Origin of the sequence: Natrialba sp. SSL1 (genome assembly GCF_001861355.1) — an archaeon.
Lineage (GTDB): Archaea > Halobacteriota > Halobacteria > Halobacteriales > Natrialbaceae > Natrialba.
Map to the genome: position 1 here is coordinate 1 of NZ_MASN01000043.1, position 55,577 is coordinate 55,577.

Genomic DNA, 55,577 nt, shown 5'->3' on the forward strand with positions numbered 1-55,577 from the left:
AATACAGAGCCAAACTACTAGGCAACGAAGAAGAGCGTGCAGTATCGCCCGTTATTGGCGTCATCCTAATGGTTGCAATTACAGTCATTCTTGCGGCTGTGATCGCTGCGTTCGTTCTGGACCTTGGTGACAGCGTTGGTCAGGAAGCCCAGGCGGGTGTGACAATTGAAGTAGATGAAGAAAATAACGAAGTGCAAATAGAGGTAATGTCTCTAGGGAATGCAGATCATGTCGACCTCAAATCCAGTGACTTCGGGAGTGACACGTCTGAAGGCGACTCAGACATTAGCGGGATGACTGTTGGAGACACTGTTACCCTATCCGAAAGTAGCCCGGATGACCTGAATTCGGCAGGGACGATCTCCGCCGTTGCTGTGATTGACGCGGATGGTACAGAGACACAGGTTAGCAGCGAGGACTGGGACTTCTAAACAATGGTGTTTACCAAGAAACTAGTCGGCAACAAGGACGAGCGTGCTGTTTCTCCTGTTATAGGAGTTATTCTAATGGTTGCAATTACTGTCATTCTTGCAGCAGTTATTGCAGCATTCGTCTTAGATCTCGGTGGTAGTGTGGGCCAAGAAGCACAAGCAGGCGTAACGATTGATGTTGACGAAAGTGATCAACATATTCAGGTCGAAGTGACATCGCTCGGCAATGCAGATCATGTTGATATCCAGGGTCTGGAATCAGGTGAAATCAATAGTAGTGAAAGTGAATTGACTGGTCTCAGTGTGGGTGATACAGTCCGAATTGGTGATGAGGATGATGGTGCTGATGTTCATCTTGAAGCAGCAGAAACTGACAATGCTATCGATGGAACGGTAACTGCAGTTGCTGAGCTTGAGGAAGACGCTACTCGAACACAAGTTGGCAGCGAAGATTTCGACTTTAACTATTCCTAATTAAGATCGTTGAATCCGCGGTCCTCGCCGACCGCGTTTCGGATGCAAATCGTCGGCGTCCGTCCGCGACCACTCGAGGGCATCCCGCCGACGACTAGCACTTCCACACGTAACATAACTCCAGGACAAGATGGTCCGTTCGTGCGATCTCCCGCTGCTCCGGTGGCACGGTGGTGGCGATTACCGCGGGACCCAGCAGGCGAAAATCGCGATTGACTCTCTTTTCTAACCGGTGCCGTCAACTCTTAGATGAGTTCGTGCGGTTGTTTTGCACCGTGCTCTCGGAGTTCGCCATCGAACTCGTTGAGTGCACGGACGGCAGTATCGGACCGTTCGGTGTCCTTTGTGACAGCTGCCACAATGACGTTTGTATCCAGAAAGAGCTTCATAGCCGCTCACGAACGTCACGGACTTCTTCGACAGCGTCCACTTCGACATCAACGGCCAACTCGTTGAGGGCGTCTCCCAGCGGAACCTCTTCGTTGTCCTCCGGATTACCGGCCATGAACTCGGCGAAGTCGTCAGTAGTGAGGCTCATACCCCCTGATTACACCGCTGGTTGCAAAAGGCTGCTGGTGATCCAAACAAAGCGCGTATTGGCCTTCCAAACACCGGTAACAAACTGCGGCCTATTCAGTGTCAACGACGATCTCGGTGTCAACCTCGAAGCTCACTGCTCTCGTCGATAGCGTCTCGGCGATCTCCCGTCGCTGCTCGAGGAGACCCGAGAGGACCGCCACCGCGTTCCACCACGTCGCGGACCCACAGCGGTGGCAGACGTGCTTGAGCGACGTGAGGTCTTCTGCCTCGAGTTCGGCCGGGACCTTACTCGGATCTTTACTCACTTCAGCGAGCGGGGCGCGCTTGACTCGCGTCCGCCCACACCCACAGCCCACGCAGATCGCGTCGACGGGAATCCCGCGCTGGCAATCACTCCGTTCTGAGGGGTGGTTTGTACGGAGAAGTAGATACTGCATAATTTTGCGCCAGTCACTCTACCGGCGACTATCGGAACAATTCGAGACGTTACAGAATCGCAGTGGACTCGTCGAGATTTGAACCCGAAGGAAGACGGTCGTTCGCTTCGCTCACGCTGCGACTTCCAGGGCTTCACATCCGCCATCGACGACGATTTGCGGCGCTCACGAATTTGTTCGCGCCGCAGAATAGTGGACTCGTCGGGATGGTGAAACCCCGTCGATCATGGTGGTTTTGCAAATCATGGGTTACTCTGGAATGTCCTGACGGCGGACCGCCATCTTCTCGCGTTCAGTTCTCGCGTCGTAGTGTTCGTACAGCACCTCGAGGGAGACGTCCATTCGCTCGCTGACCGTCTCGGGTGCCGTCTCCTCGTTCAGGTGGTTCGTGATCGCGCCGCGTCGGACCGCGTGGGGCGATCGGGCGGACGGGCATTTCGATGGGACCGAGCTACGGCTTCGGGCTTCGCATTCCGCGGGCGTCCGGTCGTGTGGGCACTCCGCGTACGTGCACGGGTGCAGCGCTCGAATGACCCACTTGTAGATCGAATGCCCGCTAGGACGGGTGTCCTGTCGCGTGGTGAACAGCGGCCGGCGACCGTGCTCGTCGACGACGTTGTTTCGGTCGGGGTTGTCGACGTAGTCGGCGAGAATACGGAACCAGCGCGGCCCAAGGTAGACCCAGCGGCTCCCGTCGTCACCGTTCTTCAGCGGCGTTTCTGTCTCGGGCCGATGTTCGACTCGGATCGCCTGGTCATCCTCGTCGAGATCGTCGACATCGAGTGCACGCACCGCACCCCGTCGCATCCCGGTCCGCCAGATCAATGCGATAAGCGCGTGGTCTCGGCTGGCGTAGTGGTGCCGGTCGAAATACCGAAGCGCCTGCTTCGCGCGGTCGGCCTCGAGGAAGACCTCGCGGGACTCGGCTCCGTCCGGCAGTTCGGGTGCGTGCAGTTTCTCTGCCAGTCCCTTCTCGACGGCTTCGATGTCGGCCCACCAACGCAGGGCCATTCGCACGCTGCTCAACTGCTTCTGGAGCGTGATCGCAGCGACATCTCCCTGCCGCCAGGAGACGAACAGCGACAGGTCGCGACCGGAGAGGTCGTTCAGGTTGTCGATCTCTTTCTCCTCGCACCAGTCGAGAAACACAGACAGTCGGTGCCTGGCGTTTTGCATCGACGATTCGCGGATGCTCGGCTCTCGATGCTCGAGAAACATCTCGACGCCCTCGGACGGGGCCAGTGGTTCCAGCCCACCACTCATCGGTTCACCCCGGCCGTGCGGCTGTGCTCAGAAAATGCGATACGCTTACCGTGATTGCGCGTTTGGTTTGTCATGGTCTCATTCTTGTGGGACCGCGGACTCACCGTGCGCGCCGTTAGTTGGTTCCTGGGGGCGCGCACGGTCGCTGTCCGTCGGTAGATCTGATCGAAAGGACCGCTGATACTTAGCCGTTGCAGGGCCGTTTCCGATTCTTCCGATAAATCCGGATCTCGTGAAATTCGGGACTTCTGAAGCCTCCCGCGCGCGTTTATCGATTTCCGATACTTTCCGATTCTGTTTCCGATAGTGGTTCGGACCCGGATTGACCAGACCGTGGACTGTGGGCCGAGATTCAAGTACTGCGGTCGATCGGGGCCTTTTTGCTCCCGCGTGTAGCCAGTAAACATGGTTCTTGTCACCAGAGAACCGCTCAGAACCCGTGCCCCTACACGGGTTTCCTTTCCTACAATCCTCGATGGCTCGAGTTCCGAGTGATCTCTGTCACCGTCAACAAGTAACGACTCTGTATTAAATCTTGATACTGTATAGTATCACTTGTAGTGCCCAAGAGTATTATAACGGGACATGACACGTGTAGTTATGATAAGAAAGCGAGACGGTCGAGTCAATGCGTCCGCTGGTGTCGTGGATGACTAAGTCAGATCCTGCTATCCTCGAATTTTTCGAGGAAACAGGGATAGCAATGCCACCAGCGGTGGTATCATTCAATATCAAAGGAGTCTCACATCCAACGGTCAAACGTCGGCTTCCGATTCTGGTTGATCATGGACTTCTCGAGAAGGTAGATGAAGACCGAGGGTACTACCAGATCACCGACCGCGGGCGCGCGTATCTGAGCGGTGAACTCGAGGCCGACGCCCTCGAAAATCAATGACGGTCAAATTACGGTAGTTTGATATCTCCAACGGGTCTTGCTGTGGCTATGCCAACAAGGAGAAATAGTCTTACTTTGGTAACAACCAGTATTATCTCAATCACTGCAGGATGCGCAGATTTATTAAGTGATGATGCAGAACGCGAGGATATATACGAGGAAACACTTGATACCTACAGAACCGGACAAACTGATTTTGAGAACGCGATGGAGAAATTTGAACGTGGAGAAGACCTGTTCCAAGACGAGGAATACCTCGAATCAGAACGATATTTCCGCGATGCAGAACAGGGATTTGACGCTGCTGCGGATACATTTTCAGAGGTTCGGTCACAGATCAGAGAGTTAGAAGAAATGAATTCCGCTGTCGGTCAATCAGAAGAGCTGATTAATGAGGCGTGGGATACTGCAATATCGTTTTCGACGTACTCAGAGTTTCACAAAGAGGATTCAATTGAGGCACAAGACGATTCGGGAATGGGAGAGGTTCAATTTGAAGCTACTCAACAAACAATGGAAGATGAGGATTATTCACGTAGTGTTCCAGATAACATAGAACTGACGAGCGAATTCGTTGAGTGAATTTTGGATTGGTAAGCTACATATCCAGCAACTTTAGCGTCCATGTTCCCTCACCTTCGTAGCTGACATGGGCGTGATGTTCTCCCGCGAGAGATCCGTCTTCGTCGAGGAGATCCTCGAGTTGAAGATCATCCTTGGGGAGCGTTACACCGGTTGATCCGCCGCCTACTTCCTGCAGTTTTCGAATCGCCATATTCCGCGGGCAACCCATTACCTATTATAGTTAAGGACTATCCAAATAGCTGAGGTATTAGACAGGCCGGATTGACGCTCGATCGTTGCAACAATGGCAACTCAAGACTTTACGTTCGGGAATTTCAACCCCGGCAAAAACGAAGTGGAATTGGTCGACGTGTTCGCTATCGTCCTTGTAGGATACTTCTCGCCGATGATTTTCGGGGTTATGTCGTTCTCCATTGACGTGTTCGGTGGCTACGACATGACGGCCCCAATCTGGACCGTCGGTGGGGCGGACATCTCGGCGGCGCTCATCATCGTGACGTTCAGTTCGTTCTGGATCATCGGGACGAACTTGCTCAACAGTGACACCGATCACTCACAGGAGGAGATGGCGATCTTCGCCACTGCGCTGCTGTCGCCTATCCTGTTCGTGATGATGCCACCGTTCGAGGCGCTGGTGCTCTGGCACGAGCTTGTTCAGGTGATGTTCAGCGTCTACGTGATCGCGGCGACCGTCCTAATCAGCTACCTCGGCTAATCGGGTGAGTTCAATGAGATTCAAATTTTCAGGTGCTAACGGTTCTGAGTCGCACAGATTCGCAACTGACGAGCGGGGCATTCACGGGTTCATGCGCGCGGTGGGTGTCGCCTTCCCGTTCGCTGTGTTGTTCCTGTCGCTGGTGTTCATCGGCCTCGGGGGTGGGTTCTGATGTCGGCCCAAAGCCCACGGCCCACCGACGATGACGACGGATCGACTCGGCGGGAGTTCATGGAGCGCGGCGCCACGACGGCGGGCGGACTGGCGCTGCTCGCTGCGGGCGGGTCGCAGATCGCGCCGCAATACAGCCCGGTCGGTCGGGCCGAGGCGATCCCGCCGGCGGTGGCTGCTGGCGCGGGGATTGCTTACGGTGCAACAGGAGTAGGGTGGGCGCTGCGCGAGTACGAGGTGATCGGCAGCGACGACCCGCCGGAGGGCCTGACGCCTGAGGTGCTCGAAAATCGGGTATACGAGACATCAAGGACGCGGCAGAGTACGAACGGATCGACGTTCGTAGACAACAAAAACATACTTGAAGGGATCGAGCACGCGGCGTATGGTGACGGTAAGATCGAGGCGATAGAGGCGCTCAATGAGCAGGATTCTGAGAGTGACGTTGCGGACGCCGGACTCGAAGGGGTGAACGAGTACGCGGCGACGGTGAAAAAGAACCTACTGAAGGGCTGGAACGAGTCGGCAGAGGAGTTACAGACACTCTACAACGCCGTAGAGGATCACGACGATCTGGACGTGGTCGATATTTTCTCGATGCATCGGTCCGACACTAATGACATAGAGGACGCATACCCCGATGATCCGGATTACAGCCTCGATGCGGAGGAGATGAGGCTATTTGAGGAGGAACACGAGTTGCCGGACGGGTCGACCATCGACCTAAATGGTATCGAGGATGTTAGTGGCGGAAGCAGTGAAATGAACCTGACGCCGATCGAGCAGGGGCTTGATGAGGACGTTGATATGTGGGTTAGCATCAATACCGATGCCGGTGATGTTCACTACTTCCGGTTTTACGACTGGAACGAGATATGGGAGGAGATGGAGGACGTGTTCGACTCGGTTCGGGACGGGATCATCACGTGGGTCGAGGGCGTGTACGGAGACGTTCAGAGCGGCGACCTGGACACCGAGGAGCTGCTGACGCCGCGCGAGCTGTCGGAGATGACTTCTGACGATGAAGATTTTAATCAGGCGGTTGCTGACCTGATGGCTCTAAACGTCGCGGTCGATCTCGAACGCGAGGCAGAGGTGTATTTGCCGGACGTGGGCGCGACGGTATACGGGTCGATTGCCACGACGGAAGACGGGACGCTCGAAACGGGAACGTACGGCCCGGAGGATGAGGACGCGACTTACTACCTGACGTACGATATTTCGCAAGGTGAAGGCGAATGGTCGGCGTACGACGACGGCGTAGACGGCGGGACGGTGACGTTCTCGGAGGAGCCGTTCGAGGAGACGGTGTACTACATCGACACTGTGGCGGGCGAGACGGCAGAGGTGGAGCACGACGACTTCACCGAGGACGAGGACGCAGGAGAGTGGACGGTTGACATCAGCGACCAGCTTGATGACTCGATAACCGAGATTGATAAGGTGGAGTTCTACAGCGAGGTGGAGGGGACGCAGTACGAGACGATCCAGCTCCGGCAGGAGTTCGAGATCGTCACCTTCCGGGACTCCGACGGCGAGGAACACGACGAGGCGAGTTTTACCCGCTCGGAGCCTCACGACGACGAGAACTATATTTCCGAGGACGAGTGGAAGGAGATGCAGGAGCGGCACGAGGAGATGATCGAGGACTACGAGGACGCACAGGATAGCGGCCCGATCCTCGACCCTGGCGACTGGTTCGACGGCGTCGGAAGCAACGGAGCAATCGGAATCGTCGTGGTTGGCCTCACTCTCGGCCTCGGCGCGATCGCGGCACTGAACCCGTTCAACAACTAACCATGAATCGAATTTCTGTATTTTTCGTACTGGTAGTGTTGAGCGTAGGCTGTGGGCTTATGGGCGGCGTAGCCGCTGCCGATGATACGACGAACTCGACAGCAAACGAGACGAGCGACCAGCTGGAGGAGAGCGGCCCGATTGCTCAATTCAGCAGCGGGGCCGTGATTGAAGACTACGAGTTCCGGGATGGGTACGTCTGGATCGACGTCCAGGCCGACCGGCGCACGTCAGTCGAGATCGCCGACTCGCTCGCGGGGATCGACCAGGAGGGAGCCACCGAGATACCCGTCGAGACTGACACCGTGCGGCCCGGCGGTGGGACGGTCAACGCTCCCGTGACAGAGTACAACGGCGGAAACTCGGTCACAGTGACGATAGACGGTCAGTCTGTCAGGCTCTCAACCGAGATGGACGAGCACCAAGGAGAAAACCCGTTCAACTACTTCGGCGGTACGAACGGCCTGTTTAGCGGCATCGGGATTACAGTGAGTCTCGCACTCGGAGCGGCTGGATTCGTTCTGTGGCGCGAAGACAACGGGGTGACGAAAGCATGAGATTCGACAGACTCAGGGACCGACTCACGTACTTGCTGGCAGAGGCACAGATTGTAGTTCTCGGCGTTCTAATGTCGGTAACGCTGATAATCGGGTTTGTGCTGGTTGTGTTCCGTCCGTCTCTGCCGGGAGTGCCACCCGTCGCAATCGGGATTATGGCGTCTCTGCTGCTGTTCGGGCCGGCACTGTTCGGCTTTTTCGTGTGGTTCGTGCGCTGGCTACGACGGCGGTTTAGAGTGCCAGTCCACCACGTAAACGGCTATCTCGATGTGGTCGAGAAGTATTACGTCGACCCCGAGGTTTGGGAAAACAAGAACGTGAACGGGCCGAATCCGTACCCCGTGAACGGTGGTTCTGCGTGGTGTGTGCAGGAATTTGAGTGGCAGGAGGATATTGACGAACTGACGGTCAAAGGCGTCTGGCTGGAGGAGACGCAGGACACCAAGCTAATGACCTCGAAATCACACATGGAGTCGATTTACGGCAAGCTGACGGAATCCCACATCGCGCTGAATATTCTCCGCGACTCGGTGAGCGAGTTCGGCGCGGACATTCAGCGACACCTCGTGAACGCAATGTCTGAAGCGCGCGAGCGTGGAAAGATGATGGACCAGACGGCGGTAAAAGACGTGTTCGAGAGCTTCGAGGAAGACGCCAAGGGCCACACTGACGAGGATCTGCCGACGCTCGAACCCGACGATCTCCCCGGCGACCAGGAGGGCGGCGACGGCGACGGGCAACCGACGGCCGAGGACGTGATGAACGAGTTCACTGAACAAGCAGCGGCGACGGACGGAGGACAAGAATGACGGACGACAACGAGGTGTACACGGCGGCACAGCATCGGGAGCATCAAGAGGGCCACGGCGTGCGCGAACCGCACGAGCACCGGCACACGGGCATCACGCGGGACGCTATGGTGAGTCGGTTCCTGTCGATCACGTCCGAACACTACGACGTGCGCGAGACGAGCAAGCCCGACAAGATGCCGGGAGAGTACGACGGACTAGGAGAGGTGCAAGAGATCATGTCCATCGAAGGGACAGAGACGGCGCGCAAAGCGCTCGAAAGCGGTGATATGGCGACTCTCAAGCACCTAACCGGCGACCAACAGCAACGCGCGGACATATCGGGGATGAAAGCAATCCAGAAGGTAGACGAGATTATCAAAGACCCTGCGCCTGTTATCGTTATTATCGGCGATATGGGGACTGGTAAGACGGATCTGGCGTGTTTAATCGCCCAACGTGCAAAACACCTGCTCGGAATAGAAAAGGTCGCGTCGAACGTCCCAACGCTGCGAGAGACAGACGAGTGGGTGGACGACGACGGCGACGAGCGGGACGGGTTCGTTCCCAGCTTCGACTCACTTGACGAGTGGGTGAAGCAAGACGGCGATCCCCTCGACCACGATCAGCAACCAAAGCTCTACATCGGCGACGAGTTCTCAAGCGTCGGCGACGGCGGCGGCAAGGCGGGCTACCTAATGCGGAAGAAAATGGGTCCACTGGTGTTCAAAATCCGCAAGTACAACGGACTGCTCGTCTACATCGCCCATGACGAGAGTTCGATTCACCCGCTGCTCTGGCGCGTCGGCTACATCATCAAGAAGTCGAGCACGAAACAGGCGACCGTAGCGGACCGCATCAAGAGCGGCGAAATCAAGGACAAGATGTTCGACATCGACGGCATCCCGCAGACGGATTGGCGTTACGATACCAAGGACCCCGCAGTATGGAGTTGGGGCAGCGCAGACGACGACAACGCCGGTCTTGACCCCGATACGGTGGAAGCGGTGGACATGTACACAATCGTCCGAAACCGGGAGTGTGCGGACCCCGTTGCATACCGTGATTTGGCCGAATTCACGCAGTGGGACGCCTCTACGTGCAGCCGGCGGTACAACGCCTATGCGGAGGAAGGCAAGTACGCCGAAATGGTGCAACAGGTCGCTGAAATAATCGCATGACGGCGTCGACCTGTTGCGGTGTTGCAGTTGCACCACCCCCCTCCTACTGTATAGAGTGCAGCCCAAAGCCCACGGCCCATCGCTCGCTCCCTGACGGGAGCGGCGCGAGCCATGGGCGCTCGTCGAGACACGTCGGCGAGGTGATATATAAGACGCGTGCGAGGCGCGTAAGCGTGAACGGGTTGACATAATGCCGAGTCACCGAGCCAACGCACACGGGACAGCGTGTGAATACCATTTGGCCGATGAGTACCGCGTCGATCTAGTCGGCGACGACGGAAAGCGTCTGGATACCTCGTGGTACGACGGCCTTCGAGACGGTGAGCCGTGGGAGTTCAAGGCGACGAAATACCGGCATTCAGACGGTCAGCCGGGCAATTTCAAGGTCTACAAGAAGTACCATCACAAGCTAATGCAACAGGGCGGAATGTACGGATTCGCCGTCTACAGAGTCCGAGGAACCGGAACACAGATTCTCAAAACGAAAGCGATGCCTGCCTCTCGTCTGCCGGCGCTGCGCTGGCACGGCGGGGGTTCTCACCGCAATTCAAAACAGGCGAAGATCGCTATCTCAGACGTTTTCTAACGGCTTTCCGAGGTGCCCCCGGAAACGGACATCCGTTCGTTCCACGCTTCGACGTGATGTTTTCGGCAGAGACGTTCGCCGTCGGGACCGTTCATCAGTTTGACGCGGGCGAGCCGCGCACGGATCGGCTTTTCTTCCCGGCACCGTTCGCAGTGTCCTACGAGCGGCATTAGCCCGTGTTCCCTCCGGTTTCGGAACTGTCGACCGATACGCAGCCGTCGTCGTCGATGCACTCGCCGCAGTACGACTCGTCGCTGTCGACGGGTGTCCACAGCAGCGGGAAGCGGTCGCCGCAGCCGGCGCACTCGAGGCCGTGCTCCTCAAGGAGATCGTCAACAGTCATCGTCACATCTCACCTTTCGTCGTCACCGAGACCTCGGTCTCCACATCGAAGCTGACGGCTCGAGTCGAAAGCGTCTCGGCGATCTCCCGGTGCTGCTCGCGGGTGAGGTCGTCGCGCTCGAGGACTCGCCTGGCTGCAGAGACGAGTTGGTCGACATCTTCGCAGGCGAATGCGACTGCGTTGCTCCGGTTGCAGTCGTAGAACCGGGCAGCTTTCTGGATAGATGCGAATCGCCATTCGTTCCCGTCGTCAGTCCGGATACGAACCGATCCGGGCGTCTCGTTGTGAGACATAGCCGTGAACACAACCCGCTATTCCTAGTTTTTTCGGATCACTCGAACGGGCTCAGTTTATAAAGAAGGGGTCGGCCCCCGACGTGATCGGCATGCCGGCCGGCCCGATCTCAACGGCGATGGGCTCAATATGAACACGGTGTGCTACTCGTTCGTGTTCATATTGCGGAAATTGATTCTGTCGATGTGCAACCCCCAGGAGAGGTGGTAGAGTGGTATCACGAAGAGGTCTCGTTGTCAATCAGGACAAACCGAGAGATTCGACCCACTCGGCAGGTCCCCCAACGAAGACTACAATGAGCAATAGACCGATAAATAGCGCTGCCGCCACCACGCCGATCAATAGTCGGAACATGACTCTGAGATAGTTGTGACGAGTGAAAGTTCTACGGTCTGTCAACCCCTGTTTCATGTGCTTCAACTGGAGATCTGCGGAGGCGGGGGCGGGGTGGTGTAATTTTTTGGCTCTGTCCCCTTGGGGACACTCGCCAAGGGGGTTTTCGCGCGAAGCGCGAAACGACCCCGCAGGCGTTGCGGTGTGATCGGGCCGGCGACCCCGGCCTCGAGCCGAGGACTACAACCAAAACTGGACAGTCACCGATAGAATACAATCTGAGTTGCTGAAAAGAAGTACCAGACGAGTGTTGCCACTCACGAGGGCCGTTCTACCAGCTGGCGATCGAACCCACGCGGTGGCTGTCTCGTCCGCCGCCAGGTGTCCGCCAGACCATCGACACCTTACTGAACTGCACTACGTCGTTCCCTGAGTGCCGCCAGGCGTCGACCGCTTCCTGTGCGACCTCATGGGCGTTCTCGAAGCTATCGCGCTTCAGCAGCGAGAGAATCGCATCGATACGGAGCTTCTTCGGATTCCCAGCCTCGTCGTATTCTATCTCGGCACCGTTCTCCGCAAGCCACTGCTGGAACGGCGACGACTCGGCGACGTGATCGGCGAGGCCCATCACATGCTGAATCCGGTCGGCGAAACTCTCGATCGCGTACTCCGCTGACTCGACGAGCGCGCGTAACTCCTCGCGGTACTTCCGGACTCGGAACGATACCTCGCCCTGGTCCAGCTCGAGAATATCATCCAGATCCTGGATCGCCCGGTAGATCGTCGCGGGGTGCTTACCGAGCTGGTCGGCGAGTTCGTCGACGGTCGACCCGCCGTCGGTCGCGACCTCTTCGGTCACCTCCCGCGGCGTCTCGCCCAGATCCTGCAGCGTGGTCATGAGCAGGTGCTCGCTCTTCGCCTCGAGGCGCGGCGTCGGATCGTCGTAGAGTTCGACCAGGTCGTCTCGAGCAACCGCGTCGAAGTGATCGTCTTCGACGTAGACACCGTTTCCGTCCGGCCCGAGCGGGATGTCTTCCCAGTGGAGCGCGTTCAGTAGTGTCTCTTCGATCTGCTCGGTGACCGCGTGCCGATCGGCCCATGCCCATGCCTCACCGTCGTTCATCTTCTTGTTCACCAGAACCTCGACCTTCGGGTGATACGACGGGTGATCTTTCGAGACTGCGTCCGGATCGGCCAGCTGGTAGATCTCGAACTTGCGGCCGTAGGTGTGGTCCGGGAAGAGTTCCTTCGCTGACGCTGGATTCAGTATCAGCCGATTCTGGTGATTGACCACTTCCTCATTGTCGATGTGGAGCTCGGCTTTGACTCCCTCCAGGTCGGAGAGGTGGAGCGCAATCTTCTGCAGGACACCCGCCGAGGAGAGCTTTGCAGCCCATTCGCGGCGAATGCGCACGTACCGCTCGTACGCCCACATGCGACTCGCTTCGTGCGGCGGTGCTCGGAAATACTCCGAGTGAATCCGTTCGTTGGCCTTCTCGAAGATCGCCGCGAAGAACTCCGGTAGTAGTTCAAGCCCGCGCTCTGGTTCGATGTTGCTCGTGTGGTACTCGACGTCCACACCGTCGACCTCGCCGACCTGATTCTCCCAGGGAAGATTCACCGGTTCACCGGTTTCCCAGTGGCGCATGTCCGGGAACCGCGGAGAGATGTTGTACGATGCCTTGCTCTCACCCCGCCCTCGGCCCACGATATCCCACTCGTAGAGCCGTTCGGCGTTGATCCCGTCCGAGAGCCGCGGCGCAAATCCGGACTTGCTGTAGCTCACTTTGACGTGCCACGGTTCGCCGTCGATCTCTGTATCCAGTTCGAGGTAGCCTTCGAACGGCGAGCCGAGCATCACCGACGAAAGGGCATCGTACGGACCGCGACCCCAGTCGGGCCACTTCCAGCGGCCTTCGCACTCGTGCGGCGTCGTCTCGACCTGGCTCACGCCTCCCCACCCCGTTCCGACTCGAGCAATCCAGTCAGCACCGCTACCGGATTCCACCACGTCGCACTACCGCACGGGTGACAGACGTGTTTAAACGACGTGAGTTCCACCGCCTCGAGCGTCGTGGGATTGGTCTGCGGACTCTGCCCGATCTCCTCGAGATCTGCACGCTTAACTCGGGTCCGCCCACAGCCCACGCAGATCGCGTCGACGGGAATCCCAACCTGACCGGTTGCTGGACTCTCGAGTTCAGCGACGAGATCTCGCTCGCCGTGCTCCAGGTCGGAACTCACAGCTGACCACCGTCCTCGAAACAGCCGTGACAGTGACCGTCAGCAATCGTGTAGAGGCGCTGCTGGCAGAGCCGACAGTCGCGAATCCGGTCAGCCCGTGCCCAGTTACCCAGAGCGTCCTGAATCTCGGCGCGACCATCCCTGACCGCCAGATCGGTGGCGGAACTCATCGTCGATCACCGACTCTCGTCGACGGATCGACACCCGCCGGATCGATGACGTGCGACCACGCGAGTTTCGCGACCTCGGATTCCGAGCGTGAGCCGCCGACCTCGTACCACCGGCCGACCAGTAGCTCGTCGACGATCGTCGCGGGCACGATCGCGCGGGCGACCTGGGGAAGCCCCGGCCGTGGAATGTAGACGACGAGCAGGTACATCCCAGCGGCCTCGAGTAGTTGCTCGTGCGCGTCGCGTTTGACGTAGAACCGCCCGCGAGTCGTGCGGTCACCGTTGCTCGTCTCTATTTGGCAGCCTTTGATCTCGACCGGCGTCTCCGGTTCGACCAACACCACGCCGTAGAACGGCAGCGAATGGGCCGGCTCGAGGAGCGTCGTCGTTCGTGCATCGTGCCAGGTTGCGGCCCGATCACCGACGTACTCCAGGGAGTCGATCGTCTGCACCAGCTCAGCCTCGAGCGCGTCGCCGCTGGCCTTCGAACTCTCGAGGGCCGATGCTCGGGAACTCACAGCGGACCCTCCCGCGCGTCGCGAACGTCGCGCGTGCAATCCGAACAAAGTTGGCGAAGCCCAGTGATCCGGTCACCGCATCGTTCGCACTCGTCTGATTCGACGAGACGGCTCATCGCGAACCACCGTCGTCCTCCGTTACTTCAGCAACGTGCTGTCGATCCTCCCAATGGCTTAGTTTGCGACCACGGGCGATGCGTTCGTTCGTGTAGGATTCGTACAGACCGCACTCGTCACACGAGACTACGTATGTCCGTTCAGTACCGCTCGAACAGCGCCCGCCGTCGGTCCGAATCTCTCGGTTCTCGACTGCCCGACGAACCTCCTCGTCTGTCGCTTGATGGGCTGGATGGGCTATGGGCGTCCGACTCTCGACATCGTAGAGCCGACTCGCAGGCACGAACGTCGGCTTACGCATCGGTCTCACCTCCGTGCCGGCCGGCGGACGTTTCCGGATCTGGCACCGGCACGTCGACACCAGCGGCAGAGCCGCGGCTCAGTCGAGCGTACGAATCACACTCTCCGCAGCGGTGGGCGCGGTCCCGATCGTCACCGAAGACGCGGCGGAACCGATCGGTGACATGGGCTCCGCAGTGTTCGCAGGTCGAATGGTCGACCGACGGCCACGGTGCGACCGTCACGCCGACCACCCCCGGTTTCCTTCGCTAAAATCGCGTGACTGCGTACGGGCGAATCCCGCGCTGGCAATCACTCCGTTCTGAGGGGTGGTTTCTACGAAGAAACCGCTACTGCATAATTTCCCGTCAGTCGCTATACCGGCGACTATCGGAACAATTCGAGACGTTACAGAATCGCAATGGACTCGTCGGGATTTGAACCCGAGGCCTCTTCCTTGCGAAGGAAGCGATCTACCACTGATCTACGAGCCCTCGCACGTTTCTAACTCGGGTTTGTATTTGTAGCTTGTGTTTTGAGAGGGGAGCGTTCCAGTCAGTCACTGCCTCACTGTCCGGATCCACCGACAACCGACAGCCGACAGCCGACAGCTGTCCCCATCCAGCTTCGATCAACCCACAGACCGGCGTCTACTCGAGTCCCTCTGGACTTGCAACAGCCGCGTGCGTCCGGCGAGGAGGCCGAGCAGGAAGCCGGTGAAGTGTGCGATCAGGGCGACGCCGGGTGCGGCGGTCGTGAGGGTGACGACAATTGCGAGGCCGACGAAGACGATAAGTGTCAGCCACTGTGGCACGTCGATGATCGACGCGAAGCCGGCGGAGAGTCGATTGCCGGTGATGAGATAGCCAAGGAGCGCGAAGATCGCGCCACTCGCGCCGAGGACACCGACAGGGTCACCGCTGACGATGGGTGCAGCAGCCGCGAAGTCGCTGAGAAGGACCTGTGAGATGCCGGCGATCGAACCAGTGACGAGGACGAACGTGTGAAAGCGTGCACGTGACGTTGCGCGGGCGACTGGCCATCCGAAGACGACCAGTGCGAGGCTGTTCGAGAGAAGGTGCCAGAGGCCGCCGTGGGCGTAGACACTGGTCACGATCGTCCAGGGGTTTTCGACGAGCGGGAGGGTGAGCACGAACAGCCCGGTCATCAGGCCGACGAGATCCGTGATGGCCTGAATGAGAAAGACCAGGCCGAAAATGGCGAGCAGTTCGAAGATGGGATTCGACTGACCGTCATTGGCGGCGGACCCGGAGGCGCTTGCGCTTTCGCTTGCACCGGTATCGGGTGAGCGAGAGGCCGATCCTGAACGCGAGCGTGCGCCAGGACGTAGCCGCGATCGGTTCGCCATACAGTGTCTTCGGGAGGACGCGATAAAAGTCTGCACGCCTGGTCAGGCCGTCCTGTGAGTGACTGTGTCTGGTTCGGTTTCGGTCGCTTGGCTCTGGCGGAGAGTGGGTATTGTGTGATGACCCGAGACGAGTACAGCAGCTACGCAAGAATAAATCAGTAACCGAACACAGGTGAGTGAAAACGCAGCGCGACGACAATGGGGATATCCCATTTCGTCACAGTCGGTCGGTGATCGACTCGCAGACGAGCAGGCGTCAGTGAGACGCTGGCTTAGTCTTCGAGGACGATCTCGATCGAAACGTCGTTTGGCACCTGGATGCGCATGAGCTGTCGGAGTGCGCGTTCGTCGGCGTCCAGATCGATCAGGCGCTTGTGGACGCGCATCTCCCAGTGCTCCCACGTCGCGGTGCCCTCGCCGTCAGGCGACTTCCGGGTCGGCACCTCGAGGGTCTTGGTCGGCAGCGGAATCGGACCGCTGAGGTTGACGCCGGTGTTGTTCGCAATCTCGCGGACGTCGTCACAGATGTCGTCTAAGTCGTCTGGACTCGTGCCCGCGAGTCGAACGCGTGCCTGCTGCATTTATTTCTCGTTGACGTCGAGGACCTTGCCGGCCGCGATGGTCTGACCCATGTCACGGATGGCGAAGCTCCCGAGTTCTGGGATCTCGCTGGACGGCTCGATGCTGAGGGGCTTCTGTGGGCGGATGGTGACCACAGCAGCGTCACCCGACTGGATGAAGTCTGGGTTCTCCTCGGCGACCTCGCCGCTGGATGGGTCCATCTTCTTGTCGATGGACTCGATCGTACAGGCGACCTGCGAGGTGTGTGCGTGGAAGACCGGCGTGTAGCCAGCCGTGATCACGGACGGGTGCTGCATGACGACGACCTGAGCCTGGAACGTCTCGGCGACGCTTGGTGGCTCGTCGGCCGGGCCACAGACGTCACCGCGGCGAATGTCGTCCTTGCCGATGCCGCGGACGTTGAATCCGACGTTGTCACCGGGTTCTGCCTTTGGCACCTCTTCGTGGTGCATCTCGATCGTCTTGACCTCGCCGCCAACGTCGCTTGGCTGGAAGGAGACGTCGTCGCCGATGTTCATGACACCGGTCTCGATACGTCCGACTGGGACGGTACCAATACCCGAGATGGTGTAGACGTCCTGAATTGGGAGTCGGAGCGGTGCGTCCGTTGGTGGCTGTGGCTCTGGCAGGTCGTTGAGTGCCTCGAGGAGGGTCTCCTCGCTGTACCACGGCGTGTTGTCGGAGGCGTCTGCGATGTTGTCGCCTTCGAACGCCGAGATTGGGATGAACGAGGCGTCGTCCGTGTTGAACTGGACCTGCTTGAGGAGCTGCGTGACTTCCTCGACGACATCATCGTAGGTCGACTCTTTGTAGTCGACGACGTCCATCTTGTTGACGCCGATGATGAGCTCGTCGATACCGAGGGTGCGAGCCAGGAAGACGTGCTCCTGGGTCTGGGGCGCGACACCGTCGTCAGCAGCGACGACGAGGACGGCGTTGTCCGCCTGGGATGCGCCCGTGATCATGTTCTTAACGAAGTCGCGGTGGCCAGGACAGTCGACGATGGTGAAGTCGTACTCGTCGGTTGTGAACTCCTGGTGGGCGATGTCGATGGTGACACCACGCTCTCGCTCCTCGGCGAGGTTGTCCATGACGTAGGCGAACTCGAAGCCGCCCTTGCCCTTCTCTTCTGCTTCTTCGCGGTGCTGTTCGATGACGTGCTCGGGAACGCTCCCCGTCTCGTAGAGGAGTCGGCCCACGAGCGTACTTTTCCCGTGGTCAACGTGACCGATTACGGCCAGGTTCTGGTGTCGTTCGCTCATTGTTGTAGCTCACGCGCAGAGGCGCTTATATCGGTCTCTTTGTCTCGTTGCGGTTAAAACCATTTCGAAAGTCTATTCTGTCGAACCCGGCGCCTGCTTGCGGTTTGTGTCTCATACACACGGTTTAGTCATCTGTCGGCCATCACTCGCAAGCCGCTCGGAAGTCGACTGGAAGTCACTCGGACCACGACACAAATGCGTCTTGCAGACCACGCGGATCGCTACAGCGGCGGGAGTCGACCGACGTCAGAAAGCACCGCCGTCGCCGTCTCCGGGCCGCCAGCACCGCGCCCACTCGAGTGCAACGAGCCAGCGTTCCGAGTCTTGATCTGGACGATGTTTCGCGTGCCGGTGACGGCGAGCGCGCCGTTCTCGGGGACGAGGCGCGGGCCGACGCGGACGCCGTCGCGGGTGGCCTCGCCGATGAGCCGAATGGTTCGGCCATCTTCGGCGGCGAGATCGAGTGCGCTGCCGGGGATGTTCTGGATGCCCTCGACGGTCGCGTCGTCGAGCGAGAAGCCGCCGTCGGCGAGTACGTTCGCGAGGATGACGAACTTCAGGGCGGCGTCGGTGCCGTCGACGTCGAACGTCGGGTCGGCCTCTGCCACGCCGAGGTCCTGTGCCTCCGCGAGGACGTGTTCGTAGTCGAGTCCTTCGGCGGCCATCCGGGTAAGGATGAAGTTCGCGGTACCGTTGAGAACGCCGCGGACGGCAGTGACGGCGTGTGGCGTCGAATCTTCGATGGTCGAAAGGACGGGAATCGCGCCGCCGACGGTCGCCTCGAATCGAATCGAACCTGCGCTGTCGGCCTCGAGTTCCCGAAGCTCTCCGTAGCGCTCGGCGACGGGGCCCTTGTTCGCGAGAACGACGTGGTGGTCGGTCTCTAGTGCTCGTTTCGCGTGCGTGAAGCCGGGGTCGGCGTCGCCGAGCGTCGTCGGCGTCGCCTCGACGAGCACGTCGTAGTCGGTTTCGAAGACGGCTGCCGGATCGTCAGCACCGATCTCGTCGTCGCCGAGTTTGCGGTCGAGGGCGGCTGCCACGTCGATTCCGTCGGGGTCGACAGTCGCCGTCGTCGAATCCGCAAGGGCGACGACTTCGTGACCATACTCACTTGCAAGGTCTGCAACGGAGCGGCCGACGTCTCCCGCGCCGAGGATCGCGAGTCGCTGGCTGGCCGCCATCAGGCCTCACCTCCGAGCAATGGCTCGACGATAGTGAGGTCCTTGTCGGCCCCGATAGATCGAATGGACTCGAGTGCGGCGTCGGTTCGCCCGGAGTCGACGGCGAGTCGGAGGCGGGCGCTCGAGGTGGCGTCGGTGCCGTCGGGAGCGGCGAGCGAGAGGTCGATGACGGCAGCCTCGGCCTCGGATTCGATTCGGGAGAGCGTTTCCGAGAGGTCGTTTTCGACGAGGTGGCCGACAAAGACGATGGAGATCTCTTCGCCGTAGCGCTCGGCGCCGGCCTGGATGACGTTGACGCCGGCGTCGCGCAGGCCCTCGACGATGTCGTCGAAGCGTTCCGGTGGGCACTCGAGATCGACCTCGACGGGGATGTGCCCGCGTGGTGTGATGTTGCCGCGTTCGTGGTGAATACTCAGGAGGTTGCCGCCGTTGTCCGAGATGGGGGAGAGCGCACGGAGCAACTCGCCGGGTTCGTCGACGAGTTCGAGGCGGACGGTGTAGGGGCGAACGCCGCCGTCGGTTTCTGTTTCCGTTCCGGTTTCTGCTTCTGTTTCCGATCCGACATCGGCGCCAGCGTCGGCGTCGGCGTCCGCTGTCTCGGCTGTCGCGTCGGACCCAGACTCGGCTGCAGCGTCACGGTCGTCGTTCGGACCGACAACTGGTTCGTTACCCATCACCGTCACCTCCCGCGGTCGGGCATCCACACGTCGTCATGGTGACTAACTCCGTAACTCGAGCGTAAAAGGATATAGGAATTCTCAAAACTGACCGACCCTGTCAACGTGAGACACGCCGCTGTGGCCGGCGAACGAGTTCGACAAGTCCGGCCTCAGAGGTGGTCTTTTCCGGGGTTCGACGAGCCCCAGTCGCCGCGGCCGCCTTCCGTCCGATCGATGCCCATGATGGACTCGGCCTGGTCCGGGCCGCCGAGACTCTCGCGTGCGTCGGGGACTCGGACCGTCACCTCGTCGATGTCGGGCCACTGGATCAGCTCTGCTTTGATGTTGCCCGTCGTCACGTCGCTGACCGAACAGCCCTGACAGCCGCCGCCGAGTTCGATGATGACCTCGCCAGATTCGGGGTCGGCCTCGCGAACGGCGCTCGTCCCGCCGTGCATCTGGATAATCGGCATCTCGCGGGTGAGCCAGGCCTCGACGCGCTCGCGGAGCGACGCTTCGGTCTCAGTGTCAGTGTCGGCGTCGGCGTTACTCATTACCCGCCCTACGAACTCGAACGGTGAATAGGTTTGGACCGCAAAACCGAACGATCAGGAACGATCACGAGGGTTTTGCGGACATCCACGGAAGAGCCCGCCGACTTCGACGCGAAACCTGGCTCACTGCTGTGACGACTCTGTTTCGGCATCAGACCGGCGGCGCAGCACTTCGAGTCCGAGCGCGCCGCCGGCAACGCCGGCCGCTCCGGCGACGGCGGGGGCCGTGAACCCTGGAATGGAATCCGCCGCGTCACTTCCGACGGTGCCATCCTCATCATCGTCGTCGCCATCGTCGCCACCCGACCCAGCGCCGTCCGTCTGCGCCGGAAACACCAGCAGTGCACCCTCGGTGTCAGCGCTTGGAATCGCCTCCGTGCTGCTCGCGATGAACGTCTCACCGGACTCGAGTACCCGCGCCGTCCAGAAGCCGAGGTCGTCGGCGTCGCGCCAGCCGGCGAGTTCGGTCGGAGAGGCCGGATCGGAAACGTCGTGGACCGTTACGCCGCCGCGGTACCACGAGGCGTAGAGGCGATCGTTTCGCAGTTCGAAGTTGTGGGCGGTCGTCCACATGCCGTCGCTGTACCCCTCGTTCTCGGCCGATGGGGCCTCGATCGTCGCCTGGTAAGTCGGCTCGCTTGGCTCGCTCACGTCGTAGAGGTCGATCCCGCCCGGCCCGTCGGGGTCGTCGCCGCCGGTCGCCCAGGCCTCGCGGCCGACCCCGAGCAGGGTGCCAGTGTCGTCGACGGCCGAGTAGTGGTCGTTGCCCGGCAACCCCTGCTGGGCGTCCGACACACCAGCGACCGGAATGTTCTGCTGTTCTTCGAGCTCCGTCTCGGCGACGTGGGAGATGTACTCCGGGTTGGCGGGATCGCTCACGTCTATCAGGTAGGTTCCTGCGTTCCAGTAGGCGAGGTACGCGATTTCGTCGTGCACGTAGACATCGTGGAGGTATCGCAGGAGCCAGTGGACCTCCTCCCAGCCGGGCTCGAACTCGAGTAGCGACCAGCGGCCGACCGCTTCGACGGTGTCGTCGCTGATGTCGAAGACGACGAGCGGGTTTTCGGCGGGCTCCTCGCTGTTGGCGACGACGTACAGCAGGTTGTCCTCGAGGAAGCAGTTGTGAATGTGGTAGTCGGTTTCGTACGGCTCAGTAACGGCGACAGGCTCTGCTGGGTCGCTAACGTCGTAGCAGATGAAGCCGTGGAAGACCGGAGCAGTCGTCGGGTTCGCTGGTCCAGGGACGACCAGTCGGTCGCCACTCACTTTGATGTCGAGGATATCGGTCAGTGTCTCGTCATCGACCGACAGACTGTCTTCACGCGCGAGTACCTCCGGATCGGTCGGGTCGGAGACGTCGACGGTTGCAAAGCCCGTCGTCGTTGCGAGATAAGCGGTCTCCCCGTCGTCGCCGACGACCGCTTCGGCCGCGCCGCCGACCGACGTGCGACCGAGTGGCTCGTAGGAATCAGGAAACGCGTCCTGTGGCGTCGATTCGACCGGCTCCTCGAAAAACGAGTCGGGGGTGATGGTCGTGATGGTCGACTGTGAACCGGTAGCGACGCTCGCGTGCGAGGGGATGCGTTCGTCGGTTGCGGACACCGAGGACGCGGACAGGGCGACACTGAGGCCGACCCCGGCGGTCAGACCGGAGCGGAGGAAGGCTCGTCGGCGCATACGTGGTATTGCGACGCTCGGGTCAAGAAAGTAATCATTCGCCAAACCGACTCAGGCGTCGAGCTGTCGCCGGTCGCCGGTCCCTTTCGTCAGCGCGCTCGCGACCGCGCCCTCGAGTACCACGTCGTCGCCGTGGTTGGTGACGCGAATCTCGGGCACGTTGTTGAGCAGCATCTCGGAGACGCGCTCTCGAATCGGGTCGACGACGAGTTCTTCGTTGTGCAGCGCAACGGCGCCGCCGAAGGAGACGACAATCGGCGCGAACGACTGGATGACGTTCGTCACGCCGATGGCGTTCCAGTGAGCGAGCTGTTCGATGACGTAGTCGGCGAGTTCGTCCTCCCCGGCGAACTCGAAGACGTCCTTCGCCGTGAAGTCGGGGCTCTCGAGGGGAAGGTCCGTCGAAATCGTCGGATCGTCGTCAGCAAGAAGTCTCGCGAAGTTCGGGATCCCGTTGCCCGAGCAGTAGGCCTCCCAGTGGCCGTCGTGGCCACAGCCACAGGTCAGGCGGCCGTGGGGGTCGACGATACAGTGGCCGACCTCGCCGGCGTTGCCGTCCCAGCCGTCGAGGATCTCGCCGTCGCAGCAGACCCCAGCGCCGACGCCCGAGGAGATGGTGATGTAGACCATATCGTCGGGGTTTCGGTCGGCGTGGAAGCGCTCGCCGATGACGCCGGCGGTGGTGTCGTTGTGGAGGTGTACCTCGTCCGTCTCGAGGAGCTTTTCGATCGGACCGGTGAGTGGAATGCGGTCGATCGAATCCGGCAGGTTCGCCGGGTCGATGACGGCACCTTCCGCGAGGTCGAACGGACCGATCGAGCCGATGCCGGCTGCGGCGACGGCTTCCGGTGTGACGCCGGCGTCGCCGCAGGCTTCCCGTAGCGTCCGGAGGACCCCCTCTGTTACGTCGATACCCGTCGGTCCGCGTGGTGTGGCGTTTCGACTGACGCCGATCGTCGTCCCGTCGTCCGCGGCGATCGCAGCCCGGACGTTCGTCGCGCCGAGATCGACGCCCGCATAGTAGACCATCCTGTTCGAATGACCGCCGCCGCGTTACTTAACTACACATATTGTACTCGGCGACGAGTAGTGACTCCGATACGTCGTCTCGAACGCCGAGTTCGGTCCGCACTTCACGGACGGTGGGCGACACCGACTATAGTTGCCCGACGAGTGGGCGGGACACAGTTATCGTCCGGTCTCACGTTCGGTGGTCGTATGGCCGACACACACCCAGACGGATCGACGGGGACGCTCGTCGTTGGAACGTTCCTCACACTCGACGGCGTGATGCAGTCACCGGGCGGGGCCGACGAGGATCGCGACGGTGACTTCGAGCACGGTGGGTGGTCCGTCACCTACTGGGACGAGGTCATGGGCGAGACGATGGACGACCAGTTTGCCGAGGCCGACGCATTGGTACTCGGTCGCAAGACGTACGAGATCTTCGCCGCGCACTGGCCGCACGTGGAGACGACGGACGATCCCGTGGCGGCCAAACTGAACCGCATGCCGAAGTACGTCGCCTCGGAAACCCTCGACAGTGTTTCGTGGACCAACTCGACGCTCCTCACCGATACCGTCCCAACAGCCGTCGAGTCCCTCAAAGCGAAGCGCCAGGACGTGATCCTCGTTCAGGGGAGCCACGACCTGCTCCAGACGTTGCTCGCCCACGACCTCGTCGACGAATTCTGGCTCTGGATCTTCCCCCTCACTCTGGGGGACGGGAAGCGGTTGTTCGACGACGGAGCAATTCCGGCAGCTCTCGAACTGACGAGTGCCGAAACGTCGAGTACAGGCGTCCAGTTGCTCCGGTACGAACGAGCGGGCGAACTCGAGTACGACTCGTTCGCGGTGGATGCTGCAGTGGAGGAGTAGCGGGAGGCACGAATCGGGAGCCGAGCGCTCGCAGTTCAGCCGTGGCCGTGAATCGGAGTGGGGCGGCGCGGCGAGTGTATTCTCGAGCGGTCATGGTGCTTCAGAGTTCGACACTCACGCGGCTTCAGGAGTTCGACGGACACACACCTGCCCGCACACGCGTACAACGTCCACCCACGCTCGTCGTCGTTTCCTCACGCCGCTCGCACACTCACGCCTCGTCGTCGTTCCGGACGAACGTCACCGGACACGGTGCCGACAACAACACCTCCTGTGCCGTCGATCCGAACACTGCCTTCCCCGTCGGCGACCGACGACGCCCACCGACGACAACCCGATCCGCATCCACCGCAGTCGCCAACTCGACGATCGTCGGCCCGTGATCACCAACCGCACCGCGAGTCTCGTACTCGAGTTCGTGTTCATCGAGTACGTCTCGTAGCTCGCGAATCGTCGAGTGTCGAGTGGCAACCTCGTTCGGGTCGGCCTCTTCGAGTTCGGTATCGAACTCGAGTCGGGAGAGGACCTCGTCGTACTCCGAATCGGTAAAGACGTGGCCGAGGACGACGGTCGCCTCGGCCGGTTTTGCGACCTCGACGACGGTTTCTGCCAGTTTGGTGCTGCGGTCAGCATCGCCAGGCCCAACGGCGAGTAAGACGGTTTTCAATGTCATACCCCATGTATGTACGGGGGGATACTTAACTTCGGGAGCCGCCCGTAGCGATGACACGTCGCAGTTTGGCGTCCCAGGCGGCTTTTTACCCGCTCTCGACGAGGGTGGCGTATGGACGAACACGCACTCGAGAACCGAACCGTTCTCGTGACGGGAAGCGCACGCGGCGTCGGCCGGGAACTCTTGCTGGCGACGGCAGCGTACGGCGCAGACACCGCGGTTCACTACCACACGAGCGCCGAGGCGGCCCGTGAGGTCGCCGCAGAAGCCCGTTCCCGCGGTGGCGGCCACACGGAAGCGATGACAGTCCAGGCCGACGTCACCGACCCCGAGAGCGTCAACGGACTCTTCAACGCCGTCGAGTCCGAACTCGGGAGCGTTGACATCTTAGTGAACAACGTCGGCGACTTCGCGCCCAGTCACTGGGACGAACTCGAGTTCGAGACGTGGAATCGCGTCCTGGAGACGAACCTCAACGGCACCTATCTCTGTTCGAAGCGGGCACTGGAGACGATGCGCGGCGGAGAGCAGGGCAGTCGGGGTGGTGGCACTGACGACAGCAGTACCGATGGCGACGACTACGGCCGCATCGTCAACATCGGCTACGCCTCAAGCGAAAAGGGGCTGGTGAGCCCGGAGAACTTCCCGTACTTTGTCGCGAAGGCGGGCGTATTGATGTTCACCCGAATGCTGGCTGCGGATACGCAGGACGACGGCGTGACCGTCAACGCGATTTCGCCGTACGTCGTCGAGAACTCGGACGAGTTCCCCGAAGAACTGCCCCGTGGCCGGCCGGCGAGCTTCGACGATCTGGTGCAGCCGCTGTTGTTCTTCCTCGATCCCGACTCGGGGTATATCAGCGGCGAGAATATCGAAGTCGACGGTGGCTGGTTACCGGAACACGTCTGAGCGGGTCGACGTGAGAAACGCCGTCCGGCTTAGAAGCTAGCTCCGAGACCAAACTCCTGTTTGACAAACCGTGCGAGCAACGGAATGTCGCCCGGGCTGAACAGATTTGCAATCGCGCGGACGTTCCCGCGGTTTGCCTTTGCCAGCGTATCGTCGTCGAGTTGGCGCAGATTCTGCATGAACTCATCGTAGCGCTCATTCTCGGCGAGGTAGAGCAATTTCGTCATCCAGAGACGCTTTTGCATGTTCGGCGCGACTTCGCGATGCCAGAGCGTGTCGTAGACCTCGAGATTCTCCGCGGACGGCTCGATGTCGCCGTGTTTGAGACAGCTATCGACTGCTGCTGCTGCCATCCGCCCGGACTGCATGCACTTGTTGATCCCCTCACCCCAGAGCGGGTCGACCGTCGGAACCGTGTCACCGATGGCCATGAACCGATCGGTGTGCATCTGCCCCGGCATCTGGATGTGGGCCGAGCCGCGGTGTTGCTTGCCCTCGATCCGCGTCGCGTTCTGGAACCGCGGATCGGTGTCGAGCCAGTGGTCGAGATAGTCGTCGATCGCGAACCCATCGCGTGCGTATCGGTCGTGTCCGTTGTTCTGGATGTAGCAGAGACCGACCTTGGCCGTATCCTCTCCGGTATGGAAGATCCACGAGTAGCCACCCGGCGCAATATCGTGATCCAGACGCAACATCATCGCATCGTGAAGGTCCGCGAAGCCGGGTCGGTCGATATCGATCCCCTCGAACTCGTACTCGATGCCGATCGCGTGATTCTCCCGTTTGAGATCACTCACGCCGAGTTTCTTCGCGATCGGCGCTGCCGGTCCGGTCGCGTCGATCATCACGTCACCGTAGACCTCCTGATCACCGTTGTAGGTCATCCCGACGATCTCACCGCCATCCATGATCGGCGCGGTCGCGCGCGACTCGAAGTAGTACTCCGCGCCCGCGTCCTGACCGTCCTCGGCGAGATAGCGTTTGAAGTCGGCGAACTCGAGTACCGCGCCGGGCTGTTCTTTCACGTAGTGGTCGGTCGGCGACTCGAGGACGACGCTGTCGGTGTACTGCATGACAACATCGTCGGGAATGCCGAACGAGGCCATCATCGAGGGGAACGTTCCGGCGGTCGATTTGTTGCTCTGGCGCGGGAACTCGTCCTCGGACTCAGTTTCGAGGACGACGACGTCGTATCCGCGCGTCGCGAGATCACGGGCACATTGGGCACCCGCCGGCCCGGCACCGGCGATCACCACGTCGTAGCGGTCGGTCATACTCGTGTGACTCTCTCGAACCCTAATGAGTTTGTTCAGTCGTCGCTGTGAGCGACCGGACTCGAGTAGACTCCGCTCCGAGCCCACCAGCGGGTACTCGAGGCTGCTGACTGGTACTCGATAAGTGGGAGAGTTACTTGGTGTTTGGTGTCTGATGGGTGTCTCGTGACGGGACGCGTGCAGTGGTGACGCGACAGTCGCGCGCGTCGACCGCGTACCTTTTTGCTCCCCTCGGAAAAAAGAGGGCGTATGGTCGACGTCCTCGACAACAAACGGGCCGCGACGCGATTTCGGATCCTCGTACAGATCGCCGAGCGCCAGCCCGCCGTCAGCCAGGGGGAGATCGCCGAGGAAGTCGGCGTGACGAGCCAGGCCGTCAGCGAGTATATCCGTGATCTCGTCGACGACGGCCTCGTCGAGAAGGAAGGCCGGTCGCGCTACCGCGTCACCCGCGAGGGCGTCGACTGGCTCTTTCGCGCCGCAGACGACGTGCGTCGCTTCGCCGACCACGTCACCGGCGACGTCCTCGGTGCGATGAGCGAAGACGCCTACATCGCCGCCGATGATATCGAGGAAGGCGACACCGTCTCACTGACACTCGAGGACGGCCTCCTTCACGCGACCCCGGGCGGTGGAGGTCCCGCAACGGGTATCGCCACCACCGACGCCGAAGCCGGCACCGACGTCGGCGTCACGAGCTTCGAGGGTGTGATGGAACTCGAACCCGGCTCCGTGACGGTTCTGCAGGTGCCGACGGTTCGAACCGGTGGCAGCCGTGCGATCGATGACGAGACCGTTCGCGACGCCTGCGACGACGCCGACCTCGTCGTCGCAACAGGGGTAGAGGCGACCGTCGCCTGCCGCCAGGCGGACGTCGACCCCGCAGTGACGTTTGCCGTCGGCGAAGTCGCAGCCGACGCCGCCGAACACGGACTCGAGGTGACCGCTATCGCGACGACGGATGCCGTCGGGCGCGTCACGGACGCGCTTCGGGATGCGGACGTGGCGTACGAGGTACTCGAGGGCTGATACAGGGAGTCGAGCAGAGCACGCTGCGAGATATGCTGCAACTCGTGCGTACGTGATCACCACTCAGTCACGCCGCCGACGCTCGAGTGTCCCCAATCGCTGGATTCGTGACTCGGTCGTGGGGTGTGTCCGAGGCCGCCACGTCAGCAGTTGCCGAATTCGATCACGTATTGGGTCGACAGCGGGTTTCACGAACGGCTCGATGATCCACGACTTCGGTTCGCTGTCGTCACCCGCACCCGTGTCGTCACCTGCATCCGCATCCACAGCGCCGCGGTCGGAAGACCGCTGTTGATCGAACCCGTTCTCGGACTGTCGGTTGCCAAAGTCCGAGACGTTCTTCCGCCACATATCAAACTGACCGACGAACAAGCGTTCGAACCAACTTTCCTCGGCGTCACCGTCTCTGTCGTTTTCGTCGTCCGCCCAGTCGATCGAGAGTGACTGGGAAACGATTCCGAGCGTTGCGCTCGCGTCGAGTCGTGCGTCCCGTTTCGGGCGGTCGCCACCGTCGAGCGTCTCGAGGGCGCTGGCAACTGCGGCCGGATCGCCGACGAGTTGGCTCGCCCCGCGATCGGCGGCGTACTCGCGGGCCTTTGCGAACAGGCCGAGTGTAATGGCGTAGATCCCGAGCAGCAGTCGGGCGACGGGGCTCACGACCAGAAAGCCCACTGTAATCGCAACGAACGGCACGACAAGAACGAACAGCAGCATTAGTCCGAAAACGGGGCCCAACCTGATGACGAATACGATCATCGCCACGAGCACCCCTCGAAGCATGCGTTCGCGCTCGAGCAGTCGATCACCGATTGCGACGATCGCGGCGACGGCACTGACGACCGTGAGATCGCGGTTCGCGAGGTGGGCAATCTCGTGGGCCAGTGCCGCGTCCAGTTCGGTGTCCTCGAGGGTGTCGAGCAGTCCCGTGGTGACCACGATCGTCGGTGACCGCTGGGTCCCGACAGTGAGACAGTTCGGGTCGTCGCAGTCCGTGACGGCAACCGACGGAACTGGGACGTCAGCCTGCTTTGCCAGTCGTCGGACTCGAGCACCGACGTTTCGTGGACCGTCACCCTCGACCGGCTCGGGGTTGAGACCGGAGACAGCCGTTCGCGAGCCGTATCGGGCCTGAACGACCACGAGGCCGATTGCACCGAGCAACACTGTTCCGACGGTAGCTGGGACCCCAAGGTTAGGGCTCACTGTGTGGCCACTCGCGGAAAGCATTCGGTGGCCGCTCCAGGCGAGCACTGAGAGGAGAAGTCCATTAACGCCGACCACCAGAGCAAGCGCAGCAACAATGCGGGTCTGGAGACGTCGATCCGGCGTTAGCGGCATATCGAAGTCTCGAACCTATAATTCCAACAATGTTTTGGACGGAGCGTATGCCAACTGAACGTTCTGTGCCGAGCTTATCCGATATACCGCAGATCGTCGTCCGTCGGCACGTCCATCTGCTGTTGCTGTTCCATCTCCTGGATCTTCCCGATGACATCTTCCATCTCCTCGGCACGCTCGTCGAGCGTCTCGTAATCCAGGTCGATCTCGAGTACCTCCTCTAACACCTCGAGCACGGCGCGGGCGCTTTTCGGATCGACGAGGTAGCCGCTCGTCTCGCCCATCAGACATGCCGACTCGAAGCCGCGACGGGCACCAAGGCCGAGCAGCAGGCCCGAGACCCCGACGATGCCGCCCGCCGGTTCGTCCTCTCTGAACTCGACGCCGGCCTCCTCTAAGTCCTCGCGCATCGACTCCTCCGTCATGGCACCCACGACGGCGTACTCATCGATGAGTTCGCCCGTCGGAATCCCGCCGAGTGCAAACGCTTCGGAGGCCCCGAACTCCTCGGCGATGTCGAGGAAGGCACCTGTCAGCACATAGTGGCCGTCGTTCGTCTGCGCCTGATGATCGCCGGTCAGCAAGAGCAGGTCGCGTCCCTCGGGTGGAGAGACAGCGTAGATCTCGGCACACGTGAGTTCCGAGACGCCGTCTTCGACGGTCACCTGCGGTGGGAACTCGCGAGAGTACACCCGTCGCACGAGCGTACTCTCGCCCTCGAGTTCCTCCAGCAGGTGGTCGACGGCGAGTTTCCCAACGTGTCCGACGCCCGGCAGCCCCTCGACGAGTACGGGGTCGTCCAGGTCGAGTTCGGCGACCGCGTCGATGTCGAGTTCGTCCATATACCCTAGCAGCGATGGCGACGTTTAAGAGCGCGTCGGTACTCGCCGTAGGGATCTTCGGGATCGAAGGGTGCGGGGGCACTGTTTTCGGTGTCAGCGCCACAGTCCGGACACGTCGCAGAAAGGGTATATCGCGGGCGGTCGTGTCGCTTGCGCCACGCCGAACACACCCGGATATCAGATTTCATTGTCGCTGTAGTGATTGCAAGACGGCTGTATCAGTCCGTTACTCCTCGTCAGTCCGTCGCTCGCGGTGGTACTCGCCGTCGCCACCGTGGCCCTGGATCGCAGCGACCGCGCGATCCGCACTCTCCTCGAGTTGGGCCTCGGCGGTCTTGTAGTTCGGCGCCTGCACACGGATCCGGTACTCAGGTGCGCCGACGTAGGTCACTTCGAGGTCGACCTCCTCTGGAACCTCGCCGTTCCCTTCGGCGGCCTCGAGTGCCTCGCGGATGCCGTCTACGCCGGTCGCCGATGGATTCTCGAGGTCGACGTAGCCGGTGACGTTGACGTACGGCACCGAGACGTTCTCGCGAGCGGTTTCGACGAGCGATTCGATCTCGTCGTCTGTGAGCTCGGTGCTCTCGAGCGCCTCGCTGCCGTGGATTGCAGCCTGCTTGAAGCCCTCGTAGAGGCTACCGTGTGCGCCGATGAGCTCGTTCGCGATCGCGGTGAACTCCTCGTCACCGATGTCGTCGCCGGTCGCCAGATCCATCCAGTTGTCGGCCTTCTGCTCGTTTTTCCACTGTTGGATCTTCTCCGAGCGCTGGTGGTCGTTGACGTCCTTGAGCGAGAGGTCGATCTGCTGGGACTCCTCGTCGACATCTAGGACCTTGCAGACGACGATCTGGCCCTCTCGGACGTGGTCACGGACGTTCTTGATCCAGCCGCTGGCGACCTCGGAGATGTGAATCAGGCCGCGCTTGTCCTCGTACTCCTCGAGATCGACGAAGACACCGAAGTCTTCAATCTCGTCGATCTTGCCGACGACGAGTTCGCCGGGGTCGGGCCAGCCGCTGTACTTCATCGTGACTCGACGGTGTCGACGATCTCGTGTTCGATCTCGGCTTTGCCACCGGTCGGTCGCGCGAGCGTCGTGCCACAGACGGCACAGGCGACCTCCGTGGAGGCCTTGCCGAAGACGGTCTGTTCGTTCTCGCAGTCACTGCATCGAACGCTGTAGAAATTTCCTGCCATTGAAATCACTCCTGGAACTCGAGTCGGCCGGCGCGCCATCCCTCGCGGAGGTGGGCCTTGCCACACTCGTTGCAGCGGTACTTGAGGTCGGTCTTCTTGGTTGGCTTCTCGCCACCGGGAACCTTCGAGAAGCGACCGGAGTTACCGATCGACGCGGTGTTGCGCCGGGTTCGGCGAGCGTCCCACTTCATACCGGAGGAACGACCCGATCGGGACTTCTCGACTTCGTGTTCGTGGTGTTCGTTACAGTGCGGGCAGTACGTATTGAATCGGCGTGGCATCTGCATGGTTATCTCACTTGACGTGGGCTAAGATAGCGCTGTTTAAAACCCGTTTGGTTCGTCGTCGGCTTCGACGCCGAGGGCGACCCTTACGCGGGCGCGCGTTTCGTGTACAGGTTCGTTCGTCCCGTCGGTCGTTGGTAATATCGACACAACCACCGCGCCAGTCCTGTGAGTAGCATCGGTTCCACCATCGTCGACAGCACCGGCTATCGTCGCCACTGCAAGCCACTGTACACCTGATCGCACGGTAGCTGTGCGATCAGTGAGTAAATAGTTGCAGTTGTTGCTCTCCCAGCCACAGGTGTTCGAAGCGTTTAATCCGCTCTCCTGAGAACTGTGGCGTATGAAGCGGCTCATCATCCACGGGGACCCCGGTATCCGAAAGGGGGCAATCATCGAACACGACGGTGAGGAACTCGTCTGCTTCGGGATCAACCGCAACGGCGAGTGGCACGGCCCCGAGGAGGTCCAGCTGTGGTGTATCGTCGGCGCTGACGCGGAGTACGAGGACTTCGAACACCAGAACTACATCCCGCACTTCCTCGACGTCGAACGCGTCGACGCCGAGGCCATCGACGTCGTCCGTCCGCAGGGCGACCTGGCGGTGTAACGCAGCTAGGTGATCGATTTCTCTCCACGTGTACTCCTGGACAGAACAACAGACACTACGCACGCGTTGATCACGATACACGTGGATTACAAGCCGCCATCCCTCACGATTTCGAACCGAACTCGTCATCCGATGTCGGTTCCCGACAACAACAGGCCTACCTCCACTGTACTCGAGTACCGTGCGTTCACACGCTGGACAGTTGTTCCCTGCTGATGACTGAATCACTCATCGACGCCCTTCGGACGCGGATACATGCACTGCTCTCGACGAGTCGATTTACTCAGTTTGCCAGCGTCGGACTCGTCGGTGCGACGGTCGATAACGTCGGGCTCATTACACTGGTCGAGTTGACCGGACTCGATCCGGTCTTCGCGAAAGTAATCTCTTGGGAGCTCTCGATCGTGGTAATCTTCATTTTGAACGAGTACTGGACGTTCGCCAGCCACGGGAAGATGAGCGTGTGGGCGTTCGGTCGGCGATTCCTCCGGTCCAACGCGGTCCGGTTCGGTGGGTTTCTGGTGACGCTGACGGTCCTTGCGGTGTTGGTCAACTGGTACGGCGTCAACTATGTTATCGCGAATGTCATCGGAATTGGGGTAGGGTTCTTCGTGAACTATACCTGTGAGAGCCTCTACACGTGGAAAGTCCACCAGGACGAGCGGTAGAAACCCGCACACGGCGCCCGAAACACAACCCTTAACTAGCACACCGGGTTACGATATGGTAGCGGGATGGGATAGCCAGGAGATTCCGGCGGGCTCATAACCCGCAGACCGGTAGTTCAAATCTACCTCCCGCTATGTTTTGACGCGAACAAATTCGTGAGCGTCATCCATAGCATGTGGTTGTTTGAACGAGAGAAGACCGTGAGCGGAGCGAGCGGTCTTCGCGTAGTTCAAATCTACCTCCCGCTACGTTTCAGGGATTCAGACTCACTCCTCACACTGTTCGTCGTTCGTTGTTGAATCCCTGTGAATACTACCTCCCGCTACATTTCGGGCGAACGGCAGTAGCAGCCGGTGATCCACCGGATCCGACAACAATTCATCACTGATTCGTCCAGCATCTGTGCACGGACAACACAAACCAGACACTAGAAGTAGACCCCCTTCCCAGATACCGACATGACACAGGAGTCCCGTCGGCTCCTCCGCACCGCCGATGCGCTGGTCTCTGCACTGCTCATCACCGCCGTCGTAGCCGTGATCGGACTCGTCGTCTCGGCCGTCCGCGACGGCAACTGGACGACAGTCCGTGAAGCAATGTTCGTCATCGGCATCCTCCTCCTAACGTTTGGAACCATCCTCACCCGACCTGGCGTCCGCCCACGAATCAAGCGTGAACTCGAGGACGACGAGGACGAAGCACGACCCCAAATCGAGTCCGACGCAGAGACGCCGACGCCACACCAGAAGCGTCTGGCAGCACTACTGAACAGTTCGAACCCGCTTACGGAGTCCGAGCGGTTATCGCGCGGCGTTCGATTCTTGCTTGCAGGCGGGCTCGTGCTCATAGTGACGTTTTGGACGGAGTACTGGTAGCTGATAGGTACGTCATAGCGAGCACCGGTCGCCGAGGAACTGGTACCGGAGACCGATCTGCACCTCAGCGAAAGGAGTCACACAAGAAGGAGAACGGAGAGAGCAACCGCGATCCGTCGGTTTGGTTCGCGTCGGTCAGTCCGATCGCACCGTCTGCTCGAGATCCGTCGGCGGCAGTTCGTTCTCGTTGCGAAGGCAAGATGCGGTTTGTCCGGACTCCGTCTGCTCGAGTGCGGGCGACTGCGTCTCACACGGTGTCGCGAATTCGGTAGCGAGTGAGTCGCGGGCGTCGTCCTCGTTGCCGGTAACGATGTTCTCGATCGCCGACTCGAGAACGGCTTCGGCCTGCGGGTCCGACAGCGGCTTCGGAATGTCGAACTCGTCGCGCAGTCGGACCTTCGTCTCGGCGGTCGTCACCTCCTCGATCGTTTCGTACTCGTCGACTTCGGTGAGGCGCATCTCGCGGATCGCCTCGACGTTGAGTGCACCGTCGTCGAGCTTCTGCCGGAAATCCATCACGCGTCGCCAGGTTTGCTGGTCGAACTCGTAGCCCTCCGGCTGGATGACCTCGGGACAGCGCGTGTGGAACCGACATCCCGATGGCGGATTCGACGGGCTCGGCACGTCGCCGGTGAGTTCGACACCCATACCACGGTCGTTCGGATCGGCAGTCGGGATCGAGGCCAGCAGCGCCCGCGTGTAGGGGTGTTGTGGATTCGCGAAGACCTCGTCCGTCCGTCCGAGTTCGACGATTTCACCGAGGTACATGACGGCGACGCGGTCACAGATCTGACGAATAACAGCCAGGTTGTGGCTGATGATCAGGATACTGAGTCCGAAGTTCTCCTGGAGGTCGTTCATCAGTGACAGAATCTCGGACTGGATCGAGACGTCGAGCGCCGAGACCGGCTCGTCCGCGATAATCATGTCTGGGTTCATCGAGAGCGCCCGCGCGAGACCGACGCGCTGTTTCTGCCCACCGCTCAGTTCGTGTGGGTAGCGGTCGGCATCCGACGCGGAGAGCCCAACTCGTTCTAACAGGTCGGCGACGATCTCGTTTCGACGGCCCTTGTCAGTCAGCCCCTGTACCGTCAGCGGCTCGGCGATTGCATCACCGATGCTCATCCGGGGGTCGAAACTCGACTCCGGATCCTGGAAGATCATCTGGACGCGGCGTCTGAACGCCTTCATCTCGTCGCTGTCGTACTCTGTGATATCCTCGCCGTCGAACTGAACGGTCCCCTCGGTTGGCTCTTCGAGTCGGATGAGCGAGCTCGCGGCGGTGGATTTCCCACAGCCACTTTCGCCAACGATACCGACCGTCTCGCCGGGGTGGACGTCGAAGTCGATGCCGTCGACGGCGCGAACACGGCCGACTTCCTTCGAAAGGATGCCCTCCGTGATCGGATAGTGTTTCTTCAGGTTTCGCACGGAGAGCAACGGCTCGTCGGTCTCGTTGCTGCCACGACGGCGGTCGGCCGATCGGTTACTCACGGTAACCACCTCCGGCCGTCCGCTCCTGTGTCTCGCTCTCATCCGTCCCACCATCGGTCCGACCGGGGCGCTGCGTCCCACTCTCACTCGCGGCGTCGCCACCGACCCGCTCGAGTACCGACGGATCGTCGGCGGTCTGGTAGTGGACACACGATACCTCGTGTCCGTCGCCTGTAGCGGACTCGAAGGCCGGCTGTGCGCCGGTTCGACACTCCTCGATCGCGTACGGACACCGGTCTGCGAACCGACAGCCCTCCGGCGGGTCGATCGGATCCGGTAACGATCCCGGGATCCCACCGAGCGAGCCGTGGCCCGGTAGGCACTCGAGTAGCGCCTTCGTGTAGGGGTGGGACGGCGAATCGAAGACGTCGTAGACGCTGCCTCGTTCCATCACCTTGCCGGCGTACATGACGACGACGCGGTCTGCGATTTCGGCGACGACGCCGAGGTCGTGGGTGATGAAGATGATGCCCATCTCGAACTCCTCCTGGAGGTCGCGCAGGAGTCTGAGGATCTGGGCCTGGATGGTGACGTCGAGTGCCGTCGTCGGCTCGTCGGCGATGAGCAGATCGGGCTGGCACGCGAGCGCCATCGCGATCATCACGCGCTGTTTCATGCCGCCGGAGAGTTCGTGTGGGTAGTCATCGAGGCGGGCACTGGCTTCGGGGATGCCAACGCGGCTGAGGAGGTCGACGGCCTCCTCGCGAGCGTCGTCTTTCTCGACATCCTGGTGGAGCTGGATCGCCTCGATAAGTTGCCAGCCGATAGTGTAGACCGGGTTGAGCGCGCCCTGTGGGTTCTGGAAGATGTGGCTGATGCGTGCGCCACGGATATCGGTGAGCTCTTCTTCGGAGCGAGCAGCCAGGTCGTCGCCGTCGAAGACGACGGAGCCGTCTGCGATCGACCCGGGTGGACTCTTGAACAGTTGCGTGATCGATTCACTCGTCACCGTCTTGCCGGAGCCGCTTTCGCCGACGATACAGACGGTTTCGCCAGGGTGGACGGTGAAGTCGATGCCATCGACTGCCTGTACTTGCCCATCGTCGGTGTCGAACACCGTTCGGAGGTTATCGACGGTGAGCAGCGGGTCGCCGCGTCTACTGTCAGTGCGGGCTTTCGTAGTGGTATTCATGGTCGACTCGTTGGGGGTGCTCGTTGTAGCTGTGGAGTTTGGGTGGACTGGTTCTGTCTCAGATGCGTCTTCGACGTCGTGACCGGATTCGGTTCCGTCTTCGTGACTACTCTCGTTCCCGCTGCCGCGGTCAGGACTCGGCGAGGACGGCGGTGTTGGTGCCGGCGTCATTCGCCGCTCCCCTCCGAACGTGGGTCGAGTGCGTCGCGGAGCGCGTCGCCGATGAAGTTGAACGCGAGGATCGTGAAGAACAGGAAGACCCCCGGAATCGTCGAGATCCACCAGGCGTACTGCAGGTCGTCCCGACCGGACGCGATGACCTCACCCCACGATGGGATCGTCGGATCACCGAGCCCGAGGAACGCCAGGCTCGCCTCGAAGAGGATGAGCCCGGGAATGAGCAGCGTCACCGCAGTGATGACGCTGTTCGAGACGTTCGGCAGGAGGTGGCGACGCATCGTCCAGAAACTGCTCGCACCCGCGTTCTTCGCGGCGAGGACGTACTCCTCTTCGCGGCGCTGGAGTGCCTCACTCCGGACAATACGGGCAATTCCGCCCCACCCGAGCAGGCCGAAGATCACGATCATGCTGAACAGGCTGCCACCGTAGAGGTAGACGACCATCAGGTACAGGAAGAACGTCGGGAACGTGATCTGGATGTCGACGTAGCGCATGAGCACGGCGTCGATCCAGCCGCCGAAGTAGGCGGCACTCACGCCGACGATCGCCGCGATCGTGATCGTAATCATCGCAGCGATCAGGCCGACCTGCATACTGACCTCCATCCCGTAGATGACCGAGACCAGGATGTCCTTCCCTTCGTGAGTCGTTCCGAGCGGGTGTGCCCAGGTCCCATGACAGCGGCCGCCCGAGACCTCTCCGGCACACTCGACCGGCATCCACTCTTCGACCGACATGAACACCGGCGGCTGGTAGGCGCTACTGGGGTCGACCGTCGGTCGATCGAGGAACCGCGGTCCAATCGACCCAATGACGAAGATAATCCCCAGGTAAATCAGGCTGACAACGGCCGCCTTGTTCTTGCGGAACTGCCGCCAGTAGTACCTCGTCATCCGCTTGTTCTCGTACAGCGGCACGACGACGAAACACAGGATCGACAGCAGCGTCAGAATGTACAGCCAGTCGAGTGCCTGCAGGTTGACTCCGAGCGTGCCGATGGTGTCGGTCCCCGGCGTCTTGATGACGTAATCGTAGATGACACCGGCGGCAAAGACGGTGTAAATACTTGCAATGATGATCGCCTTGAGTGACAGCGACCGATGTGCGTCGTCGACTTTCTCCCAGTCGACATCTTCGAACGTCTCACTGGTGGAACCAGCACCGCCACCGCCACCGCTACCGGCACCGGCCGAACCGTGAGGATCGTTGTCAACAGACATCAGGAATCACCGTAGTCGATCCGTGGATCGAGCACTGTGTAGGCGACGTCCTGTGCCAGGTTCCCGATGATTGTCAAGAACGCTGGCAACAGGACCGTCCCCATCACCAGCGGTGTATCCTGATTGATGATCGCCCGGAAACTGAGCATCCCGAGTCCCGGAATGCCGTAGACGACTTCGATCAGATACGATGACACCAGGATGATTCCCAACAAGTCTCCGACGAGGATCGTCGCGAGGGGAACCGAGGCCGGCCGGAAGATGTGACGCGTCAGGATCCGTCGTCCCTCGACACCCTTGGCCTTCGCCGTTTTGACGAACTCAGCCTCGACGTACTCGAGTGCCTCCGCGCGGGAGTAGCGCATCAGACTCGCGATCGAACTCAGTGTGAGCACGATTATCGGGAGTATCAGCTGTTGGGCGTTCTCTAACGAGAAGATGGCCACGCTCGTATCGAACAGGATCGGCACCCAGCCGAGCATCACCCCGAAGATCACGAGTAGGATGATCGCGAACCAGAAGTCCGGAATGCTCAGCCCGAAGAAGGCGAAGAACGTCGCCGCGTAGTCACTCCGGGTGTACTGGTTGGTCGCGGAGTAGAGGCCGATAGCAATGCCCAGAACTGTCGAGATTATGACGGAGGGAACCCCGTACATCATCGAATACGGTATTGCATCAGCTATCGCTGTCGTGACTGGTTGTGCACGTGTCTCAGACCATCCCCAGTCGAGCGAGAGCATGTTTCCCATAAAGTCGACGTACTGGACGTGAATCGGCTGGTCGTATCCGTAGTAGCTCTCGTATGCCTCCCCGATTTCGCTCGGATCATCACCGGCCTGTGCGGCCTGGAACTGGAGTTCAGCAAGCTGTGTATCCGGCGTAAAGTACAGGAGCATAAACGTCAGCGTCAGGACGATCAGTGACGCGACGACTGCCCAGGCAACTCGACGCAGAATGTAGGTTGTCATGCTCATGCGCCATCACCACTGCATTCCAATAAGAGTATGAAAGGTAGCAACACGGTTGAATTTCGGTTTCAGTCTCGTTCTCGGTTACGTTAGTGTTAATATGCCGCGCGAATCGAGTGTTGGTCAGCGAGGTTATGCTTCGTCGAACGCCCAGGTGTGGCGGTCCCACGCCTGACCGAACTCTTCTTCGGGTCCATCGACGTACCCCTGGTACCCGATGATGTCGTCACCCATGGCGACGAAGTTAACTGGCTGATCCTCACTCAGAACACCGAAGATTTCTGCGAGTGTCTCCTGGCGCTCGCTCTGGTCTGCACTCGTTCGGACGGTGCTGAACATCGACGCCATGTCGGCATCCGGAACGTAGCCGAAGTAGTTCGTCGGTGCTTGTTCCGTCCAGAACGCGTCGGTTGCGGCCGGCGTTCGTGGATAGGTGTTGAAGTTGATCCCGTACATGAGGTCCCAGTCCTCTTCGCTTGCGGAGCCATCGCGTGGGCCGTCGTTGTTCGGGCCACCGGTCCACGGCTGGTCGTCCTCGTCGCCCTGCCAGGAGTTTTGCACGTAGTTCGGGATCATCTGGTCGAACGTCACGGAATCGAACTCGACCTCGATACCGAGATCGCCTAGCTCGTCGCCCATGAACTCGGCCGTGGTTGCCGTCGTTTCGGTCCCGCGCGAGTAGACCATCGTCAGCGTGACCTGTTCACCGTCTGGGTCGAGCAGCGTTCCGTCGCTGTCGTACCCGTACCCGGAGCTCAGGTTCTCCTCGAGAAGGTCTCGTGCAGCATCTGGATCGTAGCTATCCCCTTCGCCGAACTGGGTCACTTCGGATTCATCGTACCACTCCGACCACTCTGGCTGGAACGTGTGTGCGACCTCTGCGTAGCCACGGAGGATGTTCTCCGTAATCTCGACCTTGTCGATCGCCATCGAGAGCGCCTGCCGAACCTCGCGCGTGCGAAGTTCTTCCCAGCCGTTCATTCGCTGGTTGTACGCCATGATAGTCAGGTACGAGTACGGAACTTCCAGGACGTCGACGTCCGGTCGGCCCTCGAACTGTTCGACGCGGGTCGACGGAATATTGGTCTCTTCGATCTCGCCCTGTCCGAGCGCACTCATCCGGGTGCTGTCCTCGTCGATCGCCTGATAGGAGAACTCCGTAAAGCTTGGCGCGTTCTGCCAGGCCTCGACCTGCTCGTCGCTGATGTAGTCCGGGAAGTCGTCCGCGTCGAGTTCGTTCATGTAGTAGTCGTCGTTTCTGACGGCGACGAACTCGGAGTCGCGGTCCCAGCGTTCGAACGTGTACGCACCGAGGTTGCCCGCGTAGGCCAGTTCCTGCACTTCGTCGTCCTGATCGAGACCCTCTCCGTCTTGGTCGTCGACGTACGGTTCAAGCAGCCCCTGTGGCATACAGTACGATCCCCAGAGGTCCGGCTCGAACGGCCAGTCGGCGTTCGGATTCTCGAGTTCGATCTGGAACTCGAGTTCACCGGTTTCTTCGACGTGGGTTCCAGCCCAGTTACCGGCTGCTTCGGAGAGCGCCCAGTTGTCCTCTCCTTGGTGAACTTCCTGAATCATGTACACCCAGTCAGAGGCGGTCATCTGACCGTAGTCACCGCCCCACTGGAGGTTGTCGCGGAGGGTTGCGACGTACACCTGCGCGTCGCCGGTGTCCTCGACGTCCATCCACAGTGGGAAAATCTGATCGTCGGAGGTAACCGTGTATGCGCTGTCCATCACCAGCGCGAGCCGGTTGTTCGTATTGTTGTCGGACACCTGAATGAAGTTCATCGATTCGGCGTCCGTCCCGTCGGCGACGGTGTAGGTATCGTCTGTTTCTTCGTCGTCGCTACCCAGGCAGCCAGCAGCCCCAATCACACCCGCTGCAGTAAGTCCCTGAAGGACACGGCGTCGGTTGATACCAGTTCGGTATCGCTTGTTATTCTCCACCATGAAACCACGGTATTAGCACAAGTATAAATAGGTTGTTGTTCCTGGTTCAACAAGAGATTGCCAGGGGGGACACACACCGGGTTTGCCCAATGCCTGTCCCGTAATATGGAATTGAAGACAGTGTCTGTCCGGGTATCAGCAGAGACACTGAAATAAACAGACAATGTGTTGTGGTTGGAATCAGCCCACAACCGAGGCGTTTATAAGTACTTGCTGGCCAGCAACTGCGTTGTATCACCAACGCATGCGTCAGGGATGGCTCCTACCGGAAAACTGGTTAAACAGTATCTAACTGTAACGACTGATAATTGTGGTAATTATCTAACTCGAAAACCATCCATGTCTGTGGTTTACCCTGCCTACAGCGTCACTGTTCTGAGAAATAGATGTTACCACCAACCAGAGTGTGTTGTACACAATTGTCACACAATACGAGATTGTGTACAAGTAATGGTAGCACACCGGATCCAAAACAAAAATTTATGGGACATGAGTGTCTCGTCTCACTCGAAATGGCGAATGAAATCGATCAGTCCCGGCGGACTTTCCTGAAGACTGCTGGGGCGGGTGCAGCGGTGGCAACGTTTGCTGGGTGCATTACCGACGAGGATCCCTCCGAAGAGGAGGGTGGGGACGAGGGTATTCTGAACCGGATCAACTCGACGATGACGTCGCTCGATCCGATTCAGTCGACTGACACGGCCTCCGGTGAGGTCATTAACCAGATTTACGAGGGGCTTACGTACTTCCCGAACGGTGGCGCAGAGGTCGAGAACCTCCTCGCCGAGGAAGTCGAAATCTCCGACGACCTGCTGACGTACACGTTCACGCTGAAGGAAGCCGAGTACCACGACGGTACTGAGCTGACCGCAGACGACTTCGTGTACGCGTTCCGTCGACTCGCCGAGTCCGAGAACAGTGAGCGCGCGAACTTCATCCTCGGTGATATCTTCCTCGCAATCGAACACGAGACGGACGACGATGGTGCAGTCGTTCCGGAGTCGATTGGAGCCGAAGCGATCGACGACCGAACGTTCGAGATTACGCTCCGTTCGGCGAACCCGAACGCGCTCGACCTCCTGTCGTACGATTCCTTCTCCGCGATTCCAGAAGGAATTGTCGGCGACATCGAGGGCTACGACGGCGAGTACGAACACAGCGAGTTCGCGAGCGAAGTCGCAGTCGGTACCGGTCCGTTCGAGTTCGACAACTGGGACCCAGACGCAGAAGCCGAAGTCTCCACGTTCGACGATTACCACGGCAGCGTGGCGAACATCGACGGCGTCCACTGGCAGATCCTCGAAGACGACACTGCACACTTCACCTACGCGATGAACCGCAGTGCCGACGTCTTCAGTATTCCAACCGCGGACTACGATCAGTCGCTGATCGACGCGGAAACGGACGACGAAGGGCGTGAAATCGGTGAGTACGGTCCCGTCGAAAACGGTGACATGCTCGATTACGTCGGCGTTCCACAGCTGTCGACCTACTACTTCGCGTTCAACGCACCGTCCGTCCCAGTCGAGATCCGACAGGCTATCGCATACGTCCTGGACCGTGAGGAACTCGTCCAGAACATCTTCGAGGGACGTGGCGAAGAGGCAGTGACGTTCACGCCGCCAGGTGCGTTCCCAGGCGGTCCGGAGCGTCGCGATGAGTTTATCGAGGATTACCCGTACGAACTGTTCGAGACGGACCGTGACGCCGCACGAGATCTCATCGAATCTGCTGGCTACGACGACGACGATCCGTACGAGCTAACCCTGACGACCTACGAGAGTGAGGTCTTCCAGGAAGCCGGCCGGGACCTCCGTGACAAGCTCGCCGGACTCGGTGTCGACCTCCAGCTCGAGGAGACCCCGTTCGCGACGCTGCAGGAACAGGGAGAGAACGGCAACCTCGAGTTCTACTCGCTCGGCTGGACGTGGAGCTGGCCAGCAGCAGACTACGGGATGTTCGGCTTCGAACCGGAGAACACCAACACGTCCCTAATGCCCGGCGATGCGAGTGGCTACTACCTCGACTGGCACGAAGAGGACTCCGACGCGTCGGCAATGGCCCAGGAAGCCTGGGAAACTGTCGAAGCGAATCCAGAGCCCGAGGAAGGACAGGAAGCTCGCAACGAGGCGTACATCGACATGGAGCAGGCCATCTGGGACGACGCGGTCATGCTTCCGCTGTACCACGAAATCGCCGAGCAGTTCAACTACCAGCACGTCGACATCGAGCCGTTCGGAACGATGGGCGACTACCTGCAGCGGTACAACAACGTCACGCTTGACGAATAACGGCCGTCTAGCAGCAGAGCCGTAACTGTACAGCCGCGGTCCGGGAGTTCTCCCTCTCCCATCCAACTGTACGTGCGTTCAACGATAATAGGGAGGTTTATAATCCAGGAATGCTCGAACAACCTATAGTACGAGATATGATGCAGACGTTGCAGACGGGTGATCATTCGTGAGCCGCTGGCGGTACTTCTTCCGCCGGTTGCTCCTGTCGGTCCCCGTCGTTCTCTTCGGGCTCACGATTACGTTCGTCATCGTACGAATGGGCCCCATCGACCCTGTCGCCGCCATTGTTGGTCCTGAAGGGGGAGGCGCAAGTCGCGGACGTATCGAAGAACGACTCGGATTGAACGAACCCCTCTGGCAGCAGTATATTGACTTTATGGTTAATATGCTGACGTTCAATCTCGGCCAGTCGTGGGTTATTCAGCCAGGTCGAAGCGTCGAAAGCCTGCTGATGACCTACGCGCCACGAACGCTCTGGCTCGGGTTTTGGTCGGTTCTGATCGCTATCTGTATCGGGATCCCGCTCGGCTTCTACGCCGGACTGAACCCGAACACGAAGAGTGACTACCTCGCATCGTTCGGCGGGATCGTCTGGCGCGCAATGCCAAACTTCTGGCTCGCCATCATCATCCTCGCCGTCCTTCGCCAGTCCGAACGGTTCTTCTTCGGGCTGAGCTGGCAGTCACTTGGTGTTAGCAACAACCTCATCGGTCAGCCACCGCTCGACTTCATTGCGTTTACTGACTGGATCACGGTTGGGATTATTAGTATCCCAGTAGGGGTGTACTTCTCGTTCAGTACTCTCATCGAATCGATCAAGCAGGTCATGCCCGCCGCGATCGTGCTTGGCTCGGCCGCGATGGGGAACGAAATGCGAATCGGTCGAACGGCGGTGCTCGAAACGATCAACTCGAACTACGTCGAGACGGCGAAGGCTAAGGGGCTTCGTGACCGCGTCATCGTCTGGAAGCACGTCTTCCGGAACGCGCTGGTTCCGCTCGTCCCGATCATCACGAACGAGGCGTTCATCCTGATCGGCGGCTCGGTCATCGTCGAAGTCATCTTCGGCATCAACGGTCTCGGCTACCTGTTCTTCCAGGCAGCCGTCCAGGGTGACCTTCCGCTAGTCGGATCGCTGATGTTCATTTTCATCGTCCTGATCGTCTCGATAAACATCCTCCAGGACTTCCTCTACACCGTTCTGGATCCACGCGTGGGGTACGAATAGATGAGCATGAACGAATTCGACGACAAGACGCTTCGAGAACGAATCGCCGACAATCCACAACCGGCGCTTGCCTGGCTGGCTGGCGTCCTCGTGCTCGTCGCCCTGGAGCTCGGGCGACTCGCATCCGGTCTCGTGCAGGTCGGCGAAACGACCCGGTTTGCACTCGGCGGTATCGCATCGGTTCCGGGATCGGTCGAAGAATCCGTCGCGAGTTCGCTCGGTGAGATTGCCGGACTCGTCGCGTTCGGCCTCACGGTGCTCGTGTTACTCGGCATCGCAGCTATCCTCGTCAAGTGGCTGTTGATCCCCTGGACACTGGTCGACCGCCTCGGCATCGAGGCAAGCACCGGTGTCAAAGACATCATCGAACGCGTCATCGTCACCGGACTCCTCGTCGTCGCTGCTGCCCTCGTCGTGCTGACACCAGTCGGTGGCGTCCTCGAGATGGCAGTCAGTGCGCTCACCCGCGGTGTCGAATGGGTGAGTTCGCTCCCGACGATTACGAGTCGCGAACTCATCTCGAACGAAGGCTACCAGCTTCCTGATGGCAGTTGGGAAGGGACCTTCCTCGGTCTCTCACCTGCCGTTGCGTGGGCGCTTCGTGTTGCTGTCGTCTACGCGTACGCACTGGTCTGGCTGGCCTGGCTCTGGCGCGGCTACGAAACGTTCCGCGAACACTACCGTGAGGCAGACTGGACGCCTCGCGACGACAGCATCAACCGCCTCCGGAACCACTACTGGGGGATGTTCGGTCTCATCGTCGTCATCATGTTCCTCGTGATGGCGCTGTGGGCACCCGCAGTCAGTCCCGCGACAGCTGAGGCCAACCTGTACCAGCCGTACGAACACGAGTTCGAGTACTACGGCGACGATGGCGTCGAATCGATTACCCACGGCGAGGCGAACTCCGACAGTCGCTCGCAGGGTGGTGATACCAACGTCGGTGTAATGAGCTATGACAACCACGACCGGTTCCATCCGTTCGGGACAAATACGGACGGGAAGGATCTCTTTACCTTCTTAGCGTATGGAGCCCAGGTCTCGCTCGTCATCGGACTGCTCGCAACCGTCCTGATGGCAGTCATCGCGACGGCACTCGCGCTCATCACGGCGTACTACAAGGGCGTCACCGACCTGGTGACGATCGTGGCCAGTGACTCGATCATCTCCTTACCACGATTCTTACTGGTCCTGTTGCTCTCCGTGCTGTTCATGCAGGCCAATCACCCGGTCGCGGAGATCTACGACGGGGGCTTACTCCTGGCGTTAATCTTCGCCGGGACCGGCTGGCCACTCCTGTGGCGGTCGGTCCGTGGTCCGGCACTCCAGGTTTCCGAACAGGAGTGGATCGATGCCGCAAAGAGCTACGGCCAGAGTCCCGCAGCAACCATGCGAAAGCACATGGCGCCGTACATCGCCGGCTACATGCTGATCTACGCCTCGCTGTCGCTCGGTGGGGTCATCATCGGCGTCGCTGCACTCTCGTTCCTCGGCTTCGGTGTGCAGGCACCGACGCCCGAGTGGGGCCGTGCAGTCTACGAAGGCCAGTCCTACATCGCGACGTCCTCGTGGCACATCGCAACGCTGCCGGGGATCCTCGTCGTGTTACTCGTGACTGGCTTCAACGCCCTCGGTGACGGGATCCGCGACGCAATCGACCCACAGAGTGAGGCCAGCGACGGCGCTGCCGGCGCTGCCGGAGGTGGTGGATAATGGCTATGGAATCTGACTCTCCAACTGCGGCGACAGCAACGACAACAGCGGAATCGACGACGGCGGCCGGGGCTGCGGCACGCGATGAGCCGATCCTCACCGTCCGAAACCTTCAGACCTCCTTCTTTACGGATAAGGAGGTCATCCGCGCAGTCGACGGCGTGAACTTCGACATCCGGCCCGGCGAAACCGTCGGAATCGTCGGCGAGAGTGGCTCCGGAAAGAGTGTCACCGCCCGTTCGATCATGGGACTTGTTGACTCGCCCGGACGGATCATGTCGGGAAGCAGCATTCGCTTCAACCACGTCGAGACGCTCATCTCGTTCGCCTCGGACTTTTCCGAGCGAACCGTCAATCTCGACGACCTCGAGGCAGAGCACGACCCCGCCTCGCTGTTCGACCACCCCGACATCGACGCGACACCGCGGACGTTCGGCTACGACGACCGCGAGGAAGCAACGATCGAAGACTTCGTCGGCGCCTACGGCGAGGCACTCGAGTTCATCGGCGACGACGACTGCGTCTTCGTCAGAGGTGGCGGCCCGAACGATCCGGAGTCGATCACCGACGGGTTCGTCGAACTCACTCGCTGTACGGGTGAGATCCAGCGCGCGATGCGCGGCGGTCGAATCGCGATGGTCTTCCAGGACCCGCTAACGAGCCTCAACCCGGTGTACACGGTCGGGAACCAGATCAAGGAGACGCTGCGACTCCACCAGGATCTGTCCGGACAGGAAGCGACCCAGGAAGCGATGAACCTGCTCGAGGCGGTCGGGATTCCGGACGCGCGCCGGCGCGTGACGGAGTATCCCCACCAGTTCTCTGGCGGGATGCGCCAGCGTGCGGTCATCGCGATGGCGCTCGCCTGTGACCCCGACCTGCTGATCTGTGACGAGCCAACGACGGCACTCGACGTCACCATTCAGGCCCAGATTCTGGACCTGCTGCGAGAGCTTCAGGAAGAGCGCGACCTCGGAATCATGTTCATCACCCACGACATGGGTGTCATCGCCGAGGTGACCCACCGCGTGAACGTCATGTACGCGGGCGAGGTCGTCGAGACCGCGGGTGTCCACTCGCTGTTCGACGATCCGAAACACCCCTACACGCAGGGGTTACTCGAGTCCATTCCGGGCCGTCAGGAGAGTGACCGACTGCAGACGATCGAGGGCAACGTGCCGACGCCGAACGAGCCGGCGACGTACTGTCGGTTCGCGCCGCGGTGTCCAAAGGCGTTCGAAGAGTGTGAGGCGGTCCATCCGGATACGGTTTCGGTTGGCGATGCGAGCGAGGACGAACAGACCGATCACACGGCAGCGTGCCTCCTCTACATTGATAAATACGTGAACAATCACGTTCGGACGGAGACAGGTGCACAGACCCAAACCCAGCCACAAACCGACGCCGACACAGCCGGAGGTGACGAACGATGAGCCAGAACGCGATGGAAGCGAACGCAACCGAGACGGAGCCACAGGTAGGGTCGTCCCAGGACGACGACGTCATGGTCGAAGTTCGTGACCTGCGGACCTACTACGAAGGCGAGGGCCTCTTCGGCGGCACGCCGGTCAAGGCAGTCGACGGCGTCTCCTTCGACATCAAGCGCGGTGAAACGCTTGGACTGGTCGGCGAATCCGGCTGTGGAAAGAGTACCCTCGGACGAACGCTCATCCAACTCGAGTCCGCAACGGGTGGCGAGATCCGATTCGACGGCACGGATATCACGACGCTGTCGGGCGCTGAGCTCAAGAAGTGGCGTCGGAACGCCCAGATGGTGTTTCAGGACCCAGACTCGAGTCTCAACGATCGGATGACGATCGGTGAGATCGTCCGAGAACCGCTCGACGTCCACGACTGGAAGACGCCGCGTGAGCGTCGCCAGCACGTGAAAGAACTGCTCGATACGGTCGGCCTCCAGCGCGAGCACTACTATCGCTACCCCCACCAGTTCTCCGGGGGGCAGCGTCAGCGAATCGGCATCGCGCGAACGCTGACGCTCGAGCCGGAGTTCATCGTTCTCGACGAACCGGTGTCGGCACTCGACGTGAGTGTTCAGGCAGAGGTCATCAACCTTCTCGAGGATCTGCAAGAGGAGTTCGGCCTGACGTATCTCTTCATCGCGCACGACCTCTCGGTCGTGCGCCACATCTGTGACCGGGTCGCTGTGATGTACCTCGGCAACATCATGGAGATCGGGCCGACCGAAGAGCTGTTCGCCAATCCGGCGAACCCGTACACGCACTCGCTGCTGTCGGCGATTCCGGAACCAGATCCCTCGGCGCACAAGGATCGGATTACGCTCCATGGAACCCCGCCGAGTCCGCGATTCCCGCCGGATGGCTGCCCGTTCAGCACGCGCTGTCCGGCTCGGATCCGGCCGCCGGAGTACGAGGAGCTGGACAACGAGCTCTGGGTACAGCTCGATACGCTTCGTGAAGTGTTGCGCGAGCGCGACCGAGCGGAGAAGTCGGTTACTGACCGCATCCGCGAACTGCTCGGCAAGGAGCCGCGGTTCGGAACGATCGAGGAGATCTATGGCGAACTGTTCGACGAGCACGACGTCCCGGCCGATGTGCAGGAAATCCTCGATGAGACGGCGGATCTCGCGCGCGATGAAGGCGAGATTGCTGCACTCGACCGACTCGGTGAGGAGTTCGGGAGCGTCTGTGAGGGCTATGACCCTGACCCTGACACCGGCGCCGAGAACGAGGACGAAGACGACCCAGTTGCACCCGAGTACTACACGGTCAGTCCCTCGGGACGACGCAGCTTCTGTCACCGCCACGATCCGAACGCAGAGTACGCCGAACCGGATCAGGTGCTCGACGAGCGCCACTAACGGAACACACGAGTACTGATCGGCCGCGTCTACGTGTGGCTGATCGTGGCCGTCTCACCGTTTTCCCTTCGTTGCTCACGTACTCGCCACCGTAGTTGGTGGTCTGGTGTGTCCTTCTGGTACCGACTCGAGTAAGAGTAGGGTTACAATCGAAGTCCATTTCTGCCCGCTTTGAGTAGCAGTGATTAGATCGACAGCCGCGACGATACCGACTACGACACGCTTCACGCCGATTCCATGCCCACAGATCACCACCGGAGTTCACTCCACGTCCGAGTATCCGTCTGGATCGATGCGATCACCTACGCCGGCGCAGTTGCCACTCTCGTAACCCTCGCTGCACTCCTCCTCGGTCTCGTCACCGGCGGCGGTCCCTCACAGGCAAAGTTCACGCTCTTTGCCGTCGGTTTTCTCCTGCTTGGCTATGCGACACTCCGACTGTGGCCGTCCACACCAAGCGATCTGGATTCTCAGACTGAACTTGCCGGCGTCGAAGGTGACTCGATTCCGGAAACTGCAGACCGAACGCGGTTTCAGGCGTTCGTCCAGCAGTTGCCACCACTCCGGTGGGTTCGGTCACCGCCGCCGGAAGCCCGTATGCGAACCCAGGGAAAACTCCTCCTTGGAAGCATCGCGGTATTGCTCGTCTCCTTTCTGATGGAGACCGTGTTCGGGATCTGAGTCGCATCGGCTCTCCGGTGTGTCCGGCTATCGGTCGTTCGTATTCGTACGTGCATACACAGAGCTACAGTTGCGTCTACGGTCACTCTACGTCCACACCCACACTTCACACCCCACGCCTCATGCTTACGCTCCACGCCTACGCTCCACGACCACACCTACACCTGCCTACAGTCATGCCCACAGACACACTCACACGTCCACTCACACGCAAACACCCCCACCGAACTCGGCACTCGAGTCGGCGTGAAAAGAGTTATCCGGCTACTGTGCCCACCCCTTCGTATGGTACGGATTGGGAACGACGACAGTGCTGAACGAGTCGAGCGAGTCAGCACGAACGCAGTCAAAGACGCCTGGGCGCAGACGACCGACGAACTGGAGGTCCTCGCCGAACAGCGTCGTGAGAACGGCTGGGATACCGTCGCGGTTCCGGCGATTCAGACGGCCGCGGTCAGCCGAGACGCCGGCCCGAAACACAACGAACGCTTTGGCATCGTCTTCGTCGTCCCGGACAACTACGCCGACTCGTTCTCGGAAGCGTTCGAGCGCGGCGAGTTCCCACGGTTCCAGGCGTACCGAAACGAGGTCAGCGGTGCTGTCTTCCTCGTCGTCGAGTATCTCGATCCCGACACCGAGACCGCGATTCTCCTCGCTGGCCAGTACGAACGTCGCCACGTCGGTGGGATGCTCTCCGCTGCCGCCGACGAAGGTGTCCTCTATACGCACGCAAAAACGCTCAACGGGACGATCCTCGGCTCGTTCGAGCACGAAGGAGACGAATACGAGCCACTCGTCCCCGAAACGATCGAGCCGATCGGCGACACGTCGGAGTAAGACGGCACCGCTCGCCGAGTGTGAGTCTACGTCCTGAGTTGGGACAAACGAAAGTGAGGCTCGACGTGGCCGTTCAGGAGTCGCCGTGTTCGTCGACGATGACGACCTCACCGTCGACGACGTCGACGTTGATGAGCGTCTTAACGTCGTAGCCGGCGTCGTCGACCTTGTTCTCGCCGCCGACCTTCTTGATGACGGCGACGGTATCGATGACTTCTGCGCCGATACCGTCGAGCGCTTCGAGCACCGAGGCGAGCGTGCCGCCGGTCGAGAGCACGTCGTCGAGGACGAGGACGCGCTCGCCCTCGCGGACGTCGTTGATGTACATCTCGTTCTCGGAGTAGCCGGTCTGCTGGGAGATTGCGACCTCGTCGTCGAGGCCGTACTGGCGCTTTCGGATAACGGTCAGCGGGATATCCGTCATCAGCGAGACGGCGGTCGAGATGTGAATGCCCATCGCGGCTGGGGTGACGATTCGGTCGACATCCTGGAGTTCGGCCTTGCGGATGATCCGGATGACGATTTCACGAAGGAGCGTCGGGTCGAGCTTCGGGACGCCGTCGCTGATCGGGTGTACGAAGTAGTGATAGCCGTTCTTTTCGATGATCGGCGCCTCGAGGAGCGACTGCTGTAACTGATCCATGTCGTGGGTCGGACGGTAGCGGAGTAAAAGTTGACGATACGTGCGGGCAGTGAGTCGCTGTGACGCGCCACCAGCAAGGAGCGCAGTCGGCGTCGTCAGTCGCCTGGTCCGTAACTCAGTTCTGGTGGCTGATCGCCGTGGCCGAGACGCATGTGGCGCTCGTGGTAGATGTGGACGACCGCTGTCAGCGTCACGATGACGGAGATGAGGCCCATCCAGCTCAGATTCGACAGCATGGTCAGCGGATAGATTTCGAGCCAGAGCGCTGCGACCAGCGCGGAGCTGATCGCCCCGAGCGAGAGGTACAGCTCCCGCCAGGCGAACTCGCGACCGGGGACGATCTCGAGATAGACGCTGATATCCCGCGTTCGGTCGGTCGCGCGGATGACGCCACGGTCTGAATCAAAACTGAGGATCCCCACCTCGTCCATCTTCGGTAGGTGCGTCTGCTGGAGCGTCGTATAGACGCGCTTCCGTTGCGCTGGCGTGACGCCCTCGAGTGTCGTCTCGTACTCCCAGGCAGCCAGTTGCTGGGCGAGGTCGCCGAGTTCGACCGGGCGGCCGTCCTGTTTGAGAAAGTGGAGCACGTAGCGACGACGCTGGTTGCGGAGGACTTCGAACACTTCGCCCTTCGAGAGCGGTTCCGGTTCCGGTTCCGGTTCCGGTTCCGGTTCCGGCTCCGGCTCCGGGACGGCCGTTGTCTCCTCGGAGGCGTCCGTCTCGCCGGCTGTCTCAGTCACATTCACCGCGTTCGCATCGCTGGCTGTGTTGGCTCCGTTGGTTCCTGTTGTCGACTGCGGTTCGATGCTATCGTTTCGTTGTTTCTGGGCCACTCCGGATCACCTCGATCCCCGTCCATTGCCGAATCCAATCGGTGGTACTAATGGGTTGGTTCGATGGGATGAACGCCACCTATATAACTCTCCTGACCCGCTCTGAAATAATCAGGTGGCTAACTAGTCCGAGCGGATGGCTGCGATCGACGTTGCGATTTCACCGGCGAGCCCGGATTTAGACCCCGAAAACTGTGCAACGTCTGAAGCGTGGACGAGCAACGCTCGTGTCTCATCGCTCCCCATCACGCTTGCGTCGTTCGCAACGACGAACGCGAGGTCCGCCCGCGCTTGCATCTCCCTGGCCTTGGTGATTAGCTGCTCGTCCTCGCCCGACGTTTCGGTCTTGAAGCCGACGATCGGCAAGTCGGGATGTGCGTCACGAATCTCATCGATCAGTTTCGGGGTGGACTCGAGTGCAAGTGTCAGCTCCTGGCCCGAGCGGATCTTCTCGTCGCTGGTGTCGACGGTGTAGTCGCTGATCGCGGCGGCCGAGACGAGCGCGTCCGCCTCGGCACAGGCCGCCTGGGTCGCGGCGAGCATCTCCTCGGCGCTCTCGACAGCCTGAACGTCGGCATAGGGAACGTCAGGCCCGTCGTGAACCAGCGTGACGTCCGCGCCCCGAACGTAGCAGGCAGCGGCGACGGCACGCCCCATTTTCCCCGACGAACGGCTCGTCAGGATGCGAACCGGGTCGATCGACTCGCTCGTCGCGCCGCTCGTAACGACGACGTGCTCGCCAGCGAGTGGGCGCTCGCCTGCCGCACGGGCCACGTCGCAGACGATCGCTTCCTCGCTCGCGATTTTCGCCTTCCCCTCCTCGATCCGCGGATCGACGAAGTCGACGCCCCACTCGGAGACCGTGTCGATGGCCTCCAGGACGCCGGGGTGGTCGTACATCGGTTCGTGCATTGCCGGGGCGATGACAACGGGCGTGTCGGCGCCGAGCGCAGTCGTCGCGCACGTCGTCACCGGCGTATCGTCGACCGCGCCGGCGATCTTGCCGACCGTGTTGGCCGTCGCCGGCGCGATCAGGAACACGTCAGCCCAGCCGTCGTAGCCACAGAGGTCGACGTGCTCGACGCTGCCCGTGATTTCCGTGACCACGTCGTTGTCGGTGGCGAACTCTACGGCCCAGGGGTGGATGATTCCCTGGGCACTGCCGGTCATCACGCCGCGAACGGCGGCACCGCGTCGTCGCAACTCGTGGGCCAGTTCGACCGTCTTGACGGCCGCGATCGAGCCCGTCACCCCGAGTGCGACGTTGACTCCCTCGAGCATTCGTCTGGTCTTCTCACGGGAGTGTGTTAAGCGTAGCGAGGCACTGGCCCCAGCGTGGCGTCTCGTTCGTTCATTCGTTCGGTCACAGCTCCAATGGGTCTCCCGAAGTATCCTACAGTGGCCAACTCGAGTCCGACAGCGCCCGGTTATGACCGCCGGTCGGACGCTCTGGAAATCGTGTCAGTGTAGATATGTATATCCCCGCTCGACGCGTGAGTTCTTTTGAGGACTGATGGAGACACACAGCAACTCACCAGAACCCACCAGTACCGACAGTGAACAGGATGCCACGGCGGGACCCGGATCCTGGCTCGGGGTGGGCCGCGCTGGCCTCTTCTCCCTCTCACTCGTCCTGGCAGGGGTGATGACCGTCCTATTTCTCCCCGACCTACTCGCGCTCCTCGTGATGGGCTGGACCGCCGAGGCCGGAGCGGAACTCGGCATTCACCGACTGCACGTGATGGGGATCGCCGCAGTTGTGGGCGTCTTCCTGCTCGGACTCTTCTCGCAGGCGTTCCGCCCGCTCGAGCGCATCGCGTCGATGTGGGGTGCGTTCGTCACCATCCTCGTCGTGAGCATCGGCACCGTGGCGTTCGGCGTCGGTCGCCCCGAGGAGGTGCTCCCGTTCTTGCTGGTCACGACCGTCGCGCTCGTGACCCACCCTGCGGGACGAGGACTGCTTCGCCGCGGAAACTCGTACAGTCCGGTGCTCCTCGCACTGGTCGCCGTCGCCGCGATTCCGGTTTTCGCGTTCGTCGCGACGCAACTGAGTCTCACGACGAACATGGCCGATCCACACGCCGTCGACGGTCACTACGTGATGATGATCGGTCTCGCACTCGCCCCGCTCGCGTACGGCCTCTTCGCCGCGCTCGGCTTCACCGGCTGGCGCCTCGCCTCATGGCTCGCCGCGCTCCCGATGGCGTACTACGGCCTGCTGTCGCTCTCGTTCCCCATGCAGGTGGGTGCAACGAGCACGACGTGGAGCGTCCTGGCCATCCTCTGGGCAGTCGCCTTCGTCGTGACTGCTGAGTACTCCCGTGCGGGTACGTCCACGCTGTTCCGGCGTGATGCGAAAGCGAAGCGAGCAAGCGTCTAGCCCGCATTACGTCGGCTTTTTCGATTCAGTTCCCTCCCGTCCCCCGTGTTTTGCCAGGTATTGATCCGAGAGCAGTCACTCTCGCTCGACGCTCGGGTGCATCGTCGGCCGATCGTCGAGTGGCTCCGCGAACGCCTCGAGCATCGTGTCGCGCGCTCGCTCGTCGCGTGCGCGCCGTTCCTCGTCATCGATCTCCTCACAACCCGGCGGCACCTCGCGGTCGCGTCCAGTGAAATAACCCTCCGGGACGACCCAGTCGTGGTAAAAGTTGACCTCGGAGTCGTGGATGACCGCGAGCCCGACCTTTGCGCCGTGGCCGGCCGCAACAATCGACTGGTGGGGCTCACCGGCGAGTCGTCCCGCGGCGTAGACGCCGTCGACCGCCGTCCGGCCGGCGTCGTCGACCGCGACGAAGTGCTTGCTCCCGCGCTGGGTTCGGCCCACGTCGAGGGGGACGAGATAGTCGCTGTCCGACCACGAGGCCGCAATGATGCGTCGCGCTTCGATCGGCTCGCCGCCGTCCGTCTCGAGTACGAACCCGGCGTCGGGGTCGGTCTCATCTCGTAGGTCGGCGCTCGTTACGAGTCCGAGTTCGAACGTCGCGCCGGCGGTTCGGGCCTGCTCGCGGGCCAGTTGCAGGTATCGTCGGGCGTCGACGCCGTCCGGGAAGCCAGGGTAGTTCTCGAGGCTCGCGTTTCGGGCGAGGATGGACTCGCCACCGTCGATGACGAGCGTATCCATTCCTGCGCGTGCAGTGAAGATCGATGCGGCGAGGCCGGCGACGCCGCCGCCGATGATACAGACGTCTCGCATGTTCCTGCGTTCGGAGGCCCGTGTATAGAAGTTGTTTGTCGACGGCCGGGTGGTTCGAGACTGCGATTGGGACTGAGACTGAGACCAAGAGCGAGACCAAGATCGAGGACGAAGCTGATAGGAATCCTTACAGTGAAACCGCTCATACCCCTCGCCGTGGACAGAATTCTCCTCAGCACCGTCGCGTACCGCTCGCCCGAGGAGGTCTTTCCGTACGTGCGATCCTTTACCGACTACCCCCGCTATACGGAACACCTGACTGACGTTCGTAAGCACGATGGCAGTGGTATCGACGGTGGCAACAACAGTAACAGCAACAGTGACAGCGGCAGCGACAACAACAACGATATCGGCACAATCTACGACCTCCGACTCTCGTGGTGGAAACTCAACTACACCGCCCGCTCGAAGGTGACCGGCATCGAGGCTCCGACGTCACTCGAGTGGCACCTGCAAAATCATCTCGATGCGCGCGGGGAGTGGCGGGTCGAGGCGGAGCCGTCGGCCGCGCCGCCGGGTGAGGAGACGGCGAGTCGGATCTACTTCGAGGCGGTGTACGATCCGCATTCGGCGGATCCGAGCGCGATTTCGTTGCCGCGGTTCGTCTCACTCGACTGGGTGATCGGGAAGGTCAAGCCGCGGTTGCTCGACGAGGCCAAGGAAGTTGTCAGGCGGCTGGTGGCGGATATCGAGGGCGAGCCGCGAGAGGTGGAGTTGACGGTTCACGAGTTGCCTTGACATCCTCCACACGACTGCAGTCGTGGGCTTTCTCCTCGATGTTCTGTAACT

The 55,577-nt window shown here is 60.7% G+C and carries 62 protein-coding genes, 2 tRNA genes and 1 pseudogene; 26 read left to right on the forward strand and 39 right to left on the reverse strand.

Going from position 1 to position 55,577, the window contains the following annotated elements; translation table 11 throughout:
• A partial coding sequence (locus BBD46_RS16135; protein WP_084777784.1) for a type IV pilin occupies positions 1-431 on the forward strand: 431 nt, incomplete at its 5' end.
• 3 nt (positions 432-434) lie between these two features.
• Positions 435-905, forward strand: a complete 471-nt coding sequence (locus tag BBD46_RS21750; RefSeq protein WP_084777785.1) for a type IV pilin — start codon at positions 435-437, stop codon at positions 903-905.
• 293 nt (positions 906-1,198) lie between these two features.
• Here BBD46_RS21750 and BBD46_RS21755 read toward each other — a convergent pair.
• From BBD46_RS21755 to BBD46_RS16145, 4 genes and pseudogenes are all read right to left on the reverse strand, one after another.
• Positions 1,199-1,294, reverse strand: a pseudogene (locus BBD46_RS21755) (VapC toxin family PIN domain ribonuclease); the annotation flags it as partial.
• Positions 1,291-1,443, reverse strand: a complete 153-nt coding sequence (locus tag BBD46_RS22735; protein ID WP_171908224.1) for a hypothetical protein — start codon at positions 1,441-1,443, stop codon at positions 1,291-1,293. The gene BBD46_RS22735 and the pseudogene BBD46_RS21755, both read right to left, overlap by 4 nt.
• 91 nt (positions 1,444-1,534) lie before the next feature.
• Positions 1,535-1,882 carry a hypothetical protein gene (locus tag BBD46_RS16140; RefSeq protein ID WP_084777786.1) on the reverse strand — a complete coding sequence of 116 codons (348 nt, stop codon included), beginning with the start codon at positions 1,880-1,882 and terminating at the stop codon, positions 1,535-1,537.
• A 249-nt stretch (positions 1,883-2,131) separates the two neighbouring features.
• The gene (locus BBD46_RS16145; protein ID WP_071402724.1) at positions 2,132-3,145 is read right to left on the reverse strand and encodes a tyrosine-type recombinase/integrase; all 1,014 of its coding nucleotides are present in this window, start codon (positions 3,143-3,145) and stop codon (positions 2,132-2,134) included.
• 628 nt (positions 3,146-3,773) lie between these two features.
• On the opposite strand from BBD46_RS16145, the gene BBD46_RS21760 reads away from it, so the two are divergent.
• A complete protein-coding gene (locus tag BBD46_RS21760; RefSeq protein WP_084777787.1) occupies positions 3,774-4,040 on the forward strand; it encodes a phage repressor protein in 267 nt (88 codons plus the stop codon).
• A gap of 48 nt (positions 4,041-4,088) precedes the next feature.
• A complete protein-coding gene (locus BBD46_RS16150; protein ID WP_139173646.1) occupies positions 4,089-4,622 on the forward strand; it encodes a hypothetical protein in 534 nt (177 codons plus the stop codon).
• Between the two features lie 16 nt (positions 4,623-4,638).
• Here the strand turns inward: BBD46_RS16150 and BBD46_RS22740 are convergent, their stop codons facing one another.
• A complete protein-coding gene (locus BBD46_RS22740; protein WP_171908225.1) occupies positions 4,639-4,815 on the reverse strand; it encodes a hypothetical protein in 177 nt (58 codons plus the stop codon).
• 93 nt (positions 4,816-4,908) lie between these two features.
• Here BBD46_RS22740 and BBD46_RS16155 point away from each other — a divergent pair, with 93 nt between their 5' ends.
• From BBD46_RS16155 to BBD46_RS16180, 6 genes are all read left to right on the forward strand, one after another.
• Positions 4,909-5,340, forward strand: a complete 432-nt coding sequence (locus BBD46_RS16155; protein ID WP_071402726.1) for a hypothetical protein — start codon at positions 4,909-4,911, stop codon at positions 5,338-5,340.
• 171 nt (positions 5,341-5,511) lie between these two features.
• On the forward strand, positions 5,512-7,308 hold the full coding sequence (locus tag BBD46_RS16160) for a hypothetical protein (protein ID WP_071402727.1): 1,797 nt from the start codon (positions 5,512-5,514) through the stop codon (positions 7,306-7,308).
• A gap of 59 nt (positions 7,309-7,367) precedes the next feature.
• Positions 7,368-7,865: a hypothetical protein gene (locus BBD46_RS16165; RefSeq protein ID WP_084777789.1), complete on the forward strand. Its 498-nt coding sequence runs from the start codon at positions 7,368-7,370 to the stop codon at positions 7,863-7,865.
• 365 nt (positions 7,866-8,230) lie between these two features.
• Positions 8,231-8,674, forward strand: a complete 444-nt coding sequence (locus tag BBD46_RS16170) for a hypothetical protein (RefSeq protein ID WP_139173648.1) — start codon at positions 8,231-8,233, stop codon at positions 8,672-8,674.
• Positions 8,671-9,834 (forward strand): ATP-binding protein, encoded by a 1,164-nt coding sequence (locus tag BBD46_RS16175; protein ID WP_071402730.1) that lies wholly within the window; start codon positions 8,671-8,673, stop codon positions 9,832-9,834. Before BBD46_RS16170 ends, BBD46_RS16175 begins: the two co-directional genes overlap by 4 nt.
• A gap of 238 nt (positions 9,835-10,072) precedes the next feature.
• A complete protein-coding gene (locus tag BBD46_RS16180) occupies positions 10,073-10,420 on the forward strand; it encodes a hypothetical protein (RefSeq protein WP_343124137.1) in 348 nt (115 codons plus the stop codon).
• A 169-nt stretch (positions 10,421-10,589) separates the two neighbouring features.
• Here BBD46_RS16180 and BBD46_RS22745 read toward each other — a convergent pair whose 3' ends face one another.
• From BBD46_RS22745 to BBD46_RS16255, 17 genes are all read right to left on the reverse strand, one after another.
• On the reverse strand, positions 10,590-10,763 hold the full coding sequence (locus BBD46_RS22745) for a hypothetical protein (RefSeq protein WP_171908226.1): 174 nt from the start codon (positions 10,761-10,763) through the stop codon (positions 10,590-10,592).
• 2 nt (positions 10,764-10,765) lie between these two features.
• Positions 10,766-11,056, reverse strand: a complete 291-nt coding sequence (locus BBD46_RS16185) for a DUF7692 domain-containing protein (RefSeq protein ID WP_071402732.1) — start codon at positions 11,054-11,056, stop codon at positions 10,766-10,768.
• 665 nt (positions 11,057-11,721) lie between these two features.
• Positions 11,722-13,341 carry a DNA-binding protein gene (locus BBD46_RS16190; RefSeq protein WP_071402733.1) on the reverse strand — a complete coding sequence of 540 codons (1,620 nt, stop codon included), beginning with the start codon at positions 13,339-13,341 and terminating at the stop codon, positions 11,722-11,724.
• Positions 13,338-13,634, reverse strand: coding sequence for a hypothetical protein (locus BBD46_RS16195; RefSeq protein WP_071402734.1), 297 nt, complete (start codon positions 13,632-13,634; stop codon positions 13,338-13,340). The genes BBD46_RS16190 and BBD46_RS16195 overlap by 4 nt, the downstream gene beginning before the upstream one ends.
• Positions 13,631-13,804 carry a hypothetical protein gene (locus BBD46_RS22750; protein ID WP_171908227.1) on the reverse strand — a complete coding sequence of 58 codons (174 nt, stop codon included), beginning with the start codon at positions 13,802-13,804 and terminating at the stop codon, positions 13,631-13,633. The genes BBD46_RS16195 and BBD46_RS22750 overlap by 4 nt, the downstream gene beginning before the upstream one ends.
• Positions 13,801-14,322 carry a hypothetical protein gene (locus BBD46_RS16200; protein WP_071402735.1) on the reverse strand — a complete coding sequence of 174 codons (522 nt, stop codon included), beginning with the start codon at positions 14,320-14,322 and terminating at the stop codon, positions 13,801-13,803. The genes BBD46_RS22750 and BBD46_RS16200 overlap by 4 nt, the downstream gene beginning before the upstream one ends.
• A gap of 112 nt (positions 14,323-14,434) precedes the next feature.
• Positions 14,435-14,740 carry a hypothetical protein gene (locus BBD46_RS16205; protein WP_071402736.1) on the reverse strand — a complete coding sequence of 102 codons (306 nt, stop codon included), beginning with the start codon at positions 14,738-14,740 and terminating at the stop codon, positions 14,435-14,437.
• Positions 14,733-14,972, reverse strand: a complete 240-nt coding sequence (locus tag BBD46_RS16210) for a DUF7563 family protein (protein WP_071402737.1) — start codon at positions 14,970-14,972, stop codon at positions 14,733-14,735. Before BBD46_RS16210 ends, BBD46_RS16205 begins: the two co-directional genes overlap by 8 nt.
• Before the next feature lie 168 nt (positions 14,973-15,140).
• Positions 15,141-15,212, reverse strand: a tRNA-Ala gene (locus BBD46_RS16215).
• Positions 15,213-15,349: 137 nt separating this feature from the next.
• Complete coding sequence (locus tag BBD46_RS16220) at positions 15,350-16,087, reverse strand: rhomboid family intramembrane serine protease (RefSeq protein WP_071402738.1); 738 nt, start codon at positions 16,085-16,087, stop codon at positions 15,350-15,352.
• 272 nt (positions 16,088-16,359) lie between these two features.
• Positions 16,360-16,668 (reverse strand): 30S ribosomal protein S10, encoded by a 309-nt coding sequence (gene rpsJ, locus BBD46_RS16225; RefSeq protein ID WP_004215311.1) that lies wholly within the window; start codon positions 16,666-16,668, stop codon positions 16,360-16,362.
• Positions 16,669-17,931: a translation elongation factor EF-1 subunit alpha gene (gene tuf / locus BBD46_RS16230; protein ID WP_071402739.1), complete on the reverse strand. Its 1,263-nt coding sequence runs from the start codon at positions 17,929-17,931 to the stop codon at positions 16,669-16,671.
• Between the two features lie 221 nt (positions 17,932-18,152).
• On the reverse strand, positions 18,153-19,112 hold the full coding sequence (locus tag BBD46_RS16235) for a homoserine dehydrogenase (RefSeq protein WP_071402740.1): 960 nt from the start codon (positions 19,110-19,112) through the stop codon (positions 18,153-18,155).
• Complete coding sequence (locus BBD46_RS16240; RefSeq protein WP_071402741.1) at positions 19,112-19,786, reverse strand: amino acid-binding protein; 675 nt, start codon at positions 19,784-19,786, stop codon at positions 19,112-19,114. Before BBD46_RS16240 ends, BBD46_RS16235 begins: the two co-directional genes overlap by 1 nt.
• Before the next feature lie 155 nt (positions 19,787-19,941).
• Positions 19,942-20,325, reverse strand: a complete 384-nt coding sequence (locus BBD46_RS16245; RefSeq protein WP_071402742.1) for a NifU family protein — start codon at positions 20,323-20,325, stop codon at positions 19,942-19,944.
• Positions 20,326-20,448: 123 nt separating this feature from the next.
• A complete protein-coding gene (locus BBD46_RS16250) occupies positions 20,449-22,002 on the reverse strand; it encodes an LVIVD repeat-containing protein (protein WP_071402743.1) in 1,554 nt (517 codons plus the stop codon).
• A gap of 51 nt (positions 22,003-22,053) precedes the next feature.
• A complete protein-coding gene (locus BBD46_RS16255; protein WP_071402744.1) occupies positions 22,054-23,031 on the reverse strand; it encodes an ROK family protein in 978 nt (325 codons plus the stop codon).
• A 189-nt stretch (positions 23,032-23,220) separates the two neighbouring features.
• Between BBD46_RS16255 and BBD46_RS16260 the strand changes: the two genes are divergently transcribed.
• Positions 23,221-23,880 (forward strand): dihydrofolate reductase family protein, encoded by a 660-nt coding sequence (locus tag BBD46_RS16260; protein ID WP_071402745.1) that lies wholly within the window; start codon positions 23,221-23,223, stop codon positions 23,878-23,880.
• A gap of 211 nt (positions 23,881-24,091) precedes the next feature.
• Here BBD46_RS16260 and BBD46_RS16265 read toward each other — a convergent pair whose 3' ends face one another.
• The gene (locus BBD46_RS16265) at positions 24,092-24,553 is read right to left on the reverse strand and encodes a universal stress protein (RefSeq protein ID WP_071402746.1); all 462 of its coding nucleotides are present in this window, start codon (positions 24,551-24,553) and stop codon (positions 24,092-24,094) included.
• A gap of 111 nt (positions 24,554-24,664) precedes the next feature.
• Between BBD46_RS16265 and BBD46_RS16270 the strand changes: the two genes are divergently transcribed.
• A complete protein-coding gene (locus BBD46_RS16270) occupies positions 24,665-25,462 on the forward strand; it encodes an SDR family NAD(P)-dependent oxidoreductase (RefSeq protein ID WP_071402747.1) in 798 nt (265 codons plus the stop codon).
• Positions 25,463-25,491: 29 nt separating this feature from the next.
• On the opposite strand, the gene BBD46_RS16275 is transcribed toward BBD46_RS16270, so the two are convergent.
• On the reverse strand, positions 25,492-26,736 hold the full coding sequence (locus BBD46_RS16275; RefSeq protein WP_071402748.1) for a digeranylgeranylglycerophospholipid reductase: 1,245 nt from the start codon (positions 26,734-26,736) through the stop codon (positions 25,492-25,494).
• A gap of 249 nt (positions 26,737-26,985) precedes the next feature.
• On the opposite strand from BBD46_RS16275, the gene BBD46_RS16280 reads away from it, so the two are divergent.
• Positions 26,986-27,765 carry a MarR family transcriptional regulator gene (locus BBD46_RS16280; protein WP_071402749.1) on the forward strand — a complete coding sequence of 260 codons (780 nt, stop codon included), beginning with the start codon at positions 26,986-26,988 and terminating at the stop codon, positions 27,763-27,765.
• 63 nt (positions 27,766-27,828) lie between these two features.
• Here BBD46_RS16280 and BBD46_RS16285 read toward each other — a convergent pair whose 3' ends face one another.
• The 6 genes from BBD46_RS16285 to BBD46_RS16305 all read right to left on the reverse strand — a co-directional run bounded on the left by BBD46_RS16285 (position 27,829) and on the right by BBD46_RS16305 (position 31,429).
• Positions 27,829-29,103, reverse strand: coding sequence for a M48 family metallopeptidase (locus BBD46_RS16285; protein WP_071402750.1), 1,275 nt, complete (start codon positions 29,101-29,103; stop codon positions 27,829-27,831).
• Positions 29,104-29,177: 74 nt separating this feature from the next.
• Positions 29,178-29,945, reverse strand: a complete 768-nt coding sequence (locus BBD46_RS16290; protein ID WP_071402751.1) for a proteasome assembly chaperone family protein — start codon at positions 29,943-29,945, stop codon at positions 29,178-29,180.
• Positions 29,946-29,950: 5 nt separating this feature from the next.
• Positions 29,951-30,133 (reverse strand): RNA-protein complex protein Nop10, encoded by a 183-nt coding sequence (locus tag BBD46_RS21770; RefSeq protein WP_084777791.1) that lies wholly within the window; start codon positions 30,131-30,133, stop codon positions 29,951-29,953.
• A 38-nt stretch (positions 30,134-30,171) separates the two neighbouring features.
• Positions 30,172-30,972, reverse strand: a complete 801-nt coding sequence (locus BBD46_RS16295; protein ID WP_071402752.1) for a translation initiation factor IF-2 subunit alpha — start codon at positions 30,970-30,972, stop codon at positions 30,172-30,174.
• Positions 30,969-31,142 carry a 30S ribosomal protein S27e gene (locus BBD46_RS16300; protein ID WP_006654182.1) on the reverse strand — a complete coding sequence of 58 codons (174 nt, stop codon included), beginning with the start codon at positions 31,140-31,142 and terminating at the stop codon, positions 30,969-30,971. Before BBD46_RS16300 ends, BBD46_RS16295 begins: the two co-directional genes overlap by 4 nt.
• Positions 31,143-31,147: 5 nt before the next feature.
• Positions 31,148-31,429, reverse strand: coding sequence for a 50S ribosomal protein L44e (locus BBD46_RS16305; protein ID WP_006169133.1), 282 nt, complete (start codon positions 31,427-31,429; stop codon positions 31,148-31,150).
• Between the two features lie 340 nt (positions 31,430-31,769).
• On the opposite strand from BBD46_RS16305, the gene BBD46_RS16310 reads away from it, so the two are divergent.
• From BBD46_RS16310 to BBD46_RS16325, 4 genes are all read left to right on the forward strand, one after another.
• Positions 31,770-32,036 carry an HAH_0734 family protein gene (locus BBD46_RS16310; RefSeq protein ID WP_071402753.1) on the forward strand — a complete coding sequence of 89 codons (267 nt, stop codon included), beginning with the start codon at positions 31,770-31,772 and terminating at the stop codon, positions 32,034-32,036.
• Between the two features lie 215 nt (positions 32,037-32,251).
• On the forward strand, positions 32,252-32,704 hold the full coding sequence (locus BBD46_RS16315) for a GtrA family protein (protein WP_071402754.1): 453 nt from the start codon (positions 32,252-32,254) through the stop codon (positions 32,702-32,704).
• Positions 32,705-32,764: 60 nt separating this feature from the next.
• Positions 32,765-32,839: transfer RNA gene (locus BBD46_RS16320), tRNA-Met, on the forward strand.
• A 324-nt stretch (positions 32,840-33,163) separates the two neighbouring features.
• Entirely contained in the window at positions 33,164-33,580 is a 417-nt protein-coding gene (locus tag BBD46_RS16325; RefSeq protein WP_071402755.1) for a DUF7555 family protein, read from the forward strand.
• A gap of 135 nt (positions 33,581-33,715) precedes the next feature.
• Here BBD46_RS16325 and BBD46_RS16330 read toward each other — a convergent pair whose 3' ends face one another.
• The 5 genes from BBD46_RS16330 to BBD46_RS16350 form a co-directional block, all read right to left on the reverse strand.
• Complete coding sequence (locus BBD46_RS16330) at positions 33,716-35,083, reverse strand: ABC transporter ATP-binding protein (RefSeq protein ID WP_171908228.1); 1,368 nt, start codon at positions 35,081-35,083, stop codon at positions 33,716-33,718.
• On the reverse strand, positions 35,067-36,377 hold the full coding sequence (locus BBD46_RS16335; protein WP_084777792.1) for an ABC transporter ATP-binding protein: 1,311 nt from the start codon (positions 36,375-36,377) through the stop codon (positions 35,067-35,069). Before BBD46_RS16335 ends, BBD46_RS16330 begins: the two co-directional genes overlap by 17 nt.
• Complete coding sequence (locus BBD46_RS16340) at positions 36,374-37,606, reverse strand: ABC transporter permease (RefSeq protein ID WP_071402757.1); 1,233 nt, start codon at positions 37,604-37,606, stop codon at positions 36,374-36,376. The genes BBD46_RS16335 and BBD46_RS16340 overlap by 4 nt, the downstream gene beginning before the upstream one ends.
• Positions 37,606-38,574: an ABC transporter permease subunit gene (locus BBD46_RS16345; RefSeq protein WP_084777793.1), complete on the reverse strand. Its 969-nt coding sequence runs from the start codon at positions 38,572-38,574 to the stop codon at positions 37,606-37,608. Before BBD46_RS16345 ends, BBD46_RS16340 begins: the two co-directional genes overlap by 1 nt.
• 132 nt (positions 38,575-38,706) lie before the next feature.
• Entirely contained in the window at positions 38,707-40,527 is a 1,821-nt protein-coding gene (locus BBD46_RS16350) for an ABC transporter substrate-binding protein (RefSeq protein ID WP_071402759.1), read from the reverse strand.
• 512 nt (positions 40,528-41,039) lie between these two features.
• Between BBD46_RS16350 and BBD46_RS16355 the strand changes: the two genes are divergently transcribed.
• The 7 genes from BBD46_RS16355 to BBD46_RS16385 all read left to right on the forward strand — a co-directional run bounded on the left by BBD46_RS16355 (position 41,040) and on the right by BBD46_RS16385 (position 50,119).
• Positions 41,040-42,818, forward strand: coding sequence for an ABC transporter substrate-binding protein (locus BBD46_RS16355; protein ID WP_071402782.1), 1,779 nt, complete (start codon positions 41,040-41,042; stop codon positions 42,816-42,818).
• A gap of 169 nt (positions 42,819-42,987) precedes the next feature.
• A complete protein-coding gene (locus BBD46_RS16360; RefSeq protein WP_071402760.1) occupies positions 42,988-44,049 on the forward strand; it encodes an ABC transporter permease in 1,062 nt (353 codons plus the stop codon).
• A complete protein-coding gene (locus tag BBD46_RS16365) occupies positions 44,050-45,762 on the forward strand; it encodes an ABC transporter permease (RefSeq protein WP_071402761.1) in 1,713 nt (570 codons plus the stop codon). It abuts the gene before it with no gap.
• Between the two features lie 5 nt (positions 45,763-45,767).
• Positions 45,768-47,195 (forward strand): ABC transporter ATP-binding protein, encoded by a 1,428-nt coding sequence (locus BBD46_RS16370; protein ID WP_071402762.1) that lies wholly within the window; start codon positions 45,768-45,770, stop codon positions 47,193-47,195.
• Positions 47,192-48,601, forward strand: a complete 1,410-nt coding sequence (locus BBD46_RS16375; RefSeq protein WP_071402763.1) for an ABC transporter ATP-binding protein — start codon at positions 47,192-47,194, stop codon at positions 48,599-48,601. Before BBD46_RS16370 ends, BBD46_RS16375 begins: the two co-directional genes overlap by 4 nt.
• A gap of 237 nt (positions 48,602-48,838) precedes the next feature.
• Positions 48,839-49,282 (forward strand): DUF7555 family protein, encoded by a 444-nt coding sequence (locus BBD46_RS16380; RefSeq protein WP_071402764.1) that lies wholly within the window; start codon positions 48,839-48,841, stop codon positions 49,280-49,282.
• Between the two features lie 285 nt (positions 49,283-49,567).
• A complete protein-coding gene (locus BBD46_RS16385) occupies positions 49,568-50,119 on the forward strand; it encodes a DUF7529 family protein (protein ID WP_071402765.1) in 552 nt (183 codons plus the stop codon).
• 73 nt (positions 50,120-50,192) lie between these two features.
• Here the strand turns inward: BBD46_RS16385 and hpt are convergent, their stop codons facing one another.
• From hpt to coaBC, 3 genes are all read right to left on the reverse strand, one after another.
• A complete protein-coding gene (hpt, locus tag BBD46_RS16390; RefSeq protein ID WP_071402766.1) occupies positions 50,193-50,762 on the reverse strand; it encodes a hypoxanthine/guanine phosphoribosyltransferase in 570 nt (189 codons plus the stop codon).
• 95 nt (positions 50,763-50,857) lie between these two features.
• On the reverse strand, positions 50,858-51,502 hold the full coding sequence (locus BBD46_RS16395; protein ID WP_420883936.1) for a DUF7344 domain-containing protein: 645 nt from the start codon (positions 51,500-51,502) through the stop codon (positions 50,858-50,860).
• A gap of 216 nt (positions 51,503-51,718) precedes the next feature.
• Positions 51,719-52,876 (reverse strand): bifunctional phosphopantothenoylcysteine decarboxylase/phosphopantothenate--cysteine ligase CoaBC, encoded by a 1,158-nt coding sequence (coaBC, locus tag BBD46_RS16400; RefSeq protein WP_071402768.1) that lies wholly within the window; start codon positions 52,874-52,876, stop codon positions 51,719-51,721.
• Positions 52,877-53,108: 232 nt separating this feature from the next.
• Between coaBC and BBD46_RS16405 the strand changes: the two genes are divergently transcribed.
• Positions 53,109-53,975, forward strand: a complete 867-nt coding sequence (locus BBD46_RS16405) for a hypothetical protein (protein ID WP_071402769.1) — start codon at positions 53,109-53,111, stop codon at positions 53,973-53,975.
• A 75-nt stretch (positions 53,976-54,050) separates the two neighbouring features.
• Here BBD46_RS16405 and BBD46_RS16410 read toward each other — a convergent pair whose 3' ends face one another.
• A complete protein-coding gene (locus tag BBD46_RS16410; protein WP_071402770.1) occupies positions 54,051-54,788 on the reverse strand; it encodes an NAD(P)/FAD-dependent oxidoreductase in 738 nt (245 codons plus the stop codon).
• Between the two features lie 156 nt (positions 54,789-54,944).
• Here BBD46_RS16410 and BBD46_RS16415 point away from each other — a divergent pair, with 156 nt between their 5' ends.
• Positions 54,945-55,526: an SRPBCC family protein gene (locus tag BBD46_RS16415; RefSeq protein ID WP_071402771.1), complete on the forward strand. Its 582-nt coding sequence runs from the start codon at positions 54,945-54,947 to the stop codon at positions 55,524-55,526.
• Positions 55,527-55,577 lie beyond the last annotated feature (51 nt).

Bases quoted from the DNA above. Each gene is read 5' to 3' on its own strand.
- BBD46_RS21750 (WP_084777785.1), top strand. From the start codon at position 435: ATGGTGTTTACCAAGAAACTAGTCGGCAACAAGGACGAGCGTGCTGTT.
- BBD46_RS22735 (WP_171908224.1), bottom strand. From the start codon at position 1,443: ATGAGCCTCACTACTGACGACTTCGCCGAGTTCATGGCCGGTAATCCG.
- BBD46_RS16140 (WP_084777786.1), bottom strand. From the start codon at position 1,882: ATGCAGTATCTACTTCTCCGTACAAACCACCCCTCAGAACGGAGTGAT.
- BBD46_RS16145 (WP_071402724.1), bottom strand. From the start codon at position 3,145: ATGAGTGGTGGGCTGGAACCACTGGCCCCGTCCGAGGGCGTCGAGATG.
- BBD46_RS21760 (WP_084777787.1), top strand. From the start codon at position 3,774: ATGCGTCCGCTGGTGTCGTGGATGACTAAGTCAGATCCTGCTATCCTC.
- BBD46_RS16150 (WP_139173646.1), top strand. From the start codon at position 4,089: ATGCCAACAAGGAGAAATAGTCTTACTTTGGTAACAACCAGTATTATC.
- BBD46_RS22740 (WP_171908225.1), bottom strand. From the start codon at position 4,815: ATGGCGATTCGAAAACTGCAGGAAGTAGGCGGCGGATCAACCGGTGTA.
- BBD46_RS16155 (WP_071402726.1), top strand. From the start codon at position 4,909: ATGGCAACTCAAGACTTTACGTTCGGGAATTTCAACCCCGGCAAAAAC.
- BBD46_RS16160 (WP_071402727.1), top strand. From the start codon at position 5,512: ATGTCGGCCCAAAGCCCACGGCCCACCGACGATGACGACGGATCGACT.
- BBD46_RS16165 (WP_084777789.1), top strand. From the start codon at position 7,368: ATGGGCGGCGTAGCCGCTGCCGATGATACGACGAACTCGACAGCAAAC.
- BBD46_RS16175 (WP_071402730.1), top strand. From the start codon at position 8,671: ATGACGGACGACAACGAGGTGTACACGGCGGCACAGCATCGGGAGCAT.
- BBD46_RS22745 (WP_171908226.1), bottom strand. From the start codon at position 10,763: ATGACTGTTGACGATCTCCTTGAGGAGCACGGCCTCGAGTGCGCCGGC.
- BBD46_RS16185 (WP_071402732.1), bottom strand. From the start codon at position 11,056: ATGTCTCACAACGAGACGCCCGGATCGGTTCGTATCCGGACTGACGAC.
- BBD46_RS22750 (WP_171908227.1), bottom strand. From the start codon at position 13,804: ATGAGTTCCGCCACCGATCTGGCGGTCAGGGATGGTCGCGCCGAGATT.
- BBD46_RS16205 (WP_071402736.1), bottom strand. From the start codon at position 14,740: ATGCGTAAGCCGACGTTCGTGCCTGCGAGTCGGCTCTACGATGTCGAG.
- BBD46_RS16220 (WP_071402738.1), bottom strand. From the start codon at position 16,087: ATGGCGAACCGATCGCGGCTACGTCCTGGCGCACGCTCGCGTTCAGGA.
- rpsJ (WP_004215311.1), bottom strand. From the start codon at position 16,668: ATGCAGCAGGCACGCGTTCGACTCGCGGGCACGAGTCCAGACGACTTA.
- tuf (WP_071402739.1), bottom strand. From the start codon at position 17,931: ATGAGCGAACGACACCAGAACCTGGCCGTAATCGGTCACGTTGACCAC.
- BBD46_RS16235 (WP_071402740.1), bottom strand. From the start codon at position 19,112: ATGGCGGCCAGCCAGCGACTCGCGATCCTCGGCGCGGGAGACGTCGGC.
- BBD46_RS16240 (WP_071402741.1), bottom strand. From the start codon at position 19,786: ATGGGTAACGAACCAGTTGTCGGTCCGAACGACGACCGTGACGCTGCA.
- BBD46_RS16245 (WP_071402742.1), bottom strand. From the start codon at position 20,325: ATGAGTAACGCCGACGCCGACACTGACACTGAGACCGAAGCGTCGCTC.
- BBD46_RS16250 (WP_071402743.1), bottom strand. From the start codon at position 22,002: ATGCGCCGACGAGCCTTCCTCCGCTCCGGTCTGACCGCCGGGGTCGGC.
- BBD46_RS16255 (WP_071402744.1), bottom strand. From the start codon at position 23,031: ATGGTCTACTATGCGGGCGTCGATCTCGGCGCGACGAACGTCCGGGCT.
- BBD46_RS16260 (WP_071402745.1), top strand. From the start codon at position 23,221: ATGGCCGACACACACCCAGACGGATCGACGGGGACGCTCGTCGTTGGA.
- BBD46_RS16265 (WP_071402746.1), bottom strand. From the start codon at position 24,553: ATGACATTGAAAACCGTCTTACTCGCCGTTGGGCCTGGCGATGCTGAC.
- BBD46_RS16270 (WP_071402747.1), top strand. From the start codon at position 24,665: ATGGACGAACACGCACTCGAGAACCGAACCGTTCTCGTGACGGGAAGC.
- BBD46_RS16275 (WP_071402748.1), bottom strand. From the start codon at position 26,736: ATGACCGACCGCTACGACGTGGTGATCGCCGGTGCCGGGCCGGCGGGT.
- BBD46_RS16280 (WP_071402749.1), top strand. From the start codon at position 26,986: ATGGTCGACGTCCTCGACAACAAACGGGCCGCGACGCGATTTCGGATC.
- BBD46_RS16285 (WP_071402750.1), bottom strand. From the start codon at position 29,103: ATGCCGCTAACGCCGGATCGACGTCTCCAGACCCGCATTGTTGCTGCG.
- BBD46_RS16290 (WP_071402751.1), bottom strand. From the start codon at position 29,945: ATGGACGAACTCGACATCGACGCGGTCGCCGAACTCGACCTGGACGAC.
- BBD46_RS21770 (WP_084777791.1), bottom strand. From the start codon at position 30,133: ATGAAATCTGATATCCGGGTGTGTTCGGCGTGGCGCAAGCGACACGAC.
- BBD46_RS16295 (WP_071402752.1), bottom strand. From the start codon at position 30,972: ATGAAGTACAGCGGCTGGCCCGACCCCGGCGAACTCGTCGTCGGCAAG.
- BBD46_RS16300 (WP_006654182.1), bottom strand. From the start codon at position 31,142: ATGGCAGGAAATTTCTACAGCGTTCGATGCAGTGACTGCGAGAACGAA.
- BBD46_RS16305 (WP_006169133.1), bottom strand. From the start codon at position 31,429: ATGCAGATGCCACGCCGATTCAATACGTACTGCCCGCACTGTAACGAA.
- BBD46_RS16310 (WP_071402753.1), top strand. From the start codon at position 31,770: ATGAAGCGGCTCATCATCCACGGGGACCCCGGTATCCGAAAGGGGGCA.
- BBD46_RS16315 (WP_071402754.1), top strand. From the start codon at position 32,252: ATGACTGAATCACTCATCGACGCCCTTCGGACGCGGATACATGCACTG.
- BBD46_RS16325 (WP_071402755.1), top strand. From the start codon at position 33,164: ATGACACAGGAGTCCCGTCGGCTCCTCCGCACCGCCGATGCGCTGGTC.
- BBD46_RS16335 (WP_084777792.1), bottom strand. From the start codon at position 36,377: ATGACGCCGGCACCAACACCGCCGTCCTCGCCGAGTCCTGACCGCGGC.
- BBD46_RS16340 (WP_071402757.1), bottom strand. From the start codon at position 37,606: ATGTCTGTTGACAACGATCCTCACGGTTCGGCCGGTGCCGGTAGCGGT.
- BBD46_RS16345 (WP_084777793.1), bottom strand. From the start codon at position 38,574: ATGACAACCTACATTCTGCGTCGAGTTGCCTGGGCAGTCGTCGCGTCA.
- BBD46_RS16350 (WP_071402759.1), bottom strand. From the start codon at position 40,527: ATGGTGGAGAATAACAAGCGATACCGAACTGGTATCAACCGACGCCGT.
- BBD46_RS16355 (WP_071402782.1), top strand. From the start codon at position 41,040: ATGGCGAATGAAATCGATCAGTCCCGGCGGACTTTCCTGAAGACTGCT.
- BBD46_RS16365 (WP_071402761.1), top strand. From the start codon at position 44,050: ATGAGCATGAACGAATTCGACGACAAGACGCTTCGAGAACGAATCGCC.
- BBD46_RS16370 (WP_071402762.1), top strand. From the start codon at position 45,768: ATGGAATCTGACTCTCCAACTGCGGCGACAGCAACGACAACAGCGGAA.
- BBD46_RS16375 (WP_071402763.1), top strand. From the start codon at position 47,192: ATGAGCCAGAACGCGATGGAAGCGAACGCAACCGAGACGGAGCCACAG.
- BBD46_RS16380 (WP_071402764.1), top strand. From the start codon at position 48,839: ATGCCCACAGATCACCACCGGAGTTCACTCCACGTCCGAGTATCCGTC.
- BBD46_RS16385 (WP_071402765.1), top strand. From the start codon at position 49,568: ATGGTACGGATTGGGAACGACGACAGTGCTGAACGAGTCGAGCGAGTC.
- hpt (WP_071402766.1), bottom strand. From the start codon at position 50,762: ATGGATCAGTTACAGCAGTCGCTCCTCGAGGCGCCGATCATCGAAAAG.
- coaBC (WP_071402768.1), bottom strand. From the start codon at position 52,876: ATGCTCGAGGGAGTCAACGTCGCACTCGGGGTGACGGGCTCGATCGCG.
- BBD46_RS16405 (WP_071402769.1), top strand. From the start codon at position 53,109: ATGGAGACACACAGCAACTCACCAGAACCCACCAGTACCGACAGTGAA.
- BBD46_RS16410 (WP_071402770.1), bottom strand. From the start codon at position 54,788: ATGCGAGACGTCTGTATCATCGGCGGCGGCGTCGCCGGCCTCGCCGCA.